This window comes from Pseudorhodoplanes sp., assembly GCA_032027085.1.
Classification (GTDB): domain Bacteria; phylum Pseudomonadota; class Alphaproteobacteria; order Rhizobiales; family Xanthobacteraceae; genus Pseudorhodoplanes.
Window position 1 is genome coordinate 2,180,724 of the sequence record JAVSMS010000001.1, and the last position, 56,170, is coordinate 2,236,893.

At 62.1% G+C, this 56,170-nt stretch carries 57 protein-coding genes, 1 other RNA gene and 1 pseudogene (2 of these 59 only partly in view); 25 read left to right on the forward strand and 34 right to left on the reverse strand.

The window, feature by feature from the left end:
• From hrpB to RO009_10595, 4 genes are all read left to right on the forward strand, one after another.
• Positions 1-342 carry the end of an ATP-dependent helicase HrpB gene (gene hrpB, locus RO009_10580; protein MDT3685473.1) on the forward strand. Its footprint begins 2,127 nt before the window's first position, so 342 of the gene's 2,469 nt are visible here — the last part of the coding sequence; its start codon lies beyond the left edge, outside the window; the stop codon is at positions 340-342.
• Between the two features lie 86 nt (positions 343-428).
• Positions 429-1,262, forward strand: a complete 834-nt coding sequence (locus tag RO009_10585; protein ID MDT3685474.1) for a purine-nucleoside phosphorylase — start codon at positions 429-431, stop codon at positions 1,260-1,262.
• A gap of 141 nt (positions 1,263-1,403) precedes the next feature.
• Entirely contained in the window at positions 1,404-1,919 is a 516-nt protein-coding gene (locus RO009_10590) for a TIGR02281 family clan AA aspartic protease (protein MDT3685475.1), read from the forward strand.
• 177 nt (positions 1,920-2,096) lie between these two features.
• Positions 2,097-3,596 carry a phosphomannomutase/phosphoglucomutase gene (locus RO009_10595; GenBank protein MDT3685476.1) on the forward strand — a complete coding sequence of 500 codons (1,500 nt, stop codon included), beginning with the start codon at positions 2,097-2,099 and terminating at the stop codon, positions 3,594-3,596.
• A 19-nt stretch (positions 3,597-3,615) separates the two neighbouring features.
• Here RO009_10595 and gdhA read toward each other — a convergent pair whose 3' ends face one another.
• From gdhA to RO009_10610, 3 genes are all read right to left on the reverse strand, one after another.
• A complete protein-coding gene (gene gdhA / locus RO009_10600; protein MDT3685477.1) occupies positions 3,616-4,965 on the reverse strand; it encodes an NADP-specific glutamate dehydrogenase in 1,350 nt (449 codons plus the stop codon).
• An 80-nt stretch (positions 4,966-5,045) separates the two neighbouring features.
• Positions 5,046-5,906: a prephenate dehydratase gene (locus tag RO009_10605; protein ID MDT3685478.1), complete on the reverse strand. Its 861-nt coding sequence runs from the start codon at positions 5,904-5,906 to the stop codon at positions 5,046-5,048.
• A gap of 31 nt (positions 5,907-5,937) precedes the next feature.
• The gene (locus tag RO009_10610; GenBank protein ID MDT3685479.1) at positions 5,938-6,675 is read right to left on the reverse strand and encodes a 3-deoxy-manno-octulosonate cytidylyltransferase; all 738 of its coding nucleotides are present in this window, start codon (positions 6,673-6,675) and stop codon (positions 5,938-5,940) included.
• 172 nt (positions 6,676-6,847) lie between these two features.
• Between RO009_10610 and RO009_10615 the strand changes: the two genes are divergently transcribed.
• The 7 genes from RO009_10615 (at position 6,848) to RO009_10645 (ending at position 16,068) form a co-directional block, all read left to right on the forward strand.
• Positions 6,848-7,414, forward strand: a complete 567-nt coding sequence (locus RO009_10615; protein ID MDT3685480.1) for a cytochrome c family protein — start codon at positions 6,848-6,850, stop codon at positions 7,412-7,414.
• A gap of 209 nt (positions 7,415-7,623) precedes the next feature.
• Positions 7,624-9,516, forward strand: coding sequence for an extracellular solute-binding protein (locus RO009_10620; protein MDT3685481.1), 1,893 nt, complete (start codon positions 7,624-7,626; stop codon positions 9,514-9,516).
• A 68-nt stretch (positions 9,517-9,584) separates the two neighbouring features.
• A complete protein-coding gene (locus RO009_10625; protein ID MDT3685482.1) occupies positions 9,585-11,390 on the forward strand; it encodes an extracellular solute-binding protein in 1,806 nt (601 codons plus the stop codon).
• A gap of 12 nt (positions 11,391-11,402) precedes the next feature.
• Entirely contained in the window at positions 11,403-12,518 is a 1,116-nt protein-coding gene (locus tag RO009_10630) for a microcin C ABC transporter permease YejB (GenBank protein MDT3685483.1), read from the forward strand.
• A gap of 2 nt (positions 12,519-12,520) precedes the next feature.
• On the forward strand, positions 12,521-13,702 hold the full coding sequence (locus tag RO009_10635; protein MDT3685484.1) for an ABC transporter permease: 1,182 nt from the start codon (positions 12,521-12,523) through the stop codon (positions 13,700-13,702).
• Entirely contained in the window at positions 13,699-15,327 is a 1,629-nt protein-coding gene (locus RO009_10640; protein ID MDT3685485.1) for an ABC transporter ATP-binding protein, read from the forward strand. The genes RO009_10635 and RO009_10640 overlap by 4 nt, the downstream gene beginning before the upstream one ends.
• Before the next feature lie 57 nt (positions 15,328-15,384).
• Positions 15,385-16,068 carry a thioredoxin domain-containing protein gene (locus RO009_10645; GenBank protein MDT3685486.1) on the forward strand — a complete coding sequence of 228 codons (684 nt, stop codon included), beginning with the start codon at positions 15,385-15,387 and terminating at the stop codon, positions 16,066-16,068.
• A 158-nt stretch (positions 16,069-16,226) separates the two neighbouring features.
• Here RO009_10645 and RO009_10650 read toward each other — a convergent pair whose 3' ends face one another.
• Positions 16,227-17,072 carry an NlpC/P60 family protein gene (locus RO009_10650; GenBank protein ID MDT3685487.1) on the reverse strand — a complete coding sequence of 282 codons (846 nt, stop codon included), beginning with the start codon at positions 17,070-17,072 and terminating at the stop codon, positions 16,227-16,229.
• On the reverse strand, positions 17,072-18,454 hold the full coding sequence (locus RO009_10655; GenBank protein MDT3685488.1) for a leucyl aminopeptidase family protein: 1,383 nt from the start codon (positions 18,452-18,454) through the stop codon (positions 17,072-17,074). The genes RO009_10650 and RO009_10655 overlap by 1 nt, the downstream gene beginning before the upstream one ends.
• Positions 18,455-18,608: 154 nt before the next feature.
• Between RO009_10655 and RO009_10660 the strand changes: the two genes are divergently transcribed.
• The gene (locus tag RO009_10660; GenBank protein ID MDT3685489.1) at positions 18,609-19,406 is read left to right on the forward strand and encodes a tetratricopeptide repeat protein; all 798 of its coding nucleotides are present in this window, start codon (positions 18,609-18,611) and stop codon (positions 19,404-19,406) included.
• Position 19,407: 1 nt separating this feature from the next.
• Here RO009_10660 and RO009_10665 read toward each other — a convergent pair whose 3' ends face one another.
• The 10 genes and pseudogenes from RO009_10665 to RO009_10710 all read right to left on the reverse strand — a co-directional run bounded on the left by RO009_10665 (position 19,408) and on the right by RO009_10710 (position 28,665).
• Positions 19,408-20,379 carry a type II secretion system F family protein gene (locus RO009_10665; protein MDT3685490.1) on the reverse strand — a complete coding sequence of 324 codons (972 nt, stop codon included), beginning with the start codon at positions 20,377-20,379 and terminating at the stop codon, positions 19,408-19,410.
• A gap of 7 nt (positions 20,380-20,386) precedes the next feature.
• Positions 20,387-21,361, reverse strand: a pseudogene (locus tag RO009_10670) (type II secretion system F family protein).
• 14 nt (positions 21,362-21,375) lie between these two features.
• A complete protein-coding gene (locus RO009_10675) occupies positions 21,376-22,818 on the reverse strand; it encodes a CpaF family protein (GenBank protein ID MDT3685491.1) in 1,443 nt (480 codons plus the stop codon).
• Between the two features lie 114 nt (positions 22,819-22,932).
• A complete protein-coding gene (locus RO009_10680) occupies positions 22,933-24,213 on the reverse strand; it encodes an AAA family ATPase (GenBank protein MDT3685492.1) in 1,281 nt (426 codons plus the stop codon).
• Positions 24,210-24,959: a CpaD family pilus assembly protein gene (locus tag RO009_10685; GenBank protein MDT3685493.1), complete on the reverse strand. Its 750-nt coding sequence runs from the start codon at positions 24,957-24,959 to the stop codon at positions 24,210-24,212. Before RO009_10685 ends, RO009_10680 begins: the two co-directional genes overlap by 4 nt.
• 24 nt (positions 24,960-24,983) lie before the next feature.
• Entirely contained in the window at positions 24,984-26,417 is a 1,434-nt protein-coding gene (locus RO009_10690) for a type II and III secretion system protein family protein (protein MDT3685494.1), read from the reverse strand.
• A 22-nt stretch (positions 26,418-26,439) separates the two neighbouring features.
• Positions 26,440-27,234 (reverse strand): Flp pilus assembly protein CpaB, encoded by a 795-nt coding sequence (cpaB, locus tag RO009_10695; protein ID MDT3685495.1) that lies wholly within the window; start codon positions 27,232-27,234, stop codon positions 26,440-26,442.
• Positions 27,235-27,617: 383 nt separating this feature from the next.
• On the reverse strand, positions 27,618-28,121 hold the full coding sequence (locus tag RO009_10700; GenBank protein ID MDT3685496.1) for a prepilin peptidase: 504 nt from the start codon (positions 28,119-28,121) through the stop codon (positions 27,618-27,620).
• 25 nt (positions 28,122-28,146) lie between these two features.
• Complete coding sequence (locus tag RO009_10705; protein MDT3685497.1) at positions 28,147-28,317, reverse strand: hypothetical protein; 171 nt, start codon at positions 28,315-28,317, stop codon at positions 28,147-28,149.
• Between the two features lie 183 nt (positions 28,318-28,500).
• A complete protein-coding gene (locus RO009_10710; protein MDT3685498.1) occupies positions 28,501-28,665 on the reverse strand; it encodes a Flp family type IVb pilin in 165 nt (54 codons plus the stop codon).
• A gap of 373 nt (positions 28,666-29,038) precedes the next feature.
• On the opposite strand from RO009_10710, the gene RO009_10715 reads away from it, so the two are divergent.
• The 3 genes from RO009_10715 to RO009_10725 all read left to right on the forward strand — a co-directional run bounded on the left by RO009_10715 (position 29,039) and on the right by RO009_10725 (position 30,932).
• Complete coding sequence (locus RO009_10715; GenBank protein MDT3685499.1) at positions 29,039-29,521, forward strand: pilus assembly protein N-terminal domain-containing protein; 483 nt, start codon at positions 29,039-29,041, stop codon at positions 29,519-29,521.
• A gap of 272 nt (positions 29,522-29,793) precedes the next feature.
• Complete coding sequence (locus tag RO009_10720; GenBank protein ID MDT3685500.1) at positions 29,794-30,339, forward strand: TadE/TadG family type IV pilus assembly protein; 546 nt, start codon at positions 29,794-29,796, stop codon at positions 30,337-30,339.
• 89 nt (positions 30,340-30,428) lie between these two features.
• Entirely contained in the window at positions 30,429-30,932 is a 504-nt protein-coding gene (locus RO009_10725) for a TadE/TadG family type IV pilus assembly protein (protein MDT3685501.1), read from the forward strand.
• A 12-nt stretch (positions 30,933-30,944) separates the two neighbouring features.
• On the opposite strand, the gene RO009_10730 is transcribed toward RO009_10725, so the two are convergent.
• The 3 genes from RO009_10730 to RO009_10740 form a co-directional block, all read right to left on the reverse strand.
• Positions 30,945-31,406, reverse strand: a complete 462-nt coding sequence (locus RO009_10730; GenBank protein MDT3685502.1) for an Lrp/AsnC family transcriptional regulator — start codon at positions 31,404-31,406, stop codon at positions 30,945-30,947.
• A 212-nt stretch (positions 31,407-31,618) separates the two neighbouring features.
• Complete coding sequence (gene nudC / locus RO009_10735; protein ID MDT3685503.1) at positions 31,619-32,581, reverse strand: NAD(+) diphosphatase; 963 nt, start codon at positions 32,579-32,581, stop codon at positions 31,619-31,621.
• A 207-nt stretch (positions 32,582-32,788) separates the two neighbouring features.
• The gene (locus tag RO009_10740) at positions 32,789-33,211 is read right to left on the reverse strand and encodes an HIT family protein (GenBank protein ID MDT3685504.1); all 423 of its coding nucleotides are present in this window, start codon (positions 33,209-33,211) and stop codon (positions 32,789-32,791) included.
• A 92-nt stretch (positions 33,212-33,303) separates the two neighbouring features.
• Here RO009_10740 and ffs point away from each other — a divergent pair.
• From ffs to RO009_10770, 6 genes are all read left to right on the forward strand, one after another.
• Positions 33,304-33,400, forward strand: an RNA gene (ffs, locus tag RO009_10745) — signal recognition particle sRNA small type.
• Positions 33,401-33,462: 62 nt separating this feature from the next.
• Positions 33,463-35,286 (forward strand): DNA polymerase III subunit gamma/tau, encoded by a 1,824-nt coding sequence (locus RO009_10750; GenBank protein ID MDT3685505.1) that lies wholly within the window; start codon positions 33,463-33,465, stop codon positions 35,284-35,286.
• Positions 35,287-35,295: 9 nt separating this feature from the next.
• Complete coding sequence (locus RO009_10755) at positions 35,296-35,619, forward strand: YbaB/EbfC family nucleoid-associated protein (GenBank protein MDT3685506.1); 324 nt, start codon at positions 35,296-35,298, stop codon at positions 35,617-35,619.
• Positions 35,616-36,500, forward strand: coding sequence for a formate dehydrogenase accessory sulfurtransferase FdhD (locus RO009_10760; GenBank protein ID MDT3685507.1), 885 nt, complete (start codon positions 35,616-35,618; stop codon positions 36,498-36,500). The genes RO009_10755 and RO009_10760 overlap by 4 nt, the downstream gene beginning before the upstream one ends.
• Positions 36,490-37,122 carry a molybdenum cofactor guanylyltransferase MobA gene (gene mobA / locus RO009_10765; GenBank protein MDT3685508.1) on the forward strand — a complete coding sequence of 211 codons (633 nt, stop codon included), beginning with the start codon at positions 36,490-36,492 and terminating at the stop codon, positions 37,120-37,122. Before RO009_10760 ends, mobA begins: the two co-directional genes overlap by 11 nt.
• Before the next feature lie 63 nt (positions 37,123-37,185).
• Positions 37,186-37,308, forward strand: a complete 123-nt coding sequence (locus RO009_10770) for a hypothetical protein (protein MDT3685509.1) — start codon at positions 37,186-37,188, stop codon at positions 37,306-37,308.
• Positions 37,309-37,320: 12 nt separating this feature from the next.
• On the opposite strand, the gene RO009_10775 is transcribed toward RO009_10770, so the two are convergent.
• From RO009_10775 to RO009_10830, 12 genes are all read right to left on the reverse strand, one after another.
• Positions 37,321-38,574 (reverse strand): molybdopterin molybdotransferase MoeA, encoded by a 1,254-nt coding sequence (locus tag RO009_10775; GenBank protein ID MDT3685510.1) that lies wholly within the window; start codon positions 38,572-38,574, stop codon positions 37,321-37,323.
• On the reverse strand, positions 38,574-39,101 hold the full coding sequence (mobB, locus tag RO009_10780) for a molybdopterin-guanine dinucleotide biosynthesis protein B (GenBank protein ID MDT3685511.1): 528 nt from the start codon (positions 39,099-39,101) through the stop codon (positions 38,574-38,576). The genes RO009_10775 and mobB overlap by 1 nt, the downstream gene beginning before the upstream one ends.
• A 71-nt stretch (positions 39,102-39,172) precedes the next feature.
• Positions 39,173-40,192 (reverse strand): formate dehydrogenase subunit gamma, encoded by a 1,020-nt coding sequence (locus RO009_10785; GenBank protein ID MDT3685512.1) that lies wholly within the window; start codon positions 40,190-40,192, stop codon positions 39,173-39,175.
• Between the two features lie 75 nt (positions 40,193-40,267).
• Positions 40,268-40,864 (reverse strand): formate dehydrogenase FDH3 subunit beta, encoded by a 597-nt coding sequence (gene fdh3B, locus RO009_10790; protein MDT3685513.1) that lies wholly within the window; start codon positions 40,862-40,864, stop codon positions 40,268-40,270.
• Positions 40,865-40,876: 12 nt separating this feature from the next.
• On the reverse strand, positions 40,877-43,816 hold the full coding sequence (locus RO009_10795; GenBank protein ID MDT3685514.1) for a formate dehydrogenase subunit alpha: 2,940 nt from the start codon (positions 43,814-43,816) through the stop codon (positions 40,877-40,879).
• Between the two features lie 14 nt (positions 43,817-43,830).
• Positions 43,831-44,046, reverse strand: coding sequence for a twin-arginine translocation signal domain-containing protein (locus RO009_10800; GenBank protein MDT3685515.1), 216 nt, complete (start codon positions 44,044-44,046; stop codon positions 43,831-43,833).
• A 32-nt stretch (positions 44,047-44,078) separates the two neighbouring features.
• Positions 44,079-44,858, reverse strand: a complete 780-nt coding sequence (locus RO009_10805) for a Cro/CI family transcriptional regulator (protein ID MDT3685516.1) — start codon at positions 44,856-44,858, stop codon at positions 44,079-44,081.
• 106 nt (positions 44,859-44,964) lie between these two features.
• Positions 44,965-45,681, reverse strand: coding sequence for a DUF3306 domain-containing protein (locus tag RO009_10810; GenBank protein ID MDT3685517.1), 717 nt, complete (start codon positions 45,679-45,681; stop codon positions 44,965-44,967).
• Positions 45,678-46,196, reverse strand: coding sequence for a DUF3305 domain-containing protein (locus tag RO009_10815; protein ID MDT3685518.1), 519 nt, complete (start codon positions 46,194-46,196; stop codon positions 45,678-45,680). Before RO009_10815 ends, RO009_10810 begins: the two co-directional genes overlap by 4 nt.
• The gene (locus RO009_10820) at positions 46,193-47,200 is read right to left on the reverse strand and encodes a DUF6352 family protein (GenBank protein ID MDT3685519.1); all 1,008 of its coding nucleotides are present in this window, start codon (positions 47,198-47,200) and stop codon (positions 46,193-46,195) included. Before RO009_10820 ends, RO009_10815 begins: the two co-directional genes overlap by 4 nt.
• Positions 47,197-47,736 carry a DUF6505 family protein gene (locus tag RO009_10825; GenBank protein MDT3685520.1) on the reverse strand — a complete coding sequence of 180 codons (540 nt, stop codon included), beginning with the start codon at positions 47,734-47,736 and terminating at the stop codon, positions 47,197-47,199. The genes RO009_10820 and RO009_10825 overlap by 4 nt, the downstream gene beginning before the upstream one ends.
• Complete coding sequence (locus RO009_10830) at positions 47,733-48,488, reverse strand: biotin/lipoate--protein ligase family protein (GenBank protein ID MDT3685521.1); 756 nt, start codon at positions 48,486-48,488, stop codon at positions 47,733-47,735. The genes RO009_10825 and RO009_10830 overlap by 4 nt, the downstream gene beginning before the upstream one ends.
• Positions 48,489-48,656: 168 nt before the next feature.
• On the opposite strand from RO009_10830, the gene RO009_10835 reads away from it, so the two are divergent.
• The gene (locus RO009_10835; protein ID MDT3685522.1) at positions 48,657-50,633 is read left to right on the forward strand and encodes a 4Fe-4S dicluster domain-containing protein; all 1,977 of its coding nucleotides are present in this window, start codon (positions 48,657-48,659) and stop codon (positions 50,631-50,633) included.
• Positions 50,634-50,635: 2 nt separating this feature from the next.
• On the opposite strand, the gene RO009_10840 is transcribed toward RO009_10835, so the two are convergent.
• Positions 50,636-51,934 (reverse strand): c-type cytochrome, encoded by a 1,299-nt coding sequence (locus RO009_10840; GenBank protein ID MDT3685523.1) that lies wholly within the window; start codon positions 51,932-51,934, stop codon positions 50,636-50,638.
• 98 nt (positions 51,935-52,032) lie between these two features.
• On the opposite strand from RO009_10840, the gene RO009_10845 reads away from it, so the two are divergent.
• Together RO009_10845 and RO009_10850 are read left to right on the forward strand one after the other, a co-directional pair.
• Positions 52,033-52,233: a hypothetical protein gene (locus tag RO009_10845; GenBank protein ID MDT3685524.1), complete on the forward strand. Its 201-nt coding sequence runs from the start codon at positions 52,033-52,035 to the stop codon at positions 52,231-52,233.
• Positions 52,234-52,259: 26 nt separating this feature from the next.
• Positions 52,260-52,409, forward strand: coding sequence for a hypothetical protein (locus RO009_10850; GenBank protein MDT3685525.1), 150 nt, complete (start codon positions 52,260-52,262; stop codon positions 52,407-52,409).
• Positions 52,410-52,425: 16 nt separating this feature from the next.
• On the opposite strand, the gene RO009_10855 is transcribed toward RO009_10850, so the two are convergent.
• The gene (locus tag RO009_10855; protein ID MDT3685526.1) at positions 52,426-54,408 is read right to left on the reverse strand and encodes a molybdopterin biosynthesis protein; all 1,983 of its coding nucleotides are present in this window, start codon (positions 54,406-54,408) and stop codon (positions 52,426-52,428) included.
• Positions 54,405-55,526: a molybdopterin-binding protein gene (locus RO009_10860; GenBank protein ID MDT3685527.1), complete on the reverse strand. Its 1,122-nt coding sequence runs from the start codon at positions 55,524-55,526 to the stop codon at positions 54,405-54,407. The genes RO009_10855 and RO009_10860 overlap by 4 nt, the downstream gene beginning before the upstream one ends.
• A 94-nt stretch (positions 55,527-55,620) precedes the next feature.
• Here RO009_10860 and RO009_10865 point away from each other — a divergent pair, with 94 nt between their 5' ends.
• On the forward strand, positions 55,621-55,842 hold the full coding sequence (locus RO009_10865) for a sulfurtransferase TusA family protein (protein MDT3685528.1): 222 nt from the start codon (positions 55,621-55,623) through the stop codon (positions 55,840-55,842).
• 3 nt (positions 55,843-55,845) lie between these two features.
• Here the strand turns inward: RO009_10865 and RO009_10870 are convergent, their stop codons facing one another.
• Positions 55,846-56,170, reverse strand: partial view of an amidohydrolase family protein gene (locus tag RO009_10870; GenBank protein ID MDT3685529.1) — the final stretch only. The gene runs 725 nt beyond the window's last position; only the last 325 of its 1,050 coding nucleotides appear in the window; its start codon lies beyond the right edge, outside the window; it ends in the stop codon at positions 55,846-55,848.

The window sequence follows — 56,170 nt, forward strand, 5'->3', positions numbered from 1 at the left end:
CGTCTCGACGCCGAAGCACCGACGCATTTCGAGGCGCCGACCGGCACCCGCGCCGCCATTGATTATGAAGCCGAAGCTGGTCCGAGCATCGCCATCCGGGTGCAGGAATTGTTCGGCCTCGACAGGCACCCGTCCATCGCCGATGGCCGGGTTCCGCTGGTGGTGGAACTCCTGTCGCCGGCGCACCGGCCGGTGCAGGTGACGCGCGATCTGCCCGGCTTCTGGCGCGGCAGCTATCAGGCGGTGAAGACCGAAATGAAGGGCCGCTATCCGCGCCATCCCTGGCCCGACGATCCGGTCGCCGCGCCCGCAACGCGCCGCGCCAAGCCGCGCGGGACCTGAAGCATCACGTGCAACTTAATTTTCACCATGGTGCTCGCCGTTTTCTTAAAAACTTTGATAACTCCTCATTTGCTATGCAGCGGCTCATGAACAACTCCGCCGCGCAATGCGTCGACGCAATCCGCTCGCAGATCGGCGACGCGCAGATCGATGTGGGACTCATTCTTGGCGGCGGGCTGACCGGCCTGGCCGATCTGGCTGCGCAGGCAATCAATATTCCTTACCGCGATCTGCCCGGTTTTCCTTCGCCACATGGCGACATGACGCCCGAATTGGTGATCGGTCTCATCGGATCCGCGCGCATCGCCGTGTTCCGCGGCCGCGCCAACTACAACGAGACCGGCGACATCAATGCCATGCGTGTGCCGGTCGAGACGCTGTCGCTGCTTGGCGCCAAGGCGATGGTGACGATCGGGACGGCCGGCGCCGTCCGTCCGGATATTGCCGTCGGCAGCATCGTCACCGTCACCGACCACATCAATCTCACGGGACTCAATCCGCTGATCGGCGAAAGCGGACAAGAGCGGTTTGTCGATCTGCTCGGTGTCTACGACCGGCACCTGCGCGAGCGCTTTGCGCTGGCCACCGGCCAGCTTGGCCGCAAGGCGCATGACGGCGTCTTCATGTTTTTCCCGGGCCCGAGTTTTGAGACGGCGGCGGAGATCCGCGCGGCGCAGGCGCTCGGCGCCGACATTGTCGGCATGGGGATCGTGCCGGAGGCAATTCTGGCACGGCGTTTCGGGCTGCGTGTGCTGGCGCTCGCAACGATCACCAGCCTTGCCGCCGGAGCGCGGCAGGATGCCCTCACGCTCGAGGCCCGCGCCCGCACCGGCGCCGCCTCGGCGCATACCCTCAGCCGGCTGCTGGCGAAATTCTTCGAGGTCTGGGTGCTGGAAAGCCGCGTGACCCGCCTGACGTGATCGCGACCATTCAAAGCCGATTGATTTTAGCCGCGGGTTGTTAACGCTGTGTCCGAATTCGGTTACGCCACGGCGCAGATTAGCAGCTTTGAAACGTGGTCGTGATGTCTTGCATGCCTTGGATGGCTGCGGATTCGCGAGATGCGTTCGATCATCGTTTTTGCGGGACTGATGCTGGCGTTTGCCGGTCTGGTGGCGCACTGGATGGACAAGGGCACCGTCTCGCCCAAATCTTCCACGCCGGTTGTCGCCGCCGCGACGACCTCGCCGAGCGTCTCCAGCGGTCGACGCTCGATCACCATCGCGCGTGATCGCCGCGGGCATTTCGCGGTGGAGGCGCGGGTCGACGGACGGCGGCTGGATTTCATGGTCGATACCGGCGCCTCGGTGATCGCGCTCACCGCAAACGATGCAAAGCGGCTTGGTATTTTTCCCTCGTTCAATGACTACAAGGCACGGGTCAATACCGCCAACGGAATGGTGAAGGCGGCACCGGTGATGCTTGGCTCGGTCGATGTCGGCGGTCTGGTCGTGCGCGATGTGCCGGCCCTGGTGATGCCGGACAAGGCGCTGAGCGAAAACTTGCTCGGTCTCGCCTATCTCACCAAGCTGAAACGCTTTGAATATGTTGGCGGCAAGCTGGTGCTGGAGAACTAGAGCGCTTTCAGGAAAAGGTGGAATCCGGTTTTCCGTCCGAAAGCGCGACAAGTAAGCCTTTCTCCCGACATTTTTGCTCTGCAGATGGTCGGTCCCGCCGCGGACACGCAACCATTTCCGCCGCATGTGCTTTAGGCTATTGCTCGCGCCGATTCCCGCCCGCTTCCGAGGACCTGAATGTTTCCCAAGCCGCAACCTTCGCTTCTGCCGAACACTTATGCCTATGAATCCGGGCCGATGGTGAAGCCCACCGGATTCCGCGAATACGACGCCCGGTGGTTGCTCGGCAAGGAAATCAACCTGATGGGGCTGCAGGCGCTGGGCATGGGACTCGGCACCCTGATCCGCGAGATGGGCGTACGGCCGGAGATTGTGACCGGCCACGATTTCCGCGGCTATTCGGCGTCCGTGAAACTCGCGCTGGTATCAGGCCTGCTCGCCGCCGGCTGCAAGGTGCATGACATCGGCCTTGCCTTGTCGCCGATGGCGTATTTCGCGCAATTCGATCTCGATGTGCCCTGCGTCGCCATGGTGACGGCGTCGCATAACGACAATGGCTGGACCGGCGTGAAGATGGGCGCCAACCGGCCGCTCACCTTCGGGCCGGACGAGATGAGCCGCCTGAAGGACATTGTCCTTGGCGCGACATTCGATCTGAAGGGCGGCGGGCAGTATGTGTTCGTCGAGAATTTTCCCGAGCGTTATATCGCCGATCTGACCAGCCGCCCGAAACTGAAGCGCAAGCTGCGCGCAGTGGTCGCCTGCGGCAACGGCACCGCCGGCGCCTTTGCGCCGCGCATTCTGGAAGCGATCGGCGTCGACGTCATTCCGCTCGATTGCGAGCTCGATCACACTTTCCCGAAATACAATCCCAATCCGGAAGACATGAAGATGCTGCACGCGATGCGCGATGCGGTGATCAACGCCGGCGCCGATGTCGGTTTCGGATTCGACGGCGACGGCGACCGCTGCGGCGTCGTCGATAATACCGGCGATGAAATCTTCGCCGACAAGATCGGCGTGATGCTGGCGCGCGACATGTCGGCCTTGCACCCGAATTCGACCTTCGTGGTCGACGTGAAATCCACCGGCCTGTTCGCCACCGATCCGGTGCTGCAGAAAAACGGCGCCAAGGCTGATTACTGGAAGACCGGCCATTCCTACATGAAGCGCCGCGTCAACGAATCCGGCGCGCTGGTGGGGTTCGAGAAATCAGGGCACTTCTTCTTCAACAAGCCGTTCGGCCGCGGCTATGACGACGGCCTCGTCTCGGCCATCGCAATCTGCGACATGCTCGACCGCAATCCCGAAAAGAACATGGCCGACCTGAAGAACGCGCTGCCGAAGACATGGTCGTCGCCGACCATGTCGCCGCATTGCGACGACGAGAAGAAATATGCCGTGGTCGAGGCGGCGGTGAAGCATTTCGAGAACGCGAAGGCGACGGGCGAGAAGGTGGCCGGTCAGCCAATTCGCGATCTGGTCACCGTGAACGGCGTGCGCGTCACCGTCGAGGACGGGACCTGGGGGCTGGTGCGCGCCTCATCCAACAAACCCGAGCTTGTGGTTGTGGTTGAAAGCCCGGCGTCGGAAGCGCGCATGCACGAGATGTTCAAGGCGGTCGACGCCGTGCTGCGTCAGCATCCCGAAGTCGGCGAATATAATCAGAAGATCTGATTTTCGCCGCAGGGTCCCGTCAGACGACGCCAAGCGCCCGCATCGCCTCCGCCACGCGGATGAAGCCGGCAACATTGGCGCCGAGAACATAATTGCCCGGTGCGCCGTATTCTTCCGCGGTCTGCGCACAGCGGTCGTGAATCGCGTGCATGATCGTGGCGAGCTTCTGCTCGGTTTCCTCAAACGTCCAGGAATCGCGCGACGCGTTCTGCTGCATTTCCAGAGCGCTGGTGGCGACGCCGCCGGCATTGGCCGCCTTGCCGGGCGCAAACAATATCCCGGCCTCGCTGAACAGGCGCACAGCCTCCGGCGTGCACGGCATGTTCGCGCCTTCACCGACGGCGCGCACGCCATTCTTCACCATGATGCGCGCATCCTGACCGGTCAGTTCGTTCTGCGTCGCCGACGGCATGGCGATGTCAGACTTCACCTCCCAGATACGCCCGCCTGGCACATAGGTCGCGCCGTTGCCGCGCGCTTTGGCATAATCGGCGATGCGTCCGCGGCGGCGTTCCTTGATCTCCTTGAGCAGCGCGAGGTCAATGCCCTTTTCCTCGACAACATAGCCGTCCGAGTCGGAACAAGCGATGACCTTGCCGCCAAGCTGCTGCGCCTTCTCGATCGTGTAGATCGCAACGTTGCCGGCGCCGGACACGATGACCTTGCGTCCGTCAAAACCTTCACCGCGCTGGCGCAACATGCGTTCGACAAAGTAGACGGCGCCGTACCCCGTCGCCTCGGTGCGCACGCGCGAGCCGCCCCAGGTCAGACCCTTGCCGGTGAGCACGCCGGATTCGTAGCGGTTGGTCATGCGCTTGTACTGGCCGAACATGTAACCGATCTCGCGCTGGCCAACACCAATGTCGCCCGCCGGAACGTCGGTATATTCCCCGAGATGCCGGCCAAGCTCGGTCATGAAGGCCTGGCAAAAGCGCATGATCTCCCCGTCCGAACGTCCTTTCGGATCAAAATCGGAGCCGCCCTTGCCGCCGCCGATCGGCATGCCGGTGAGCGCGTTCTTGAACGTTTGCTCGAAGCCGAGAAACTTGATTGTGCCGAGGAAGACACTGGGATGGAAACGCAGCCCGCCCTTGAACGGTCCGAGTGCGGAATTGAACTGGACCCGAAAACCGCGGTTGATCTGGACCTGGCCTTTGTCATCGACCCAGGGGATGCGGAATATGATTTGCCGTTCCGGCTCGCAGATTCGCTCGATCAGGGCGCCCTCGGCATAATGCGGATGTTTGGCGACGACCGCGCCAAGGCTGTCCAGCACTTCTCGCACTGCCTGGTGAAACTCGTCTTCGCCGGGGTTGCGGCGAAGGACATCGGCAAAAATCGGTTCAAGCTTTTCGTCAAGCACAGTCAACGCCCTCGTCTTCATGACGGGCGCTTATACGCTTGACGGCTAATTTTCAAGCAAATTGCCCAATCGAAGGGCAGCCGATTTCACTCGGCTGCTTCCCGGAAGGTTGCGCGATAGGGATGGGCCGGATAGACGCCGAGGATTTTCATCTCCTTTGAGAAGAACTCGAGTTCCTTCAGCGCCAGCGTGACGTTGTAATCATCGGGGTGACCTTCGATGTCGGAATAGAACATCGTCGCGAAGAAATTGCCCTCGATCATGTAGCTTTCAAGCTTGGTCATGTTGACGCCGTTGGTGGCGAAGCCGCCCAGCGCCTTGTAGAGTGCGGCTGGAATGTTGCGCACCCGGAAGACGAAGGTAGTCACGACCGGTCCGTTGCCGCTCGGCGCGTGCTGTGCTTCGCGCGCCAGAACGATGAAGCGGGTGGTGTTGTGCTCTTCGTCCTCGATATTCTCTGAAAGAACATCGAGGCCATAGATTTCGGCAGCGAGTTTTGTCGCAATCGCCGCGCGCGATCTGTCCCCGGCTTCGGAGACTTCGCGCGCGGAACCCGCGGTGTCTGCGGCGACCACCGCCTTGATCTTCAGCTTGCGGATGATGTTGCGGCACTGACCGAGCGCGTGGACGTGGCTCTCGACGGTTCTGATGTCGGCGAGCCTGGTTCCCTTGAGGCCGAGAAGTTGATGGCGCACCGGCAGGAACCATTCGGCGACAATATGCAGATTTGAATGCGGCATCAGATGATGGATGTCCGCGACGCGGCCGGCGATCGAGTTCTCGATCGGAATCATGCCGAGGGCGGCGTCACCGGACGACACGGCGGCGAAGGCATCCTCGAAGGTCGGGCAGGCGACCGGCTCATAGTCCGGATAGGCTTCGCGGCAGGCGAGATGCGAGTTCGCGCCCGGTTCGCCCTGGAATACGATTTTTTGCTTTGCGGTCATGCAGTTCCGTACGCGGTGCGACCTGCTTCCGTCAATGTCCGAGCATGCGGCGCGCGGCTTCCAGATCTTCCGGCGTATCGACGCCGAGCGGAACGCTGGCGACAACAGCAACGTCGATACGCATGCCGGCCTCCAATGCACGCAATTGTTCGAGCTTCTCGCGTTTCTCCAGCGGCGAGGGCGGAAGCCCGACAAAACGGGCGAGCGCTTGCCGCCGGTAAGCATAAAGACCGATGTGATGGTAAAGCGGCCCCTCCCCGTAGGGCGCGGTGGCGCGGGTGAAATAGAGCGCCTGCAGCCGGGTGGGCGACAGCGGCGAGCCGACCACCTTGACGACATTAGGATTGCTGCGCTCGTCCGGATCGCGGATTTCGGCGGCGACGGTGCCGATATCGACGGCCGGGTCCTCCAGCAGCCGCACCGCGGCGGCCAGATCACCCGGCGACAGGGTCGGCAGATCGCCCTGCATGTTGACCACGATGCGGACCTTTTGGCCGGGATCGGCCAGTTCGAGCGCTTCGAAAATGCGGTCGGACCCTGAGTCATGGTCGGCGCGGGTCATCAGCGCCTGCACGCCGGTCTTTTCGACCGCGGCGAAAATCACCTCGTCGTCGGTGGCGACGACCACCGGCCCCAATTTGGCTTCCTGGGCGCGCCGGATGACATGCGCGATCATTGGCTGGCCCCCGATATCGGCCAGCGGCTTGCCGGGCAGCCGCGTGGCCGCCATGCGGGCCGGAATCAGGATCAGAATGTCGTGCAATGCCATGGCATTAGGGGCTCTCGCCGGGCGGAAGCCGGTTGTGGCCGCCTGCGTGGAATGTCGCAGGGGCGATTGTTTATACGGGTTGCAAGAAGCGAGGCAAACCGGCTATCTCTCTGCCGCCGCGGTCTCCTCGCGGATTATCCAGCTTTTCCGCTGTCCGAAGCGTGGGCACTTCATGGACTCCTTTGAACTCAACAAAATCCTCGGCGCGGTGCTCGGCACCTGCCTGGTTCTGCTCTCGCTCAATATCGTCGCGAACGCGATTTTTGCGCCGCATCAGCCAGCCAAGCCTGGCTTCGACATCGCGGTTCCCGAGCAGGCCGCCACCGAAACCGCCGCCAAGCCCGAGCCGGCCGAGCCGATCGCGGTACGCTTGGCAAGTTCCGATCCCAAGCGCGGCGAGGCGACTGCCAAGCAATGCGCGTCCTGCCACACCTTCGAGAAGGGCGGTGCGAACAAGGTCGGCCCAAATCTCTATGGGATCGTGGGCCGCCCCAGAGCCTCGCATGCCGGCTTCAATTACTCGGCGGCCATGAAGGGCAAGGGCGGCGAGTGGACCTATGAAGACCTCGACCAGTTCATTGCCGCGCCCAAGGGCTTCGTCCCGGGCACCAGCATGAGCTTCGCGGGCCTGTCGCGCCCAGGTCAGCGCGCCGACCTGATCAATTACCTGCATTCACTGGCGGACAATCCGGCCCCGCTGCCGAAAGCAGCCGAGGCGCCGGCACCCAAGGCGCAGTGACGCGACACGGATAATTAAATCATCGTAAGGTGTTTACGGCCGGGAGGAATCCCGGCCGTTTTTGCATCGCGCACTTCTTGCGTGGGGTGGCTGGATACACAGCTAGGAGGTAAGTTTCGGCTGATCGGTCCCCAAAAGCGACACACATCGCTGCAGATGATGCCCTGGCCCCATCGCCGCTTTTTTTGAAATCCTGTCCGGAGAGATTTGTGAGCCTGTCCCGACGAAATTTGCTCCGCACCGGCGCCGCCGCGCTGTCCGCACCGGCCCTTGCTGCATTGGACGCGGCGCTCCCGCAGCCGGCTCTCGCCCAGACTGATCCGAAGACCTGGCGACATGGATTGTCGCTGTTCGGCGACCTCAAATATCCGGCCGGCTTCAAGCATTTCGATTATGTGAATCCGAATGCGCCGCGCGGCGGCAGCGCGCGGCAGATCGCGTTCGGAACCTTCGACAATTTCAATTATGCCGTCGCCGGCGTGAAGGGATCGCTCGCGGCCGGTCTCACCAACATCTACGACACCTTGATGGCGCAGGCGCTCGACGAGGTGTCGACCGAATACGGATTGCTGGCCGAGTCGGTGAGCCATCCGGACGATTTCTCCTCGGTCACCTATCGCCTGCGGCCGGACGCGAAATGGCACGACGGCAAGCCGGTCACGGCCGATGATGTGATTTTCTCGCTCGACGCCTGGAAGAAGAACAACCCGCAACTCAACGCCTATTACCGGCATGTAGTGAAGGCGGAGAAGATGGGCGAACGCGATATCTCGTTCACCTTCGACGCGCCGGGCAATCGGGAGTTGCCGCAGATCGTCGGCCAGCTCATCGTGCTGCCGAAACACTGGTGGGAGGGAAACGACGCGCAGGGCCGCAAGCGCGACATTTCCGCGACGACGCTGGAGCCGCCGCTGGGGTGCGGCGCCTACAGGATCAAGGAATTCACACCCGGCCGCACCATCGTTTACGAGCGGGTGAAGGATTATTGGGGCGAGAAACTGCCGGTGAATATCGGGCAGAACAACTTCAACGAACTGCGCTACGAATATTTCCGCGATTCGACGGTGGCGCTGGAAGCGTTCAAGGCCGATCATATCGATTGGCGCACCGAGAACAGCGCCAAGGCCTGGGCGACCGCTTACGATTTTCCTGCCGTGCGCGAGAAGCGCGTCATCCTCGAAGAATTCGAGATCCGCAGCTCCGGCGTGATGCAGGCCTTCGCGTTTAATACGCGACGCGACAAGTTCAAGGACGCGCGGCTGCGGCGCGCCTTCAACAACGTGTTCGACTTCGAGGAAATGAACAAGCAGATTTTCTTCGGGCAGTACAAACGCATCGCGAGTTTTTTCGAGGGCACGGAACTCGCCGCGCGCGGTTTGCCGGAAGGGCTCGAGCTTGAAATTCTGAAGTCGGTGAAGGAACCGGTGCCGCCGGAGGTCTTCACGACGGCGTACACCAATCCGGTCAATGGAACTCCGGAAGCCGTGCGCACGAATCTGCGCGAAGCGATCCGGCTGATGCGCGAAGCCGGCTTTGAACTGAAGGATCGCAAGCTGACGAATACGAAGACCGGCGAGCAACTGGCGGTCGAACTGCTCGTGTCGGATCCGAATTCTGAACGCTTCATGCTGTTCTACAAGCCGGCTTTGGAGCGGCTCGGTATCGCGGTGACGGTGCGTACCGTCGATGATGCGCAATACGAAAATCGCCTGCGACAGTGGGATTTCGATATCACCACCACGGTCTGGGGCCAGTCGCTGTCGCCGGGCAATGAACAGCGCGGGTTCTGGGGCAGCCAGGCCGCCGATCAACCGGGCTCGCGCAATCTCGTCGGCATCAGGAATCCGGCGATTGATGCGCTGATCGAAAAGGTGATCTTCGCCAAGAACCGCGAGGAACTCGTGGCCGCGACCAAGGCGCTCGATCGCGTGCTGCTGTGGAATCATTTTGTCGTTCCGCAATGGACCTATGGCAAGCAGCGCACCGCGCGTTGGGACCGCTTCGGCCGTCCGCAGGAAATGCCGAAATATGGCGCCGCGGCTTTCCCGAACATCTGGTGGTGGGATGCGGAGAAGACGGCGAAGGCGGGGAATCGTTCGTGACGGCTCCCAACCGCCGCAGCGTCCTGAAAATTGCTGCGAGCGTCGCTGCCGGCTGGGGAGCCGCGCGTCTGGGATTAACGCCTGCGGCGCTGGCCTCGGGTGAGCGCGAGACCCACGGCATTTCCGCCTTCGGCGATCTGAAATACCCGGCCGATTTCGCGCATTTCGACTACGTCAATCCGAAAGCGCCGAAGGGCGGCGTTTTTACGGAAATCGTCAGCTCCAGGCTCTACAACGGGTCGTTTCTGACCTTCAATTCGCTGAACAGCTACATTCTGAAGGGCGACGGCGCCTTGGGAATGAACCTCACATTCGCATCACTGATGACGCGCGCGACCGACGAGCCGGATGCGTTGTATGGCCTTGCGGCGCAGTCGGTGCGCATTTCGGCGGATGGCTTGACCTACACATTCATGATGCGGCCGGAAGCCCGGTTTCATGACGGCAGCAAGATGACCGCGCATGACGCCGCTTTCTCGCTCAATGTCCTGAAACAGAAAGGCCACCCTGTCATCAGCCAGATGCTGCGCGATTTCGTGAGTGCGGATGCGTCGGATGATCGGACACTGGTGACGCGGTTCCAGGAAAAGCGTGCGCGAGACGTGCCGCTCTTTATCGCCGGTCTGCCAATTTTCTCGCGCGCCTATTATGCAAAAAGGCCGTTTGAAGAATCCACGTTCGAAATTCCGCTGGGGTCAGGACCCTACAAGGTCGGCCGCTTCGAGGCCGGTCGTTATATCGAATTTGAGCGGGTGAAGGACTGGTGGGCGGCCAAGCTGCCGGTCGCGCAAGGCATGCATAACTTCGATACGCTGCGCTACGAATATTTCCGCGATCGCGACGTCGGCTTCGAGGCGTTCACCGGCAAGACCTATCTTTTCCGCGAGGAGTTCACCTCGCGCACCTGGGCGACGCGTTACGATTTTCCGGCGTTCAAGGACGGGCGCGTGAAGCGCGAGGTATTGCCGGATGATACGCCGTCCGGCGCGCAAGGTTGGTTCATCAATACCCGCCGTGCGCAGCTCAGAAACCCCAAGCTGCGCGAAGCGTTGATCTATGCCTTTGATTTTGAGTGGACCAACAAGACCATCATGTATGGCTCCTATGAACGCACCCATTCGGTGTTCCAGAATTCCGACATGATGGCGGAGGGAAAGCCGGACGCCGCCGAGCTCGCGCTGCTCGAGCCGTTCCGCGGCAAGGTGCCGGACGAGGTGTTTGGCGAGCCGTTTGTACCGCCGGTGTCGGACGGGTCCGGCCAGGACCGCAAGCTCTTGCGGCATGCCTCGCATCTGCTGCTTGAGGCCGGTTTCGTCATCAAGGACGGCAAGCGCATTGGGCGCAACGGCGAGCCGATCAGGATTGAGTTCTTGCTTGAGGAACCGACCTTCCAGCCGCATCACATGCCCTACATCAAGAATCTCGGCATGCTCGGCATCGAGGCCACGCTGCGGATCGTCGATCCAGTGCAGTTCCGTGCCCGCGTGGATGATTTTGATTTCGACATCACCGTGCAGCGATTTGGATTCTCGACGACGCCGGGCGATTCGTTGCGCAGCTATTTTTCGTCGCAAGCCGCCGATACGCGCGGCTCGCTGAACATCGCCGGCATCGCGGAGCCTGCGATCGATAGCCTGATCTCGACCATTGTGGGCGCCAGCACCCGCGCAGAGCTCGTCACCGCCTGCCGCGCGCTCGACCGGGTCATCCGCGCCGGACGTTACTGGATTCCGCACTGGTACAAGGCGTCGCACTGGATCGCCTATTGGGACATGTTCAGCCGCCCGGCGGAGAAGCCACGTTATTCTCGCGGTATTCCGGAAACCTGGTGGTACGATGGAAGCAAGGCGGCCAAGCTGGACCGCCGAGGTTAGATATTTGCCAAGATGAGCGCTTACATTTTCCGCCGCATCTTGTTCATGATCCCGACCCTGTTCGGGATCATGCTGGTATCATTCGTCGTGGTGCAGTTCGCGCCGGGCGGGCCGGTCGAGCGCGTGATCGCGCAATTATCGGGTTCCGACACCGGCGCCACCTCGCGAATTTCCGGATCACCCGGGGGTGATTTCGGCGCGCGCGGGCAACCGCAGGGCGGCAGCGCGGTCGATGCGGTGACCTCGAAATATCGCGGCGCGCAGGGGCTCGATCCAGAATTCATCAAGAGCCTGGAGAAGCAGTTCGGCTTCGACAAGCCGGCCTATGAACGTTTCTTCCTGATGCTGTGGAACTATGCGCGCTTCGATTTCGGCAAGAGCTATTTCCGCGATGTCAGCGTGGTCGACCTGATCAAGGAGAAGCTGCCGGTCTCGATGTCGCTCGGTATCTGGATGACGCTCCTGACGTATCTGATCTCGATCCCGCTTGGCATCCGCAAGGCAGTGCTTGACGGCACGCGCTTCGACACCTGGACGTCGGGCCTCATCATCGTGGGTTATGCCATCCCCGGGTTCCTCTTCGCGATCCTGCTGATCATCCTGTTCGCCGGCGGGTCCTTCTTCGACATTTTCCCGCTGCGCGGGCTAACCTCCGACAATTTCGCGTCGCTTCCCTGGTACGCGAAAATCCTCGACTATTTCTGGCACCTGACGCTGCCGATCATATCCATGATGCTCGGCGCCTTCGCCACCATGACACTGCTCACCAAGAACTCGTTCCTGGATGAGATCCGCAAGCAATATGTGCTGACGGCGAAAGCGAAGGGCTGCGCCAGCAGGCAGGTGCTCTACGGCCACATCTTCCGCAACGCGATGCTGATCGTCGTCGCCGGCTTCCCTGGCGCCTTCGTGCACGCCTTCTTTTCCGGCTCGCTGCTGATCGAGACAATCTTCTCGCTCGACGGGCTCGGGCTGCTCGGCTTCGAAAGCGTGCTCAATCGCGACTATGCCGTGGTCTTTGCCACGCTTTACATCTTTGCGTTGATTGGGCTGATCGTGAATCTCATCTCTGATCTCACCTACACCTGGATCGATCCCCGCATCGATTTCGAGACACGGGAGGTCTGAAGATGGACGCACGCGTCATCGGACCGCTTCCCGAAACCGAATCGACCTCTCCGACTGGAACGGCCGTTCCGCCCGAGCGGCGGGTGATCTCGCTGTCGCCGATCGGCAAGCGCCGCTGGCAGAATTTCAAGGCCAACCGGCGCGGCTATTGGTCGTTCTGGATTTTCCTGGTTCTGTTTGTCGTATCGCTGTTTGCGGAATTCATCGCCAACGACAAGCCGTTCATGATCCGGGTTGACGGCAAGTTCTTCTTTCCCGCCATCACCACCTATTCCGAAACGGCGTTCGGCGGTGAATTCGAGACGGCGGCGGATTATCGCGATCCTTATCTGCAAAAACTGATCGCCGAGAAGGGCGGCACGATCTGGTGGCCGCCGATCCGCTATTCCTATTCGACGCACAATCTCGATCTTCCGACGCCCGCCCCGTCAAAGCCAACCTGGATGCTGACCGAAGAGCAATGCCGGCCGGTGGTCGAACGCAAGGGTCTCTCCGGCTGCCGCGATCTCGAATTTAACTGGCTCGGCACCGACGATCAGGGCCGCGACGTGGCGGCGCGGCTGATCTACGGCTTCCGCATCTCCGTGTTGTTCGGGCTCATCCTCACGATCATTTCCTCGATCATCGGCGTCGCGGCCGGGGCGGTGCAGGGCTATTTCGGCGGCTGGACCGACCTTCTGTTCCAGCGCGTGATCGAGATCTGGACCTCGGTGCCCTCGCTCTATCTGCTCCTGATCATTTCCTCGGTGCTGGTGCCAAGCTTCTTCGTGCTGCTTGGCATTTTGCTGCTGTTTTCCTGGGTGTCGCTGGTCGGTTTGGTTCGTGCGGAATTTCTGCGCGGGCGGAATTTCGAATATATCCAGGCCGCGCGTGCGCTCGGTGTATCGAACGCGGTGATCATGTTCCGCCATCTGTTGCCGAACGCGATGGTGGCGACTCTTACCTTCCTGCCGTTCATACTGTCGTCGTCGGTCATGACGCTGACCGCGCTGGATTTCCTTGGCTTCGGGCTGCCGCCCGGCTCGCCGTCTCTTGGGGAGCTGCTGGCGCAGGGCAAGGCTAATGTGCAGGCGCCGTGGCTGGGATTAACCGGATTTTTCTCGATTGCGATCATGCTGTCGCTGCTGATCTTTATCGGCGAAGGGGTGCGTGACGCGTTCGATGCGAGGAAGACATTTGCATGACCGAAGCATTGCTTCAGGTAACAGATCTTTCCGTTCTCTTCCGCCAGGCCGGCAACGAGATGCTGGCCGTCGATCGCGTGTCATTCGACGTCAAGAAAGGCGAAACGCTCGCGCTGGTCGGCGAATCGGGGTCGGGAAAATCGGTCACCGCTCTCTCGGTGATGAAGCTTCTGCCTTACCCGACTGCCAGCCATCCGTCCGGCAGTATCCGCTTCAAGGGCGAGGAATTGCTGTCGATGTCGGAACGCGAGATCCGGCGCGTGCGCGGCAATGACATCACTATCATCTTCCAGGAGCCGATGACCTCGCTCAATCCGTTGCACACGATCGAGAAGCAGATTGGCGAAATTCTCGAACTGCATAACGGCGCCACCGGCCTGAAGGCGCGTGCGCGCATCATCGAGTTGCTAACGCAGGTCGGTATTCCCGATCCGGCCGGGCGGCTTGCCAGCTATCCGCACCAATTGTCGGGCGGTCAGCGGCAGCGCGTGATGATCGCCATGGCATTGGCGAATGAGCCCGATCTCCTGATCGCGGACGAGCCGACGACGGCGCTGGACGTCACCGTCCAGGCGCAAATCCTGAAGCTTCTCAAGGAGATACAGCAACGCCTCGGCATGTCCATGCTGTTCATCACGCATGATCTTGGCATCGTGCGTAAGCTCGCCGATCGCGTCTGTGTCATGAACCAGGGCAAGATCGTCGAACAGGGTGAAGTCGATCGCGTGTTCTCTTCACCGCAACATCCCTATACCCGCGCCTTGCTTGCCGCCGAGCCGAAGCCGGATCCGGCACCGCTGCAGCCGGAGGCGCCGGTCGTCGTCAAAACCGACGACCTCAAGGTCTGGTTTCCGGTCCGGCGCGGCGTGCTGCGCAAGACGGTCGGTCACATCAAGGCGGTCGATGGCGTCAGCATCGCCGTGCGCAAGGGAGAAACGCTGGGCATCGTCGGCGAATCCGGCTCGGGCAAGACGACGCTCGGTCTGGCGCTGCTGCGGCTTATCTCGTCTGACGGACCAATCGTCTTCATGGGCGAGCAAATCCAGGGCCTGAAATTCAAGGAGATGCGGCCGCACCGGCGCGACATGCAGATCGTATTCCAGGACCCCTATGGTTCCTTGTCGCCGCGCATGTCGGTCTCGGACATTATCGAGGAAGGTCTATGGGTGCATCATCCGAATTTGACGGCCGCGGAAGGTGAGCGGCGCGTTGTTCAGGCGCTAACAGATGTCGGGTTAGACCCGGACACGCGCTTTCGCTATCCGCATGAATTTTCCGGCGGTCAGCGGCAGCGCATTGCTGTGGCGCGCGCCATCGCGCTGGAGCCGACATTTGTCGTGCTGGACGAGCCGACCAGCGCGCTGGACATGCTGATCCAATGCCAGATCGTCGATCTTCTCCGCGATCTGCAGAAGCGGAGAAACCTCACCTATCTGTTCATCTCGCACGATCTGCGCGTGGTGGCGGCGCTGGCAAGCCGGTTGATCGTGATGCGAAACGGCAAGGTGGTGGAAGAAGGGCCTGCGGCGGAACTCTTCAAGGCGCCGAAATCGGATTACACTCAGGCGCTGTTCGCCGCCGCCTTCAATCTGGAAACGGCGCCGACGGGAGTTGTCTCGCAGTAGCCGCCGTCACACTTTTTTGATTCGGGTTTGTCACTCGAGCCGGCGATAACGCCGCCCATGTCCCGCCCGGCACGCCTTTCCTTCATCGCCGCTCTGCTGCTGCTCGTTCCCACGGCCGGCAGCGCGCAAAATCTCAAATTCGATTTCAAGATCGCCGGTCCGGACGGATCGCCGGTCGCCAATCATCGCATTTCTGCCGGGCAGGCCGACGCGGTGACGAAGCTGCCGGGCATTGTCGTGGTCGGCAACCCCAAGGGCGACGTGACGCTCGCGGAATTCTACGACCTCAACTGCCCCTATTGCCGCAGGGCATCGGACGATGTCGACGCGCTGATCAAAGGCGACAAAAACCTGAGAGTGATCCTTGTGCCGTTTCCGGTGCTCGGCGTCGCGTCGATCCAGGCGGGGCGTGTGGAGCTTGCGGTCCGCAAGCTGTCTGATCCAAAGACATTCTATGCTTTCCACCGCAAGGTTTATGAGGGCCGCGGAGTTATCGACGGCGACCGCGCTCTCGCCGTCGCAAACGAACTGAAGATCGACCAGAAGAAACTACTCGCGGTGGCGAACGATGATTCCGTTACCGAGATCATGAAGGCGCATGTACGGCTCGGCAACGCGCTCAATCTTGCAGCCACGCCGTCCTATGTCATCAAGGACGTGGCAATCGTCGGCCATCCAGGCGGACAGGGTCTGAGCGCTGTTATTGCTGCTGTCCGCAAATGCGGACAGGTGGTGTGCTGAGCTCTGCGAATGCTATTCGCGTCCTCTCCCCTTGTGGGAGGGGCAACCGGGAGTTTCGACATACAAAGCCGAATGAGGGGTCCGGGTCCACCCCTCACTCCGTCAATGCTTGTTGGACGCTTGGAGTAGCTCTCTCCCGCAAGGGGAGAGGCGCAGTTTTAACCAAGCCGCTTGAGGCTGGTGATCTCGGAGCCGCTTGCACGAATGCGCGCAACAGCTTCCGCCACAGGCTCGATCGCCACCGCCATGTGATGCGCATTGGCATGAATGAGGGTCGTGGCGTCGCGTGCGATGGCGACATGCCGCTTCCAGAAAACCAGATCGCCGCGCTTGAGATCAGCAAGATTGATTGATTGCGAAACGCCCACTGCATGTTCCTGCATGTCGCTGTCACGCGGACACACAATGCCGCAGGCCGTCAGCGAGATTTGCACGAGCCCGGAACAGTCGATTCCGTAGGATGTCTTTCCGCCCCACAGATAGGGCGTTTCCAGAAAGCGTTCTGCCACGCTGACGAAATCGACGTCTGCTTGATTCAGCGGCGCAACATGACGCGCCGGAATGAATCCGTCAGGCGTCACCGCAAATGTCGCTTCAAATCGCAAGACATCGAGCTGCGCCCCGAAGGGCAGCGAATAGAGCGGCGGCAGTTTGATGTCCGGACCCGGAAAGGCAAATGTCCGCAATGCAGAAATCTTGTGTTGAGGCTGACGGCGCGGCTTGCCAAGCGCGTTGGCCGGGAGCCAGCCGACATAGCCGTCGTTCTGCAGCTGGCCCCAGCTCCAGCCTTCGTCGGTCGTTTCATAAACAGTAACCCGCTCGCCCTTCAGCGCTTCGGTATCGAGGGGCGCGTCCGGGCGCGGCTCGCGCCGCAAAGGCGCCTGCGCGTCGAGCACCTCCATCGCTTGACCTTCGACAAACCGCTCGGCTTGCACCCGGCCGCGGAGCTTTGCGTCCGCAAGATCGGGGCGGGCCGGGGTCAGGCGTGGGTCGAAGGACGTCATCAGCCGTAGCGCTGCGACAGCAGCGCATAGAGCGCACGCGCCGCCTGGCATTCGCCGCCTTCCGGCCGCGCCGGCTTGGTCGACGGGTTCCAGGCATAGACGTCGAAATGCGCCCAGGCTTTCGCTTTTGAGACGAAGCGCTGCAGGAACAGCGCGCAGGTGATCGAGCCGGCAAAGCTCGACGCGGACACATTGTTCACATCCGCGACTTTCGAATCGAGCATGGAATTGTAAGGCGCCCAGAGCGGCAGGCGCCATACCGGGTCGCGCTCGCTTGTTGCGCAACGCTCGATATCGGACGCGAGCGCCGCATCATTGGTGTAGAAAGGCGGCAATTCCGGACCGAGCGCGACGCGCGCCGCACCGGTGAGCGTGCCCATGTCGATCAGAAGATCGGGTTCATCCTCATCGGCGAGTGCCAGCGCATCGGCGAGCACCAGCCGTCCTTCCGCGTCGGTATTGCCAATCTCCACATTCAGTCCGTTGCGTGAGGGATAGATATCGAGCGGTCGGAAGGCGGAGCCCGACACCGAATTCTCCACCGCCGGAATGAGCACGCGCAGCGAGACTTTCAGGCCGCGGCTCATGATCATGTGTGCGAGCGCGAGTGTCGCCGCCGCGCCGCCCATGTCCTTCTTCATGATCAGCATGGCGCTTTCCGGCTTCAGGTCGAGACCGCCGGTATCGAAACACACGCCCTTGCCGACCAGTGTCACCTTCGGATGTGTCTTGTCGCCCCAGCGCAGATCGATCAGGCGCGGCGGCCGGGTCGAGGCGCGGCCGACTGCATGAATGAGCGGGAAATTCTGGATCAGCAGATTTTCGCCGACCACGGCTTCCAGCCAGGCCCCGTGCTTTTCCGCGAGCAGCCGCGCCGCTTCATGCAACTCGGCAGGGCCCATGTCGTTGGCCGGCGTGTTGACGAGATCACGCGCCAAGGTGACGGCTTCGACGATGCGTGTGAGATCATCAGCATCGGCGCCTTCAGGAACGACGAGCCTGACGTCCTTGGCATCGGCCTTGCGGTAGCGGGAGAATTTATAGGCGCCGAGGGCAAAGGCGAGCGCGGCGAGCCGCAGGTCATGCGGGACGTTGGCGAAGCAATAGGTGCCAGCCGGGAGAAGCTGCGGCAGGCTGCCGGGCAGGAACGGATCCTTGAACGGCGCATCGCCGTTTTCCAGGCCGAACAGGACGCCCGCCAGTTGTCCATCCGCCGCCGGCAAAATCAGATGGCGTCCGGCCTTGGGCTCGAAGCCCGCGACCTCTGCAAAGGCGCGGGCTGGCGCCGCCAGGCTGTCCCTTGTTGCCGTCCAGTCGGACGCGGTCACGAAAGTGATTGGGATGGCCGGCGAAGTCCCCGGCGCGACGAAAACGGGATGCATGATGCGCTGAAATCCTGAGCTTTTCCGTTGCTATCACGCCGCCAAGGTTGGCGAAAAGGGGCGATCAGGCGTCCCAATTAACCTCCCGTTAGGGTTAACACTCTATTGATGAATGCGTGCCGGTCGTCTCCGAATTGTCCGGCGAAGCGGAGTCATGCGCTTGCCCTCGAGCCGCCATCGCCTTCTGGTCATGTCCGCTGTGTTCGCCGCGCTGGCGCTGTCGGCCTGCAAGACCACCAACACCGAGACGACGGGTTCGGTCGCCTCCGCGCCGCGCACGGAAACCGACTGGCGGCGCGACGCCGACATCTGGGGTGAGCGCTACCGGCAAAATCAGCGCGATCCGGAAGCCGCGGTCCGCTACGCGCAGGCGCTGCGCGCCACCGGCCAGCGGACGCAGGCCGCAGCCGTGCTGGAGCAGGCCGCAATCTACAATCCAAAAAACACGACCGTGCTCGGCGCCTATGGCCGGGCGCTGGCCGACACCGGCGCCTTCCAGCAGGCGTTGGACGTCCTCAGCCGCGCACATACGCCGGACCAGCCGGACTGGCGCGTGCTTTCCGCGCAAGGCGCGGTGCTCGATCAGATGGGCCGGCATCAGGAAGCGCAGCGTCACTACTCGGCGGCGCTCAAGATCATGCCGGACGAGCCGTCGGTCCTGTCCAATCTCGGCCTGTCCTATGCGCTGTCGAAAAACCTGCGCCAGGCGGAAGAAACATTGCGCCGCGCCAATGCGCAGAAGGGTGCGGAGCCGCGGGTCCGGCAGAATCTCGCACTGGTGGTGGGCCTGCAGGGGCGCTTCGCCGAAGCGGAATCCATTGCCCGCGGCGAGCTCTCTCCCGACGAAGCGGCTGCCAATGTCGCCTATCTGCGTCAGATGCTCGCCGAGGAGAAGGAGCGTGGCGGCCGCAAGCAACCGGGCCGCGCGCTGCGTCAGGCGGCAAGCTCGTAAATCAGAGTCCCATCACGCGGATCGCCGCCGGCCCGAGAATGACGATGAACAGGACCGGCAGGAAGAACACGATCATCGGCACCGTCAGCTTCGGCGGCAGGCCGGCGGCCTTTTTTTCCGCTTCGGTCATGCGCATGTCGCGATTTTCCTGCGACAGCACGCGCAGCGTCTGTCCGAGCGGCGTGCCGTAACGTTCGGCCTGCTGCAATGCGACGCAGATCGATTTCACCCCTTCAAGGTCGGTGCGCTTCGCCAGATTGTCATAGGCCTGCCGGCGATCCTGGAGATAGGACAATTCGGCGGTGGTCAGCGTCAACTCTTCGGCCAGCGCGACCGACTGCGAGCCGATTTCGTTGCTTACCTTGTTGAAGGCGGCCTCGATCGACATACCGGATTCGACGCAGATCAGGAGCAGGTCGAGCGCATCGGGAAAGGCGCGCCGGATCGAGAGCTGGCGCTTCTGGATCTTGTTCTTCAGGTAAAGCCAGGGCAGATGGATGCCGATATAGGTCGCCAGAATGCAGATGCCGATTTTGATCGCCGGGGGGTAATCGAGCTTGAGAATGAGGAAGACATAGATGATCGACACCAGCAGCATGACCGACGGCGTCACCATGCGGAAGAACAGATAGGTGATGTAGGGCGCCTCGCCGCGATAGCCGGCCTGGATGAGTTTCAGGCGCGCTTCCTCCTGCCCGACCCATTTTCTCAGGTTGAAGCGCTCGACCGCATGCTGCATGTATTGCTTGGGCGATTGGCGAAGCGAAATTTTTTCTCCGCGCGCCATGCGTTCGCGTTCGCGCTGACGGATTTTCTCCCGCTCGATCGCGACCTGCTTCATGCGTTTCGGCAAGGGGTCTGACGCCAGAAGCGGCATGGCCAGTGTAATGACGGTCGCGCCGGCCGCGATCGCGGCGAAGATCATCGCCAGCAGCTTCTGGTTCTGCATGATCTCGGTGATGAACTGGATCATGATGTCCTCAGAAGTCGAAATTGATCATCTTCTTCATGACCAGGCAGCCGGCGAGCATCCACAAGGCGCTGCCCGCAAGCATCATCTGGCCAATGTGGTGCTTCCAAAGAATCGAGATGTAGTCCGGGCTGGTCATCCAGACGAGGATCAGCACCACGACAGGCAGAGATCCGATAATAGCGGCGGATGCCTTGGCTTCCTGGGACATCGCCTGGATCTTCCCCTTCATCTTCTTGCGGTCGCGCAGCACCTTCGACAGGTTGCCGAGCGCCTCCGACAGGTTGCCGCCTGATTTCTGCTGAATGGCGATCACGATGCCGAAGAAATTCGCTTCCGGCAGCGGCATGCGCTCGTAAAGCTTCTGGCAGGCCTCGCCGAGAGGAATTCCGACAGTCTGTGTTTCGAGAATACTGCGGAATTCGCTGCGGACCGGTTCCTGCGCTTCCGCCGCGATCACCTTCAGGCTGTCCAGCAGTGGCAGGCCGGCCTTGATGCCGCGCACGATGACGTCGACGGCGTCGGGAAATGCGTTGAGGAATTTGTTTTCCCGGCGTTTCTTCAGATMKSTCWMYWRYMMRMAYSKMRWTSYGWAKMMSRSMSMRAAGCCGAAGCCGAGCGCGGCCATGAGCCCAAAACCCATACCCAGCGTGAGGATGAAGGCCACGATACCCATGCCCGCGGCGATCAGAAAGAACTGGCGTTTGGACCAGCTCAGGCCGGCCTGCGAAATGCGCACCGTCAGCGGCGGCCGCTTCTGCTGCTGCTGGCGCTTCTCAAGCTCCTTCAGCGATTCCTCAACCTGCTCGCGGCGGGATTTCTGCGCGCCTCTGGCGGCGCGCGCCACCGGCTGCGCGCGCGCCACGCTCTCTTTACGCCTTTCCGCCTTGCGCTCGCCGGACAGGATCGGAAGCAGGAAGACCCAGGCAATCCCGCCGACAGCGACTGTCGCAAGGAACGATAAGGCAAGGACCTGCAGGTTCATGACGTTTACCGCGATCAGGTGTTGAACGGCTCGTCGGCGATCATCGATGCATCGAGAGCCGCAGCCAGCCGGCGCTCCTCGCCGTAATAGCGCGCGCGCTCCCAGAAACGCGGTCGTCCGATGCCCGTGGAGCGGTGCCGGCCAATCAGATTGCCATGCGCGTCCTCGCCCATAATCTCATAGACGAACAGGTCCTGGGTGATGATGACGTCGCCTTCCATGCCCATCACCTCGGTGATGTGAGTGATGCGACGGGAGCCGTCGCGCAGGCGCGCGGCCTGGATGACGACGTCGACCGACGAGCAGATCATCTCGCGGATGGTGCGGGACGGCAGCGCGTAGCCGCCCATGGTGATCATCGATTCGATACGTGACAGCGCCTCGCGCGGCGAGTTGGCGTGCAGCGTGCCGAGCGAGCCGTCGTGTCCGGTATTCATCGCCTGCAGCAGGTCGAAGGCTTCCGGACCGCGCACCTCGCCGACGATGATACGCTCGGGCCGCATGCGCAGGCAGTTCTTGACCAGGTCGCGCATGGTGATCTGACCCTCGCCCTCGATATTGGGCGGGCGGGTTTCCAGCCGCACCACATGCGGCTGCTGCAGTTGCAGTTCCGCCGCGTCCTCGCAGGTGATGATGCGCTCGTCGTCGTCGATGAATTGCGTGAGGCAGTTGAGCAGCGTGGTCTTGCCGGAGCCGGTGCCGCCGGACACGATGGTGTTGGCCCGGCAGCGACCGATGATCTGCAGGATTTCGGCGCCCTGCGGCGAGATCGAGCCGAATTTCACCAACTGGTCGAGGGTGAGCTTGTCCTTCTTGAACTTGCGGATGGTGAGCGCGGGACCATCGATCGCCAGCGGCGGCACGATGGCGTTGACGCGTGAGCCGTCGGGCAGGCGCGCGTCGCAGATCGGCGAGGCCTCGTCGACGCGGCGGCCGATCTGGCTCACGATGCGCTGGCAGATATTCAGAAGCTGCTGATTGTCGCGGAAACGGACGCCGGTCCGGTGAATCTTGCCGGCGACTTCGATGTAAACGGTATTGGACCCGTTCACCATGATGTCGGCGATGTCGTCGCGCGCAAGCAGCGGTTCCAGCGGTCCGTAGCCCAGCACGTCGTTGCAGATATCGTCGAGCAGTTCCTCCTGCTCGGAGATCGACATCACGATATTCTTGATCGCGATAATCTCGTTGACGATGTCGCGGATTTCCTCGCGCGCGGAATCGGCGTCGAGCCGCGCCAACTGGCCGAGATCGATCGCTTCGATCAGGGCGCCGAAAATCGTTCCCTTCACCTCATAATAGGCTTCGGAGCGGCGGGTGTCGGTCGCCACGGCCGGAGCCGTGGGCGGCGCCGCGCGTTGCGGCGCAAGCGGCGGCGAGATCAGCGGCGCGCCAAGGCCCGCGGCGGGCAGCGGTGCGCGCCCGGTATCGGCCTGGGCCGGCGCCGGTGCGGGCATGGGAGGCGCAGACTTCGGCGCCTGAACGGGCGCCGGAGAAACCGCAACTCCGGAATGGGGATCATTGCCGGCGGCACTACGCTTTCCGAACACGACTCAGCTACTCCGTCGACGTCAACTCTGCCGCTTGCGCAGTTTCTGCAATAGCGGCGTGAACAGGCTGGCTTTGGATTTCTTGGCTTCCGAGCGCCCGGTCAGGATTTGCGCGAGCTGCCGGAATGTTTCCGCCACCTTGTGGTTGGCTGCGACCTCCGCGATCATCTGGCCGTTATTGGCCGCGGTGCCGAAAATCTGCGGCTCGAACGGAATGATCGCGACCGGCTCATCGTCGAGCGCCTTCGCGAAATCGGCCGGCTTGATTTCCGGCCGCTTCGGAATGCCGACCTGGTTGAGGATGTAGAAGGGGCGGTGATCGTTCGCCCGCGCCGCCTTCAGGAAATCGACCAGGTTCTTGGCATTGCGCAGATTGGCAAGATCGGGCGCAGCTACGATCAGGATATCGTCGGCAGAGAGAAGCGTGCGCTGCGTCCAGCCGGTCCATTGATGCGGCACGTCCAGAATGATGCAGGGCACGCTGGCGCGCAACGAATCGAAGATCGCATCGAACGCCTCGGCGCCGAAATCATAGACGCGCTCGAGCGTCGCCGGCGCCGCCAGCAGGCTGAGATTGTCGGAGCATTTCGACAGCAGGCGGTCGACGAAGGCGGTGTCGATGCGCTCGGGGGAGAAGACCGCGTCGGCGATGCCTTGCGGCGGATCCTGGTTATAGTCGAGGCCGGCGGTGCCGAAGGGGAGATCGAGGTCGGTGACAACCGAATCGAGGGACAGGTCGCGCGCAATCGCCCAACCGATATTGTGGGCCACGGTCGACGCGCCGACGCCGCCCTTGGCGCCAACCACAGCGATCACGCGGCCGACCGGCTTCGCATCCGGCGCCGAATACAATCCGCAAACCGCGCGCACAATGTCCAGAGTGCCGACCGGCGAGATGAGATAATCGCTCACGCCGCGGCGCACGAGCTCGCGATAAAGAACAATATCGTTGTGCCGTCCAACGACGATGACCCTTGTTCCGGCGTCGCAAAGTTCCGCCAGTGAATCCAGTCCGTCGAGGATATTGTCCGGGAGGCTTGCAAATTCCAGCACGATCACATTCGGCGTTGGCGCGGCGCGGTAAGCCTCGAGCGCCGCGGTGATGCCGCCCATCTGGATCTTCAGATGCGCTTTGCCGAGGCGGCGGTCTTCGCCGGCTGCCTGCACGGCGGCTGCGGTATCCACCGACTCGCAGAAGGCCTGGATCGAGATGCGCGGCGCCGGCGCGATGTGTTCGTCGCGGGCGGGAAGGGTGTCCGGCGCCCCGTCGGGAACGGCGGTCTGAAGCGCGTGTCTCATCATTTACCGACGTCGCTCAGTTTGGCTTTTTCATAGGCGTTGGGATATTTGCCCGAGAATTCTTCGCCCTTGCGATACTTCTCGAGCGCCACGGAGCGCCGCGCCTCATAGACGCCGGTTTCTCCGCGCGGCTGGACCAGATCGGCCGGGTTGTCGACCATCGCCGCGAGATTGCGCTGGTTGGCGCATCCGAGATTCCAGTACGGCCGGTTCTGGTTGTAGGAGGTGTCCATGGTTGCTCCGAGATCGTGCGGCCACAGCCCGCACGGGCCTGCCTCGGCGCTCACGCGCGGAAAATTCAGCCGCACGGTCGCCAGTTTGGTCGGATCGGGATGCGTATAGGGGCGTACGACCACGGCATGGCCGGGCACGCCCGCGGCGGCGAGGATCGAGCGGATTTCCCGCACCGCCTGCGAGGCGGCGATCTCGTTGGGGGAGGCCGCCGGCACCTCGATGATCATGCCGCCGGTCGCTTCACGTTTCCACACATGCGCGAAAGCCAGCACGTCGGCGCGCTGTTCCGCGTTCAGGGAGCCGCGGCTCTTGCCGATAAAGACCTCGACGGTGCGGTCGCTCTCCTTGATGGCGATGGGATGCCGCTTGCGGTAGTCGGTCGGGATGCTTGCGGTCGTGTCCTTCGCGACATAGCAGCCGGAGACGGCGAGCGTCATTCCCGCGGCCGCCAGGAGCCGCGCGGCTTTGCGCGCGAGCCCGCTGCGGCTCTTCAGATGGGAACGTGAGAGAGTCATCAATCGTCTCCTCGTGACTTGCACTCAGTCGAGAATGAAGCCGACATTGCCGTGATAGATTTTCCGCGGATCGACCTTGTCCTGGATGCCGTAGATCCTGTTCAGCCGTCCGAGCAGGATGCTCGAGGCATCCGGCGCGTCGGCAAAGCCGTCGTCGGGGCGCGAGAGATCCTTCTGCGCCACCGCGCGGACCACATACGGCGTCACCAGGATCATCAACTCGGTCTGACGGTTGACGTAGTCGCGGCTCTTGAACAGCGAACCGAGGATCGGCAGTTGCATCAGGCCGGGAAGGCCGTTGAGCTGCTGCTTGGTCGACTCCTGGATCATGCCAGCCATCGCCAAAGCGCCGCCGGAGGGGATTTCGACCACGGTTTCTGCGCGCCGGGTGCGGATCGAGGGGATCGTTGTGGAGGTCGTCGATCCCGGAATGGTCATGGAAATCGCGCCCTCGCTCGACAGATCGGAAACCTCCGTCATCACCTTCAGGCTGATGCGGCCCTCGGAAAGCACGACCGGCGTGAAGGCCAGGCTGACGCCGAATTTCTTGAAATCGATCTGCTGCTGGCAGATGGGCGGCGATCTAGTGGTGTCGCAGCTCAGGCCATTCGGAATGGGAAATTCGCCGCCGGCGATGAAGGTCGCCGTCTCTCCCGAGATCGCGGTCAGGTTAGGTTCTGCGAGCGTCCGGATCACGCCGGCGCGATCCATCGCCCGCAGCGTGGCCGTGATGCCGCGGAAATTGCCCCTGATGGCGGAATTGCTGAGGTCTGAGCCAAAGGCAGTGAAGGGATTGTTGGTGACAAAGTCAACAACGGAGGAGCCGCCGCCGATGCTGCCGTTCAGGTTGATACCGAGCTGCTTGATGACATCGCGTTGCACCTCGGCAACCGTCACTTTCAGCATGACCTGGTCGCGTCCGCGCACGTTGATGTTGTTGATGACCTTGTTTTCGCCGGCGAGTCGTGTCGCGAGATCGAAGGCTTGCTGCGCTTCACCCTGGTTGGCCGCAAGCCCTGTCAGCACAACGCCGTCGCCAAGCCCATCGGCGCGGATATCGGAATTCGGGAACATCTGCTTCAGCGCGGCGCGCAGGCCGTTGAGGTCGCGGGTGACGGCGATGTCGAAGCCGGCGATCTGCCGCCCCTCGCTGTCGAAGAAGAAGATGCTGGTTTGCCCCGACTTCACGCCGATCATGTAGGCGCGGCGGGAGGAGCGAACGACGGCGTTGGCGATAGTGGGATCGGCGACCAGGACATCCTTGATGTCATTCGGCAGATCGACGACGACAGCCTTGCCGACGCCGAGGCTCACCTGCCGCGAGCTCAGTTCGCTGCCGACCACTTGAATGACCGGCATGCGCGGCTCGGCTGCGCCGGACAGGTCCGCGCATGCGATACCGCCGATTGCAGCCAGCGCGGCCAGCGACACGCTTCGGATCAGCGACCGATGCAGCATGGGAGTGTTCCTTCTGGACCCTTCACTTCGTCATCTTGGTGGTGGACACGCCGTAGCGGATCACTTTGATCTCGTTGCGCGACGATGAGGTATCCTCGGTAGCGGCCGTCCTGGCGGTGTCGACGATGCTGCGCAAAGCCAGCGCCACGACGCCGATCTGCTGCGCCAGCACCAGGGTTTCGGCCTGGCCCGGCGACAATTCGAGGGTGGCAGTCTTGCCGACGACGACCTTCTGCCCGTTCTTGTCCTCGACCGTCTGGTCGATGGCGAGCACGCGGACATTCCTGAGAATGGTCTCGCTGATATGCGCTTCCGTGCTGGAGGCCTTCTCGGCCTCCTTGTCGCGCCGGTAGAGGATCACGTCGACATGATCGCCGGGAATGATGAAGCCGCCGGCGCCGGTCTCCGGCTTGATTTCGGTCGACACCGCGCGCATGCCCGAGGGCAGGATCGCGGCCATGTAGCCGGACTGGCCGGCCTTGATCAGGCGCGATTCCTGGATCGGCTCGCCGGCGACGAAGGCCGCGCGGGCATAGGATTTTGACAAGTCCTCGATGGCGTTGGGCCGGTCGGACTTGCGGATGAAGTGCGGCCCGGCCGAAGCGGTCGGCCAGATTTTCCATTCAAGATCTTGCGCCGAAACGGGCATACCGGCGCCGATATCGGATTTCGCCACCAGGATATCGGTGGTCTCGAGCTGGGCGACCGGCTTTTCCGGCTGCGGAGCCGGCTTCTCGCCGCCCCGGCCGGCCAGCAGCGCGGCCAGACCTCCGGCGGCAACGGCCACACCCAGCACTACAAGGCGCGCGGCTTTCATACGCTGTCACTTTCCACAACTGACGCAACGAGCCGGGGACATCCGGCGTCGGTGGATTTGACCACTCAAAGGTCAATTCGTGGTTAATGAGCGGTTTGCAAACCAAGTTAATTTTGGATTGCTGGCGCGCGCCGTACGAGAGTGTGATCGGGTCAATTGAAGCAGTGTCCTGACCATCACCGTCACCCTGAGGAGCTTGCGCACCGATCTCGGGTTTACCCGAAATCCGCATTCCTGAATTTGCAGGTCGGCTATAGCCGACTTGCGTGCGCAAGCCTCGAAGGGCGACGACCCGGGCCAGCCATCCTTCGAGGTTCGCTTCGCTCGCACCTCAGGATGATGGAGAAATGCTTTCAACCGATCTGGACAAGAACGAACAAGCGTCAGAATCCGAGCGGCTTCATCCAGATCGTGTTTGGGTAGATCACGATCGCGGCGGCGGCGAGCGCGATGCCGTAGGGAATGCCGCCGCGTGGCTCGTGCAGACGCTGCGCCCATTCGCGGTTGGCGAGCATGAGCGGCAGCGGCCAGGCGCGGATCTGCAAGAGAAGCAGCGTCAATGCGCCGCCGAAGATCGAGGCGATCAGAAGATATTCCATCAGATGCGTGAAGCCGAACCACAAGGCAGTGGCGGCTGCCAGCTTCGCGTCGCCACCGCCAATCCAGCCAAATGCGAAACACGCAAACGCGATCGCCAGCACCAGAAGGCCGGCGCCAGCATGCCACAGCATGTCGGTGGGAGAGAGGCCGACAAGGACTGCCATCACCGCGAAGCCGACGACGAGCAGGATCGAGACGCGGTTGGAAATGGTCATCGTGAACAGATCGCTCCATGCCGCGAACAGCATGAGCGCGGGAAACAATGACAATCTGATCGCGTCGATCATTGGAGAAGTCTTGCAGCCTGTCCGTTTAATTCATCCAGCCGGCCATGGTTGCAAGCTCGATGAATGCCGGCGCCAGTTTCTTGCTGATGGCGAGATAAGTCGCGATCGTGGCCAGAATGATGGCAGCAACGATCAGCGAGAATTCGAGCCGGCCGTGTTCCGGATGATGTTTTGAAGTTTCCGACACGCGCCGCATGTCCACACACCTGTCCCTTAAGTCCACATGTCTTGCGACAGCTAAACGGGACGGCGCTAAGAATCGGTAAGAAATCAAGGTCGATTTTTGGTTACTTTCGCGCAATTGCGTGGCCGCGTGTGCAAACAAAAAAGCTCCGGCCTCTGCCGGAGCTTTTCTGCAATTGCAAAGATGGGCGCAGCCTTACTTCAAGGCAGCCGCAATGGTTCCCCATGTCGTATTCAGGTTCGTACCGGCAAGCTGCACGGCCGCGATGATAACAACCGCGATACCGGCGGCGATCAGGCCGTATTCGATGGCGGTCGCGCCGGACTCGTCCGACACAAAACGCGCGACAAGATTCTTCATATTAGGCTCCTGAGTGATCCACACGTCGTGTGCCCCCTGGACCTGCTTTTTCGTCAGTTGTCCGGAACACGCGAGGAACCTAGCGGTACCGCCTTGCGGCTCCGTTAATCCGATCGCATAAACATGCGTGTAATTCGGCTTTCTTGTCTGTGGTTAAAATACCATTGCAGCGATATCCGCGCCGTTTTGCGGGCCTTTTTCAGGCGTTTGTGCATGTCGCCGCGAACGGACCGAACGTGTGAAGATGCAGTTAGCACGCCAGTGCAAAGTGTTTGCGGTTCCTTCATCTCTTTGCAGTGAAGTCAGCGCGGAACCGCATGGCGTTCTGATTGCGGTCCCGGATCCGGTTTAGTCCTGCGTGCGGAGAGTTCCGATGAAGGCGTTCGCGAGGCGGCGTGGCCGCAGTCTCATTCTGTCTTGCGCCGCCCTGTCTCTGCTCATGGTCATGCCATCACTGGCCGGCGCCGACGCGCCGAACGCCGACAGTCTCACCCTTATTGTGGATGAAGCAAGACTGATCCGGATGCCCGACCGCACGGCGACGCTGGTGATCGGCAACCCGCTGATCGCCGACGCCTCCATTCAGCCCGGCGGGCTGATGGTGCTGACCGGCAAGGGATACGGGCAGACCAACCTGATCGCGCTTGATCGCGAGGGCAACAAGCTCCTGGATAGGAACCTTCTGGTGAAGCGCTCCGGCGAGCTCGTCACCGTCTATCGCGGCATCCTGCGGGAAAGCTATAGCTGCGCGCCGCAATGCGAGCCGCGCAATACGCTCGGCGACGTTCCGGCCTTCTTCAACACGACGCTTACCCAGACGGTGACCCGCAACAACCAGGCGTCGGCGATCAAGTGACTGGGCTGCATTCGCTTTATGGAAGTGGCTTGCTCCGAATATCACCGTCACCTTGAGGCGCTTGCGTGCGCAAGCCTCGAAGGGCGACGGCCGCCATCCTTCGAGGCTCGCTTCGCTCGCACCTCAGGATGACGGAGAAACGCAAGCGACATGGTTATCAAACCCTGAACATCCGCTTCCCCGATTTCCGGGATTGCCGCAACAATTCGACAATCCGCCTTTGCTACTTTTCAACGTCCTACCGGACCTTTGGATGTTGATCGGGCTGTTCTATGTTCGAAGTCTTGCAAACCTTTCTCCTGCGCGCAGCGCGAAGCCGCAAGCTGAACATCTTTCGCCGCTTCGTCCACCACAACAAGGGCGCCACGGCGGTTGAATTCTCGATCGTTGCGATTCCGTTCCTGGGAATGATGTTCGCAATTGCCGAGACCGGCCTGGTCTTCTTCGCCGGCCAGGCGCTGGAGACGGCTGCTGCAGACTCGGCGCGGAAAATCCTCACCGGCCAGGCGGATGGATGGAGTCCGGACAAGTTCAAGGAGGAAGTTTGCAGCCATGTTTATGGGCTGTTTGATTGCAACAAAATCCAGTTCAACGTGAAGGCCTATCCGTCATTCGGCGCAGCCGACATGAAGACGCCGATTGATGCTGACGGCAACATTGTCAGCGAGTTCAACGCGGGTCAGCCGGGCGACGTCGTCATCGCGCGGCTTATGTACGAGTGGCCGATTGCCATTCCCATGCTGAAGTTGGACGACAGGCCCGGCTACAAGCGTCTTTTGATGGCGACTGTGGCTTTCCGCAACGAGCCGTATAAGTGAGGTCGGCTGCGATGCCGTTCCATAGGACATCCACCTTTACCAGCGCTGCGATGGCCGCGTTGCGCCGGTTCAGAGCCGATGATCGCGGCGTGTCTGCGATCGAAGCCGCGTTGCTGATGCCGTTCATGATCACGTTGTATCTCGGCGGCGTGCAGCTCTCGCAGGCCATCGACATCGACCGCAAGGCCACTCTTGCTGCGCGCACCGTCGCCGATCTCACGTCACAAGTCGCCAGCACCGATTTGGCCGGCGTCACCACCATCCTCAATGCGGCGACGCAGGTGATGTCGCCGTATGCCGATTCCGAGGCCAATGCCGGGAAACTGATGGTGCGCGTCTCGGTGATCAAGATCGATGCGCAGTCGAAGGTCACCATCGACTGGAGCAAGGCCAAGAACGGCTCGCCGCGGACCGAGATCACAGTGCCGCCTGACCTCGTGGTTCCAAATACCTCGCTTGTGCTGGGCGAGGCCGAATACGCTTATGAACCGCAAATCGGCAAGGTTCTCACCGGAACGATGAATCTCAATGACAAGATCTACATGCGGCCCCGCCTGTCGACCACGGTCGAGTGCCCGTCCTGCAAATCCTGAACGCGGGCGGCTCTACGTGATCGCCGGAATGGGCAGCATCGTCGTCGACTTGATCTTCTCCATCGCAAAGCGCGAAGTGACGTTCTTCAGCGGCACGGCGGCGATCAGCCGCTTGTAGAAAGTGTCATAGGCCTGCATGTCGGCGGCGACCACGCGCAGCATGTAATCGACGTCGCCGGCCATGCGGTAGAATTCCATCACCTCCGGCATCTCGCTCACCAGGGTGGCGAACCGGCTGAGCCATTCCTGCGAATGATCGTCGGTCTCCACCGACACGAACACGGTGATGCCGAGCCCGACCTTGTCCTGGTCGACGATCGCCACCCGGCGCTGGATCACGCCGTCTGATTCGAGGCGCTGGATGCGCTTCCAGCAAGGGGTGGAGGAGAGGCCGACCCGCTGGCCGATCTCGGCCACCGAGAGCGAGGCGTCTTCCTGCAAGGTCAGGAGAATTTTCCGGTCTATTGCGTCCATGGAATGATTCCGGGGCATAGAATTTTTTGTTGAATACGAAGCTTAATAAGTCTGTATAAAGAAAAATATTCTATAGCAAGGGGAAATTCTCGCGTAAGCCTCTCTCCGTCACCCTGAGGTGCCGTGCGCAGCACGGCCCTCGAAGGGCGGTGGCCCCTTCAGTTTCGGCTGTCCTCCTTCGAAGCTCACCCGGCCTGCGCCGGGGTCGCACCTCAGGATGACGGCTCGAAGAAGCGCTCCCCCGTCTCCACCCAATCCCGGATGATGTGGTGCGCAATCGCGACCGGCGGCGGCGTGGTGAGACCCTGCGGATGCTGCCGCAGCAGCATGGCCGCGGCCTCATCGCGGCTGAACCAGCGCGCGTCTTCCAGCTCATTGCGGTCGACGGTGATCTCCTCCGACAGCGCTTGCGCATGGCAGCCGATCATCAGCGAGGAGGGAAACGGCCAGGGCTGCGACGCGAAATAGCGCACGCGGCCGCAGACGATGCCCGCCTCTTCCAGCGTTTCGCGCCGCGCCGCTTCCTCGATCGTCTCGCCCGGCTCGACAAAGCCCGCGAGACACGACCACATGCTTTGCGCGAAACGCGCCTGCCGCCCGAGCAGGCATCGTTCGCCGGCCACCGTCAGCATGATCACGACCGGGTCGGTGCGTGGAAAATGCTGCATGCCGCAATGCGTGCATTCTCGCCGCCAGCCGCCATCGCAAGCCATGTTCGGTTTACCGCAATTTGAGCAGAAGCGGCGGCGCGCATGCCAGTGCAGCAGCGCCTTGGCTTCGGCGATGGGCCCCAGATGATCGGCGTCGACGAGCCCCTGCACGGCGATGGAGCGCAGGTCGGTGACATGAAAGCCATCATGTGTTTTCAGCGCGTCCGCTGCTTCGGAGGCAATGCCTAGCCCGAAGCGTGCGCTCCCGTTCAGAAGACCCAGAAACACCCGCTCGGTGACATTCGGGAAACGGCCTGTTTCCGCGGTTGTGAAAAGCGGATCGAACCCTTTGCCGGCGGTTTTCAGCACGATGGTCTCGTTGCTGACGACGTAAAACCCGCAATCGTCACGCTGCGCCAGCGCGCTCAGAGCCGCAGGATCGGCGCGTCTGTCCGCGGCGCGGTCGAGCAGGTTGCCGGCGTAACCGAGGTGGGGTTTTGGGTTGAATTGAGGGCTGGAGGACATGCTGGTGTGAATTCAGTTTGAATGGACGCAGCCCGATGCCGCGAACTCGGAATGCTCCCCTCCCCTTTGCGGGGAGGGTTGGGGGTGGGGATCGTCATTGAGGCGAATGTCATTGCATCTCTATGCTACCCCTCCCTAATCCTCCCCCACAAGGTGGGAGGTCTGAGCTTGCTGCGCCGCCACGCGCTCATTCAAACGGAATCCACACTACGACATCCACAGCTTGCCGCGCATCGCATTCATGAATCGGTCCAGCGCTGCCGCATCATGAGCGAGCGGGGGCGCCGCGCCCCAGACGGGCTTGGGCCAGGCCTTGTCGGTCTTGTGGCGGGCGATGATGTGGACATGCAACTGCGGCACCGCATTGCCGAGCGCCGCGATATTCAGCTTGTCGCATGCGGTCACGGCCTTCAGCGCGCGCGCCACGCGATCGATCTCGACCATCAATTGCGCCTGTTCGACCTGATCGAGGTCGATGATCTCCACAGCGTCCGGCCGGCGCGGCACCAGCAGCAGCCACGGATAATTGGCGTCCTTGATGATGAGGACGCGGGACAGTACCAGATCGCCCAGCGGAACGGTGTCGCGCGCAAGCTGCAGGTGGAGCGCCCAGGAAGGCGTGGAATTCATGTGGCTATCCAAGGCATTGCGGGACGCCACCCTAGCACACGGAAGGCGTCGTGCGCTTGCTTTCCCCCCTCAATGGCCCGATATAGGAGCCGGGAGGTTGGCGGTGGACGAGCCACTCGCCAACCGGGTCAGGTCCGGAAGGAAGCAGCCCTAACGAGCTCCGGTTCGGGTCGCTCGTCAGCCTCCCACTTTCTCGATATGGCGGGCCTTGCGAGGCGCGCAGACGCCGGGACAACCCTGCCGGAGACAGAATGAGCGACGCCGACACCCGTCAGCCGACTTCTGCGTCCGATCCAGTGCGAGACGGGCCGGCGGGGTCCTATCGCGTGCTTGCTCGCAAATACCGCCCGGCCACCTTCGATGATCTCATCGGTCAGGACGCGATGGTGCGCACCATCTCGAATGCCTTTGACACGGGGCGCATTCCGCAAGCCTGGATTCTCACCGGCGTGCGCGGCGTCGGCAAGACGACGACGGCGCGCATTCTCGCGCGCGCGCTGAATTACGAACTGCCTGACGGCTCGGCCAAAGGGCCGACCATTTCGATGCCGCAGCTCGGGGTTCATTGCCAGGCAATCATGGATTCGCGGCACATCGACGTGCTGGAGATGGACGCCGCCTCGCATACCAGCGTCGAGAATATCCGCCAGTTGCTCGACGGCGTGCGCTATGCGCCGGCGCAGGCGCGCTACAAGGTCTACATCCTCGACGAAGTGCACATGCTCTCCGACAAGGCGTTCAACGCCTTGCTGAAGACACTGGAAGAGCCGCCGCCGCATGCGAAGTTCATTTTCGCCACCACGGAAATTCGCAAGGTGCCGATCACGGTGCTGTCGCGCTGCCAGCGCTTCGATCTGCGGCGCATCGAGTCATCGGTGCTCGTGCAACATCTTACCAATATCGCCGTCAAGGAAAGTGTCACCGTCGAGCCGGAAGCGCTGGCGCTGATTGCGCGCGCGGCCGAAGGCTCGGTGCGCGACGCGTTGTCGCTGTTTGATCAGGCGATCGCGCATGCGGCGGGCGAAGTGCGCGCCGAAGATGTGCGGCAGATGCTGGGCTTGGCCGACCGCACGCGTGTGGTCGATCTGTTCGAGACGCTGCTGCGCGGCGACATGACGTCGGCGCTGAAGGAGTTGCGTGACCAATATGATTCCGGCGCTGATCCCAGCGTCGTATTGGCCGATCTCGCCGATTTCACGCATTTCGTCACCCGTGTGAAGCTCGTGCCGTCGGTCGCCGACGATCTGTCCCTCAGCGAAGCCGAGCGCACGCGCGGCCGCGCTTTCGCGGCGTCGCTGTCGATGCGCGTGTTGTCGCGCACCTGGCAGATGCTGCTGAAGGGGCTTGCGGAAGTGCAGGCGGCCGGCCGGCCGATCGCCGCCGCGGAAATGGTCCTGGTGCGCATCGCCTATGCCGCCGATCTGCCGACGCCGGACGAGGTGATCCGTTCGCTGGGCGAGGATGCGCCTGCGGCGTCGCCGCGCGTGCAAGGCAATGGCGGCGGCGCGACATATCATCAGGGCGGCGGCGGTGCCGTCGGCGGACCGCGCCTGGAGGCGCCACGCAACGCGCCGCGCGCGTCCGCGGCGCCAGCAATGAGCCCGGTGGCGCGCCTCGCCGAGACCGCGCCGCAAGCGGCACCGGCGAACGCGACGGTGATCGGACGTTTCGAAGACCTGGTGACGCTCGCGACTGAAAGGCGCGATCTGCAGGTCAAGACGGCTTTGGAGCGCGATGTGCGGCTGGTGCGCTGCGAGGACGGGCGTCTCGAAATCGCGCTGGAGCCGAGCGCGGCCAAGACGCTCGTCAACGATCTGTCGCGCAAGATTTCCGCCTGGACCGGGCGGCAATGGGTGATCGTGCTGTCGCGCGAGCCGGGCGCGCCGACTCTGCGGCAGCAGGCAGAGGCGCGCGAGGCCGAGCTGAAGCGCGGCGTGCGCGGCGATCCGCTGGTGCAGGCGGTGTTCGCAAAATTTCCAGGCGCCGAGATTGTTTCTGTTCGCAGCCGAGAAGAGGATCTTCCGCCGAGCAATGCCGAGCTCGCGTCCGAGGAAGAGCGTTTCTACGAGGATTAAAGGTGAGTGATGGCGGATTTCATGGGCATGATGAAGCAGGCGGCCCAGCTTCAGGCGAAGATGCAGGCTCTCCAGCAAGAGCTTGAAACCATTGAGGTTGAAGGCTCCGCCGGCGGCGGCGTGGTTACCCTCAGGATGACCGCCAAGGGCGACGTCAAGGGCGTCAGGATCGACGATTTGCTGATGAAGGCCGAAGAAAAGGAGATCCTGGAAGACCTCATCGTTACAGCGCACGCCGACGCGAAGAAGAAGGCGGAAAACGTGATGCAAGACAAGATGAAGGCCTTGACCGGCGGTCTTTCGCTCCCGGCTGGTCTGAATCCCTTCGGATGAACAAGGATTTTGACGATTATCTGATCCGGCCCGATCCGCACGATCCGCGGCTCACCGAACATGTGAGGGGCGTTGATCAGACTGGCACCGCCATTGAAACCGTGGTGACGGTCGAACGCGCGCTGACGATCTATCTGAATTCGCAAGAGATCGTCACCGCGATGACGATCGGGGACCATCCTGATTATCTGGCCATCGGCTATCTGCTCAACCAGAACATGCTGAGACCGGACGATGTCGTCACCGAAGTAGATTATGACGAGGATCTTGCGGTGGTGGTGGTGCGGACCGAGCGCGCCACCAATTACGAACAGAAACTGAAGAAGAAAGTGCAGACATCAGGCTGTGCGCAAGGCACGGTGTTCGGCGATCTGATGGAAGCGCTGGAAAACATATCGCTGCCGCAGACCGAATTCCGCACGTCCTGGCTCTATGCCTTGACGCACAAGATCAACACCACGCCGTCGCTTTATCTGGAAGCGGGCGCGATCCATGGCTGCGTATTGGCCGAGAAGGATCGACCGCTGGTCTATATGGAAGATGTCGGGCGCCACAATGCAGTCGACAAGATCGCCGGATGGATGTTCAGGAACAAGGTGCCCGCGGCGAACAAGATTTTTTACACCACCGGTCGTCTGACGTCGGAAATGGTGATCAAGACCGTGCGCATGGGCATTCCTGTGCTGGTGTCGCGCTCGGGCTTCACCGCCTGGGGTGTTGAACTGGCCCGCAAGGCGAATCTGACGCTGATTGGACGCGCGCGCGGCAAGCGCTTTGTGGCGCTCGCCGGTCTCGACCGCATCGTGTTCGATCAGGACCTCGCCCATGTCGAGGACGAAAGCGCCAAGCACCGGCGCAAAGCGGCGGTTCATGACGACTGAGGTGCCGCCGACATTCGGGCTTGTGCTGGCAGGCGGTCTGGCGCGCCGCATGGGCGGGGGCGACAAGGCGCTGCTCCAGATTGGTGGCGCCACCATTCTGGACCGTGTTCTGGCCCGGTTGCGACCGCAATGTGCAGGCTTGGCGCTGAATGCCAATGGCGATCCGCATCGTTTCGCGCGTTTCGGACTTCCCGTCATCGCCGACACTGTTCCGGGATTTGCCGGGCCATTGGCCGGCATCCTGGCCGGGCTGGACTGGATTGCGGAAACTGCGCTCGACATCCAATGGATGGTCAGCGTTCCGGGCGATTGCCCGTTTCTGCCGGCAGACCTTGTCGCGCGCCTGCACGACGCTCGGGCGAAGGAAGGCGTCCCCCTGGCATGCGCGCGCTCGGGCGATTGGCGGCACCCGGTGGTTGGACTTTGGAAAGTCGCGCTACGTGAGGATTTGCGCCGGGCCTTGGTTGAAGAGGATTTGCGCAAGATCGAGGTCTGGACCGCACGTCACGGCATCGCCATTGCCGAGTGGCCGGACCAGCCGGTCGATCCGTTCTTCAACGTTAACACGCCCGACGATCGCGATCGCGCTACCGCTATTGCATTGCAAAACAGCAATGCTTAGCCCTTGATCATCCTGCCCAGTTCCTTCATTTTAATAATGAAAAACTGAGCTGGGAGGAGATTCATGAAAAGTTTTCTGATCGCCTGCGTGGTTGCAATCATCATCGCCGCAGGCGCATCCGTTGTCCTTGATCGTCTGCAGGAGCCCGTGTCGGTTGCCTACACCACGACGGGCGCGCGTATCTGATTGAAGTTCCCTTCAATTTGAGAGCACGGCGTAAGGGAAAAATCCGACGGTCGAGCCTGGCTCGACCGTCGTTGTGTCTTCCGGCAGTTCGACGAGACCGTCGGTTTGCGTCAGCGACGTGATGACGCCCGCACCGTCCTGCGGGTGCTTGGACGCGTCGAGACCGCCATCGGCTGCGCGTGTGAGCTTCACGCGCACATATTCGCGGCGGCCTTTCTTCTTGTGATAGGCAAAGGCTGCGCGCACAGGCAGCGGGACCAGCGGCTCGGATCTGGCTCCGGCAAGCTGCATCAACAACGGCCGCACCACCCGCACGAATGTCACAAAGGCGGCGACCGGATTGCCCGGCAAGCCGACGAGCGCCGCCCCGTCAAACACGCCCATCGCCACCGGCCGCCCGGGCTTGATGGCAACGCGCCAAAACACGAGCGTGCCGATGCGCTCCATCGTTTCGCGCACATAGTCGGCTTCGCCGGTTGAGACCCCGCCCGAGGTCAGGACCAGATCGTGGTCGCGAGCCGCATTTTGCAGGGCTTGCGCGACCTGGACGCGGTCGTCGCGCAGAATGCCGCCATCGGTGACATGCGCGCCCAACTGGTCGAGAAGCGCCGCCAGGAGAAAGCGGTTGGCGTCATAGGTTGCGGCTTCTGCAAGCGGCGATCCCGGCTCAGCAATCTCGTCGCCGGTCGAAAACAAGGCAACACGAAGCCGCCGCCGCACCGTCACGTGTGTAAGCCCGACCGCAGCGGCAAGGGCGACATGCGGAGCCGAGAGCAGGGTGCCTGCCGCCAAAATGACCGTTCCGGCCTTCACGTCTTCGCCGGTCAGGCGCCTATTGGCGCCGCGCTTCAGGCCCGCCGGCAGCACAACGTAATCGCCGTCAATGCGGCAATCCTCCTGCATGAAGACGGTATCGGCATTCCCCGGCATCGGTGCGCCAGTGAAAATCCGTGCGGCGTCGCCCGGGTTGAGCGGAGGCGCCGCTGAGCCTGCCGTCAGGTGCTCGACGATCTTGAGCCGGGTGTCACCATCGGGGTTCAAATCGGAATGCCGGACGGCGAACCCGTCGACCGCGGAATTGTCGAATGGAGGCAGCGAGACCGATGCCACGATATCCTGCACCAGCACGCGCCGGCGTGCCGCGCCAAGCGGCACTGGTTCTGTTTGCGCCACCGGCGTCACGCGCTCATGGATGATGCGCTCCAGCTCGTCAACCGGAAGCAAATCTCCGCCGAATGCGAAACAATCGTCGCTGAGCTGCGCCATCAGGCGGTTTCCACCCGTGTATCGAGTTCGCTCAACGGCATGGATTCCACGATCAGAAGGTCTGCGATCTTTTCGATATCGTTGAGATCGACGACCGGCACGGTTGCTTGCGGCAGGGGGCTGTCGCTGGCGACGGCAACAATCCAGTCGTCCTCGGGATGCAGCAGCGGTTTGCCATTTTCGACGCGGTGGATTTCCAACTTGGGAAATTTCTGCCGCTTAAAGCCTTCGATCAGGACCAGATCGACTTCGGACAGTTTGCCGAGAAGCTGGTGCAGATCCGGCTCCGGCCGCCCGCGCAGTTCATGCATCAGCGCCCAGCGGTTGCCGGAGACCACGAGGACTTCGGTGGCGCCAGCCGACCGGTGCTCGAAGGAATCCTTGCCCGGCCGGTCGACGTCGAAGGCGTGATGGGCATGTTTAAGAGTGGAAACGCGCTTGCCGCGGGCGATGAGCCGCGGCAGCACTTTCGTGAGAAGGGTGGTTTTGCCGGAGCCGCTCCAGCCTGCGAGACCGATGATGCGCATGCGGTCTTATATAGCAAAGCGCCCGGCGGGATACCGCCGGGCGCCGGGTCATTTTGGATTGGCTGGTAAATCTATTCGGCGGGGCTCGCCCGCGGGGTGGCGCCGGCCACCGGCCTGCGGCCGCTCTCCTCTTCAAGCCAAAGGCTGTGGTGCTGCTTGGCCCAGTTGACGTCGACCTCGCCGGTGCCCATGGCCTCGAAGGCGCCTTCCATTCCAATGGTGCCGATATAAATGTGGGCCAGCATGGCCGCCACGAACAAGACGCCGACGACAGCGTGCACGATCTGCGCGCCTTGCATGCTGGACACGGTCATGCCGCCATAGAATGGGAACATCAGAATATAGCCGCTGATCGCGGCGAGCGCGCCGCCGATGACGACGATCCAGTAGATCATCTTTTGGCCGGCATTGAAGCGGTAAGCTGGAGGATGGTCGTGTCCAAACAGGCCGCCGCCGCGCTTGACCCATTCGACATCCACCCGGCTCGGGATATTGCCGGCAATCCATATCAGGAAAATCAGGGCGACGCCGATGGTGAACGGGAAGCTGAGATAATTATGGGCATATTTGCCCCATTGTGACCATCCGGCGAAAGCGTCTGCGCCCATCAGAGGCAACAACAGCGTTTTTCCGAATGTGATGTTCAATCCGGAAATAGCGAGAACGATGAAGCAAGCCGCCGTCATCCAGTGCACAAAACGCTCGAAGGCGTTGAAGCGGACGATCGTACGGCCCGACCGCCCATTCTGGATCTTGATCATGCCGCGGGCCAGATAATAGCCGACCAGCAGTGCCAGCATGCCGATGATGGCAATGGCGCCGACCCAGTACAGCGTCACCTGGTGGAATTCCCGCCAGTCGCGGCCGGCCGGCTGGATCAGCGTGCCTTCCTTCTTGTCCGGAATGCTGACGCGGCCCTGCACCTGGCGCAGTTGCTGCAGCAACTGCTCCTCCTTGACCGCGCTTGCGGTCGGGTTGACCGACCCGTCAGGGTTGCGCTGCTGCGCGCTCACCGGTGCGGCGATGGCCAGGATGCAGATGAGTGCAATCGCGCCGACCGCCATGCGAATGGTGGTGAAAAACGTCGCCATCCCCATACCCTCCTTATTCTGTCCGTTGGCAAAACGGCCGGCGGCGAACAATAGGCCGCCGGCCTGCTCGCAAAGTTAAGACGCTATCGTCTCTCTGTAGGCGGTCTTCCACCCCCAGGCGCCGGAGCCGTAACCGCGCTTGACCACACGCTCCTTGTAGATCTGCGCGATGATCTCGCCGTCGCCGGCCAGCAGCGACTTGGTCGAGCACATTTCGGCGCAGAGCGGCAGCTTGCCTTCGGCGAGACGGTTTGAGCCGTATTTCTCGTATTCCGCCTGCGCATTGTCGGTTTCGGGGCCGCCGGCGCAGTAGGTGCATTTGTCCATCTTGCCGCGCGATCCGAAATTGCCCACCCGCGGATATTGCGGCGCGCCGAAGGGGCACGCGTAGAAGCAATAGCCGCAGCCGATGCAGAGGTCCTTGGAGTGCAGGACCACGGCGTCGGCGGTGGTGTAGAAGCAATTCACCGGGCACACCGCCGCGCAAGGCGCGTCGGTACAGTGCATGCAGGCCATCGACACCGATCGCTCGCCCGGCTTGCCGTCATTGATGGTGACGACACGCCGCCGGTTAATGCCCCACGGCACTTCGTGTTCGTTCTTGCAGGCGGTGACGCAAGCGTTGCATTCGATGCAACGATCGGCGTCGCAAAGAAATTTCATACGAGCCATGGTTGCGTCTCCTTATGCTGCCCTGATCTGGCAGAGCGTGACTTTGGGTTCCTGCATGCCGGTCGCAGGATCATAGCCGTAGGTGGTGATCGTGTTCGCGCTTTCGCCGAGCACAATCGGATCGGTGCCCTTCGGGTAATTGTCCCGCAGGTCCGCGCCGCCGAACCAGCCGCCGAAGTGGAAGGGCATCCAGGCGACACCCTTGCCGACGCGCTCGGTTACGAGTGCTTTCATCTTGGCCTGCGCGCTGTTCTCGGCGCCGGTCACCCAGACCCAGCCGCCATCCGTGATGCCGCGCTCGGCGGCATCGGCAGGACTGATCTCGATGAACATGTCCTGCTGCAACTCGGCGAGCCACGGGTTGGTTCGGGTTTCCTCACCGCCGCCTTCGTATTCGACCAGACGGCCGGACGAGAGGATGAGCGGGAACTGCTTGGCGATGCCCTTGTCGATCGCCGCCTTCTGCACCGAGAAGCCGATATTCGGCAGCCGGAACTGCTTGGCGTCGGGCAGCGTCGGATATTTCGACACCAGCTCGACACGTGGCGTGTAGATCGGCTCGCGATGCACGGGAACTGCATCGGGCAGGTTCCAGGCGACCATGCGCGCCTTGCCGTTGCCGTAAGGGATGCAGCCGTGCTTCAGGGCAACGCGCTGGACGCCGCCCGACAGGTCGGTCGACCACGAAACGCCGTCCGGCTTGTCGCCGCCGATCTTCTGGATCGTCGCAAGTTCCGCTGGTGTCAGGTCAGCGTCCCAGCCGAGCTTCTTCAGTACCCCGTAGGTGAACTCGGGATAGCCGTCCTTAATTTCGGACCCCTCCGAATAGACGCCGTCGGCAAGCAAGCTGACCTTGCGGGTGGTGCCGTCGGGCAGTTTCTCCTCGCGCTCGAGACCGAAGCGGGGCCGGAAGGTGCCGCCGCCGTCCATCGCCGCGCGGAACGGCGCGTAAAGCAACGGCGTGCCCGGATGCCGGACCTCGGGCGAACCCCAGCACGGCCACGGCAGACCGTAATAGTCGCCGCCGACCTCGGGATCGTCCTTCGGAGCGCGCGTGGTCACCAGATCGAATTTGTGCTGGTTCGCCATGTGCGCCTTGAGCCGCTCCGGCGACTGGCCGCAATAGCCGGTCGACCAACTGCCGCGATTGATTTCGCGCAGGATGTCCTCGGCCACCGGCAGGTTGTTCTCGACCTTGATGTTCTTGAACATCTTGTCCGCAAAGCCGAGCTTCTTTGCGAGCAGGTACATGATCTCAAGGTCGTCCTTCGATTCGAAGATCGGCTTGACGATCTGCTCGCCCCATTGCAACTGGCGCCCCGTGGCGACGCGGGAGCCCGAGCATTCGAACTGGGTCGCGACCGGAAGCAGATATGTGCCGTCCTTGCGGCCGGCCTGCACGGACAGCGAGGCCCAGGTCGTCGGATGCGGGTCGGCGATGACGAGAAGCTCAAGCGCCTTCAGCGCCTTCATCGACTCCGGAATACGGGTGATACTGTTGCTCGCGTGACCTTGCACGAACATCGCCTTGACGTTGTCTTTCTGCGCGACGTCGTTCTTCGGCAACAGCACCGCATCGAACCACCGCGTCAGCGGGATGCCGGGCGTGTTCATCATCTTGGGGTCGTCGAAACGCGACTTGAACCACTCGAAGTCGGTCTCCCAGACACGCGACCAGTGTTTCCACGCGCCTTCGGCGATGCCGTAATAGAACGGCAGCGTCACGATATCGAGACCGACGTCGGTGGCACCTTGCACGTTATCGTGGCCGCGCAGGATGTTGGCCCCGGTGCCCTGTTTTCCGATGTTGCCGGTCATCAGCAGTGCAATGCAGCTTGCCCGCACGTTCGCGGTGCCGACGCTGTGCTGGGTCTGGCCCATGCACCAGATGATGGTCGCCGGCTTCTCAGTCGCGAACATCTTGGCGACGCGCTCCATCTGAGCGCCAGGCACGCCGGTGACGCGCTCGCACTCTTCCGGGTTCCACTTCTCGATTTCCTTGCGGACTTCGTCGAAGCCGTACACGCGTTGGCGGATGAATTCCTTGTCTTCCCACCCGTTCTTCAGGACGTGCCACAGCATCCCGTACAGCACCGGAATGTCGGTGCCGGGACGGAAACGGACATATTCCGTCGCATGAGCCGCAGTGCGAGTCATGCGCGGGTCGAACACAATGAAGTTGCCCTTGTTGAGCTCCTTCGACTCGAGCATGTGCTGCATGCCGACAGGATGCGCCTCGGCGGCGTTACTGCCGATAAACAGCATCGTCTTGGCCACGCGCATGTCGTTGAGGTTATTGGTCATCGCGCCGTAGCCCCAGGTATTGGCTACGCCGGTCACCGTCGTCGAATGGCAGATGCGCGCCTGGTGGTCCGTGTTGTTGGTGCCCCAGTAGGCGCCGAGCTTGCGGAACCAGTAGGAGCCTTCGTTGGTCATCTTGGCGGAACCAAGCCAATAAACCGAATCGGCACCCGACTTTTCACGAATCTGCAGCAGCTTGTCGCCGATCTCGTTGATCGCGACATCCCAGGAGACGCGCGTCCACTGACCGTTGAGGAGCTTCATTGGATAGCGCAGGCGGCGGTCGCTATGCACGAGCTCGCGCACCGAAGCGCCTTTGGCGCAGTGCGAGCCGCGGTTGATCGGGCTGTCCCAACTCGGCTCCTGGCCGACCCAAACATCATTCACGACCTCGGCCGTGACGGTGCAGCCCACCGCGCAATGGGTGCAGATGCTCTTGCGGATGGTGATAGGTGCGCCCGGTTTCGCAAAACCGGCTTCCGCTTTGCGCATGCCGCCAAGCGGCAGCGCGCTGAGCGTCGCCAGTCCTCCGGCAGCAAGCCCGGAACGGCGCAGGAAGGTTCGGCGGTCGAGGCCGCCAGCGGATTGATTGCCGAGCGAAGCGGCGAGACTGCCGCGGCGCTTCTCGCGTTCTGTCCTTTTGATCAGCACGGCTATGCCTCCCTTTACTTGGCGCCCGGATAGCGGTTGACCCGGTAGAATGTCTGGACGTTTGCGGATTTGTCGTTGTAGCGAGCCTTCCGCTTTTCATCGTTGGTCTCGCTGTCCGCATGCGCGGATGTTGCGAGGGGTCCCGCGGCCGTCACGGCTACGCCGGCACCGGCGCCCATCGCGCGCAGAAAATCGCGGCGTCCGACCGCCGTCTTGCTGTCCCGTTTCATCGCCGTCTCCTCCGTTATCCTCGCCGTCGCGTTCAAACCGGAAGCGCGAAGGACTCCATCTCTATGTCAATGAACACCCGGCCAAGCGTTCCCACCTGCCGGTAGAAATCAGCTTCCTGGGCGCGCTCCAGATCGGCGAAGAAACGTCCGATCCACGGTGCCAGGTGCTTCTCGAAAATTTCCTGATCGGTTCCGGGGGGAGCCGGAAAACGCCCGCTCGCAAGGCCCGACATGATTTCACACAGCATGCCGGCGTGGTCTTCGGGTTCGACGTTGCCTTCGGCGCGCTCGATGCCAACCTTGATGAGATCGTCGCGCAAACTCGCAAGCGGACGCTCGTTCAGGAACCCGGTCAGATAATAGGATCCGTATGGCAGCAACTCGCCGCGGCCAATGCCGATGAAGAGGTTGAAAAACTCGCGCTCAACCTTCGACGCGTCCGCTTGCGCAGCGGCTTCCGCAAGCTGGAGATGAGCGAGGCCGAGCGGACTTGCATCGCCGCGCAATTGCGCCAGTGAGGCCAGCAAATCTGCATCAGGAGCGCGCACAAGCAGGGCGGCAAGCAGGGCATATTCCTGCGCTCGCGCAGAATCGACGTCATCAACGTTGCTGGTCATATCCGCCCCGCGCCCATACAGATCGGGGCGCAAGACCTCGCGCCCAACTCGGGTCACTGCTTCGACGGCAATGACTCGCTCCGCGGGAACGCGCTCCCAATTCGACACTGACGGTTGGGAAATACCGATTCGACGTGCGAGCTCGCTGACGCCGCCAGCAGCGCGGATCGCTTCTTCGAGTCCGAAGTCTCGCATCTCTCTTTGCCCATCTGAGAAGCGTTCCAAACAATACGCTTGCACTTTGGAATGGGTCAATAGTCAGAGGCTATGGCAGCGCGATTTAGCCGCAGGTACCAACGATTTAGGTGGGCAAGGCTCCGCCATGTCTGCGCCGCAAAGGTGGGCCGAAAGACGCAGCGGCGTCGCGATCTTGTTGCGTTGCGTCGTCATCTTTCTCGCAGCGCAGCAAACTGTCTTCGGTTGAGCTGCTCATCGGCCGCGAATTTGCCTCTCGCTCATTCAGCACAGTCTGAGCCGGACGTCTCTCGGCCGGTCCTTCAGTCAGCACCGGTGTGTTTTCCGCGTCAGCTGGCAGGGATTCAGATTGTCCAGCATCGCGATCGGCAGCCGGAGCGGCCGGCTGCACCGGCTCTTCATTGAAGAGTTGCGCCAGCATCCGCCTGACGTTGTCCGTGGGGACGAGAGGGCCAAATCCCTCAATGCTTTCGGGCTTTGTGAAATCCCAAGAATTTTCAGAGAGCCCGATAAAATCGCGAATCGCGGGATCGGCCGACCAGGCGCGGCGAAACGCCGCGCGGGACAGGGCGGCCGGAACGCCGGGCTGCATGAACACCCGCATATCCGTGTCCGGTCCGATCGAATCCAGCGACGGCAATTTGGACAGATCGAATACCGGCTCGGATTCTTTCGCGGGCGAATTATCCGAATTGGCAGGATGGTCGGGAGCGGGCTGTACGGATTTGCCGGTCGTATCCTGCGCGCGGGATGAGGCTTCCTCCGCCTTCGCTTCGCGTTTGCGGCGTGACCAGCGCGTGAGGAAATCGTCGGAATTGGTCATCGTTTTCGTCCGTCGGATTCGTCCTGCATCGGCACTCGCCGCGCCAGCGCCTCCGGCTTCTCACGAGTACGCTTGCGCTTGACGAATTGGTGCTCCACGTGATGCTCGGCGACGAATGCGGCGATGATGTCGCACACGTTGTCCGGCATCGGCAGGCGCTCAACGATGTTCGAGCCGGCTTCCGTATAGCTTTCACCCTCGCTCGGATCGGCCGTCACTTTCACGAGTTTGTATGGCGGATCACTTGCCGTCGGCTGCAGCACAACCCATAGCGAACAATCGCCGGCCAGATTATCGCGATAATGCGCCGTTTCTGTCCGGTACAGTTCTATTTCGACGCTACCGGCGTAATATGTGATCGCATCCTCCTGGCTTGACAATATAGTCCACGCAGGTGTCTCCGGCTCGCCGACGAGGATTGAAATCGGCTGCCATGTATAATCGAGCCATTGCGTTGCCGCCTTGCGGCGGGCGACAACAACGCCAACGGGGATTTGCGCCAGCGCCGTGCTCATGACACCGCCTCCAATTGGCGGATCGGCAAACCGGTCAGCAGATTTTGCGGCTTCATGCGGATTACCTTCTCCGGCGACATGGCCAGAATAAGATAAACCGGCTCCTGGCCGACATTCTCCAGCACGATATGTGGGTCGCGGAACCTGAGGCGGAAGAGGCCGACCACCTGCGCCTGCGTGGCGTCGTCGATGTCGTCGCCATTCCACAAAGCATCGCCGATGCGTGTGCCCTCCGCGTCAAGCCCGACATACCAGGTAAAGTTGACGTCGCGCATCTCGACCAGCGGCTCAACATCCACGTCGATCGCCATCATGTGTGAAATCCAGTGCCTGATCGCCTCGCCGAGGGCGGCGAGGCCGCGGCGGCCAGCGGTCAGATCGAGTGCGGCGTGGAACAGGTCACTGTGCTCCCAATAGAAATGAGCATTGTCATCGCTCAGCACATCGATGTCGGCCTGCGCCGGAATGCCTAGCATCGACACAAGCGGAGACGCGGGCGTCTCGCCGGCGCCGCTGATGGTTTCCTCGTCGGCGGCAATGAGCGAGCCTTCATGCAATGTCAGCCGCTGCGGTCGGAAGAACATTTCCGCGGCCCGCAGGACGAAGGGATCCTCGCAGCCATCCAGGGCGTTGCGGAGGATGACGTGGACAAGCTGGTTGACGAACAATGGCGGCGTTGAACCGGCGCCGTTGCGAACCAGATCGGCATAGGCGGATTCCAATGTCGCATGCTGAATCAGACGGTCCCGAAAAGCGATCATCAACGTCCAATTGTCGCGCGCATCGGCGTCGGCAATGGCCGCGATCTCGGACGCGCTGACTTTACGGCGCGGATCGGCGAGCAGCGCAGCGTGCAGGGATTTCTCGGCCGCGCAGGCGTCAGGCGGCGGCGCCAGTTCCGGCCGCGCCAGATAGACTTTCAGGAATTCATCGGTGACAACGAGGCCGCCGCCTTCGTTGCGATCGAGCAAATGGTGTCCGCACGCGAGCCAGAAGTCCTTCACTTGCGGTCTCCCTGCACGAGATTAACCAAATCGATGCGTTCGGCCGGTTCGTCGTCCTCGCCTTCAACATCAAGAAACGAGAATGCCCGCAAGGGTTTTGCACCCGCGCGCGGGCGCAACGTGCGGAAGGCTTCGCGCATTTCGCCGTTGTCGAATGTACGATGAACAGCAATCAGGGTATCGACCGGCTGGGTACACAGCGATTCAGCAAAGGTCACTTCCTCATCCGCAGCCGCACGCGCGCTGGCCCGGTCAGGAGCGCCGAATTTCTCAATCAGACGATCCGCCAGCGCATCAATCAGTTCAGCACGGTCGTTGTCAGAGGCATCCACGATCTGCACCAGCGTGGACCAGCCCAAAGATTGCACGCCGAGAAATCCGGCGCGAAAAGCCGTGCGCGCCTTGCCTTGCAACAGCGTCGGATCGGCATCGGAAAACACGAAAGCGCCGGTGACGGCCCATTCGCCCGGCTCGGCTGCATGTTCAAACACGAATGTGTCGGAGGGATCGAGGCGGATCGTGCGCAGCAATTTCATGCGCGCGGCCCTCGCGTTTTCGGGTCATACCAGCCCGGTTGCAGCAGGGCGGGAACCAGCTTGTGACGCTCCACCTCAACCTTGCCCATGCGGCGGAGCAGAAGATCGCCGTTCTCGTCGATGTCCCGCCGCACGCCTTTTTCAGGATGGGGCGCAAGGCGCGGCAGGTAGGATTTGGTCACTGCGGAAAACCCGTATTGCTGCCAAGCATCAAGCGTGACCATCAGATGGCGCGAAAAGATTTCGAGCATGCGGTCCGACGCCAGATCGTCAAAGCCTTCGTCTTCAAGGGCGGATGTCAAGGGATGAAGGCCGGCTTCCCCTTCGGCGAGAGAGACGAGGCGGATCATGGCGCCGAAGACCAGCCATTGCGGCGGCTCATTTTCATCGGCGCCCTCCGGCCAAGCCAATCGTCCGCCGCCGACCAAGCCGCCATTCACGTTAATCGTGTCAGGCCACGCAATTTCAATCGGCATATTTGGCGGCGCCTGAACGATCAGGGCATCGGCGAGCGCCGACATGCCCGCGTATATTGTGCGCCGCGCAGTACGCAGCGGTTCTTCCGGCTCCAGAACAACGGCAAACTCGGCAAGGTCGAAACGGCCTACATAGACAAGCGTTCCGGCACCTTCTTCTCCTGCATTTGCCACGGCATGAGCGAACGCGTCGCCCACTTCACGTAACGTGACAAGCCGGAATGGCGGCGGCAGCTCAATCGCAAGCGTGGTGGGACTTGAGGTGCGGATGGACATGGGCGGCGGTTTACGCTCCGGCTCTGACCTTTAGTTTGGTACAATTATAAGCTATGGAAGCGTATGACCAGTCCACGACGGGTCATTGGATACGCTGGGGCGCGCGTTTGTGGAGTCGGAATGGCGGAAAAAAAGCGGCAGATCGTCATGTGTTCCTGCGAGGACACAATGCCGCTCGATATCGACACCCTGCGTCGGACATGTCGCAATGCCGAGGTGACGTCCGGCCGGCAATTCTGCCGAGCAGAGCTGGAGCGTTTTGGCAAAATTGCGGCAGGCGCCGACACGATCACGGTGGCCTGCACGCAGGAATCGCCGGTCTTCACCGAGGTTGCAGCTGAAGCCGGCGGTCCCGAACCGACGTTCGTGAACATTCGGGAAAATGCGGGCTGGTCGAAAGACTCAGCCAAGGCCGGTCCCAAGATCGCCGCGCTGCTGGCCATGGCGGCGGAGCCCGTCGCCGATGTTCCCTTTGTCGGATTCAGCAGCGAAGGTGTTGTTCTGATTTATGGCCGCGACGAGAAGGCGCTCGAAGCCGCAGAGCTGCTGAAGGATCATCTCGATATCACCGTCATGGTTTCCCGGCCGGTGGATTTGCCGCCGCGGCGCAAAACCGATTATCCGGTGGTGCAGGGAACAGTCCGGTCCGCCAAAGGCTATCTCGGAAGATTCGAGGTTGCGGTGGATGCCTATGCGCAGGCCGCGCCGTCGTCCCGCGACAAGCTGGTGTTCGGCGCCCCGCGCGACGGCGCCACTTCGCAATGCGACATTATCCTTGATGTGTCAGGTGGTGTGCCGCTGTTCGCCGCCGCCGATTTGCGCGAAGGCTACCTGCGCGCCGATCCCGGCGATCCGGCCGCGATCTTGCGCGCGGCGATGAAAGCGCGCGATCTGGTCGGCACCTTCGACAAGCCGCGCTATATCAATTTCAAGGAAGAGCTCTGCGCTCATTCCCGCTCGCGCATTGTCGGCTGCCGGCGGTGTCTCGATCTGTGTCCGGCAGGCGCGATTGCGCCGGCCGGCGATCATGTTGCGATCGATCCGCATATCTGCGCCGGCTGCGGCCAATGCGCGGCCGTCTGTCCGACCGGCGCCGCAAGCTACGCCTTGCCGCCTGCCGATGCGCTGATGCAGCGGCTGCGAACTCTGCTGTCCACATACCGGGAGGCGGGAGGCAAGCAGCCGGTCTTGCTGATTCATGACGAAGCGCACGGCACTGAGCTGATTGATGCTTTGGCGCGTTATGGCGATGGCTTGCCGGCGAATGTCTTGCCGGTCGCGGTGAATGAGGTGACCCAGGTCGGGCTTGAAGCGATTGCGGCTTCGCTTGCCTATGGCGCCGCGAGTGTCCGCCTGCTTTTGCGCGACCGTCCGCGCCACGACGTCACCGGGCTTCGCCGCACGATCGATCTCGCCATGCCGATCCTGTCCGGACTGGGTTTTGCGGGCGACGCCGTCGCCACCATCGAGACCGATGATCCGGATGTGCTGGCCGAAAGCCTGCGTGCCACAAGTGCCGCAAAAGAAATCGATCGTCCCGCCTCTTTCCGTGCCGTCGGCGGCAAGCGCGATGTGCTGCGCCTGGCCTTGCGGGAGCTGCATCGGGCGTCGCCGGCACCGGTTGACGTCATCGCGCTGCCCGCCGGGGCGCCGTTCGGTATGGTGGACGTCAAGGTCGAAGGCTGCACGTTGTGCCTTGCCTGCGTTTCGGCATGCCCGACCGGCGCGATGTCGGCCGATCCGGAACGGCCGATGCTCAAATTCACCGAAGACGCCTGCGTCCAGTGTGGACTGTGCGCGGCGACCTGTCCGGAAAAAGTCATCACGCTGAGGCCGCAACTCGATTTCCGCGCGGCGACGGCGTCGGCGCGCGTCGTGAAGGAAGAAGAGCCGTTCCATTGCATCAGTTGCGGAAAGCCTTTTGGCGTGAAGAGCACGATCGAACGCGTGACCGCCAAGCTTGAGGGCAAGCACTGGATGTTCAAGGGACAGGCGAAGCGCCTCGATATTCTCAAGATGTGCGAGGATTGTCGCGTCATCGCCATGACCGAAGAGAGCTTCGATCCTTACGGCGCGCCGGAGCGGCCGAAACCGCGCACCACCGAGGACTATCTGCGCGAGCGCGAAGAGAAGCCGCAGGGCTAAGGCTATTTCCCGTTGGTCGCCCGCGCCAGGAAGTCCACCAGCGCCTTGCGATCCGCGGCCGAGCCGATGGTCTGCTCCGGCATTTTCGTTCCGGGCGTATAGGCAGCGGGCCCGATCTCAAACAGCTTCGACACCGTTTCGGGCGTCCAGATGATGTCGAGTTTTTTCAGCGGCTCGGAGAAATTGTAACCGGGCAGGGTCGCGATCTTGCGGCCGAAAATCCCGGCGAGCGTGGGACCGGCGCGATTGCCTTCGTCCGGCGATAAGGTGTGGCACGCAATGCAGGCGCGATAGACTTCCGCGCCGCGGTCGCCGGCATAGGCGGCGAGTGGGTCACCGTTGCCGTTGATCGGGACCGCGCCGATATGCTCTCCGCTCTCCGCGTTCCAGCGCCGCACCAGCCGATCCGTTCCGCCGGTCAGCAGCATCTTGCTGTCAGGAAAAAAGGCAACCGACCAGACCGGCAGGCCGGGGCCGACCAGCGTGCGAAGGACTTTGCGCTCTTTACGATCGACAATGGCGACAGAGCCGCGAATGCCGGCGGCGGCAATGAGCCGGCCATCCGGCGAAACGGCAAGCGAAATGATCGGCGTTTCAGCGGCTTCCAGATCGCCGCGCGCTTCGCCCTTGGGAGAAACGAAGAACAGTCTTCCGGTAGCGCCGGCGGCAATGATCTCGCCGTCGTTGGCGACGGCAATCGCGTTGAGTGGCGCGGGAACGGTGGTAACGAATGGCTCGCCATTGCCGTTGAGCGGCCAGATGCGAATGGTCGCATCGTATCCTGCGCTGACGAGCGATTGGCCGTCGGGAGTGAATGCAACGCCGTTGACATTCTGCGTGTGGCCTTCCAATACGCGGGGCGCGCCACCGGACAGCGGCCAGATCCGAATTGTGCGATCCCATGATGCAGAGGCGAGAGATGCGCCATCCGCAGATGCTGCGATCGAGACAATCGGTGCGGTGTGTCCGGTGAAAGTAAGCGCCGGGGTGGGCTGATCCGGCTGCCAGATTGCCACGCGGCCGTCCTCGCCGCCGGTGGCGAGACGGCCGTCCTTCAGGAAGGTCACCGCATTGACCGCACTCTCATGAAACCTGAGGACTTGGGTGGCGGAATTGCGTTCGAGCGACCAGCGGATCGCGGATGTATCGAAGCTGCCGGTAATCGCGGTCTTCCCATCCGGCGCCACCGCCACCGACCGCACTGGACCGCCATGTCCCCGCAGCTGCGCTTTGGCAGTCGTGCAAAAAGACGTCACGGCAAGGGCGGCAGCTGCACAGCAATAAACGAGTCTCTTTCTCACGCAGGTACCTCATCAGCCGGGACGCGGACCATGGAACTCGTCGAAAGCCCAACATGTTATACTGAGTGAGTGTGTTCAATAGGGCATTGGATGCTCATATGGACATCACCACCAAGACAGTCGCGCTGATTTTCGGGATCGTGTTTATTGTCGGCGGCATCCTTGGTTTCGTTCCCAACCCCCTAGTGTCGCCGACCGGGATTTTCGCGGTCAATACGGCGCATAATCTCGTTCATCTTGTTTCCGAGATCGCCATTCTGGCTGGCGCGTACAGCAACATCGGGGCCGCGCTGAGTTGAAAATCTTCGGCGTCATCGACGCAATTATGGCACTGCTTGGACTGGCGACCAGCGGCAACATGATGCTGGGAACCATTCTGATGAACCACGCCGATCACTGGCTGCATGTGGCGCTTGCGGTGATGATCCTCGCAGCGGGATTCCTGCTGCCGGACGAGCATGCGGCACAGCGTTAGCAGGATCGGATCCGCGCTAATTGGCGCTCGGTGTCATTCCGAGCGCGCGGATTTGTTCCTTTGTCTTCTCATCGTCCAGGATGGCGAGGAAAGTCTGCACCGCGGGGCGATGCCGGCGCTCGTCGACAAGGATGAAGTCGTATTGCTCCGGCGCGAGAGGCAGGAATTTCAGCTCATAGAGTCGTGCGACCGGTTCAATCGCAACGCCCCAGTCAGCCCGGCCCTGCGCGATGGCGGCGGCGACAGCGTTATGCGAGCGCGGCTGATTGGCGTAGCCTGGCGGACGCTTGCCGCCCAGCAACTTGTCGATCAGCACGCGCGTGCCGGCGCCGGCATTGCGGTTGATCATCAGACAGGATGAATCCGCCACAGCGGCGGTGATCGCCTCGTCGGCCGTCTTGTTTTCGAAGCGCGTGTCGCCCGCACGAAAGAGAAATCCCTGCATGCGCGTCCAGCCAGGCACGAGCGACATGCCTGGCGACAGCAAATGTTTGTTGTAGGTGCCGGTCTGCGGGTCGATGAGGTGCACGGGCGCCAGATCGCATTCTCCGCGTTGAGCTGCGGCGACGCCTCCATGGCTGCCGATGGCGATCACCCGCGCGGCGAAGCCGCGCTCTGCCAAGGCGCCGATGACGACATCAAGCGCGACGTCATGGCTGCCCATGATCACGATGTCGGGGGCGCGCGCGGCGCTGCCAATCAAGGTGACCTCGGCGCGTGTACCGGCGTCCATCGCATTGGCAAGCGCGTCAATCTCCAGAAAGCCGTCCGATTGCGAGAAGGTCGTGACCGAGCCGGAGCCTTTCGCGGAGGGAAACGCCACCTTGCCCTCAGGACTGTCGATCAGAGACACCAGCACAAATTCCTTGCGGCCCAATTCGGAAGCAATGCGGGCCGGGACTGTTGCCATCTCCGTCTTTGCCGTTTCCGGGGGTAGACCGGCGCGCGCGCGGATGACCGGCGCGACAAAAGCGTGGAAGGTGAAGATCGCGGACGTCGGAAAGCCAGGGAGCACGATCAACGGCTTGCCGTTCACCGCCGCCAGACATAGCGGCTTGCCCGGTTTCAGCGCGACGCCATGCACCAGAATGCCGGGCTTGCCGAGTTTCGTGACGATGCGGTGCGACAGATCGCCGGCACCTTTGGACGTGCCGCCCGACAGAATGACCACGTCACAATCCGCCAGCGCCCGGCGCATCGCGGTTTCGAGCGCCTTTTCGTCATCCGGGAAAGCGCCGAATGCGATCGGCTCGCCGCCGGCTTCGGTGACGGCGGCGGCGATGATCGCACCGTTGCTGTCATAAATGCCGGCGGGCCGCAGCGGTTGGCCAAGCGGCACGAGTTCGTCGCCGGTCGACAGCACGGCCACGCGCGGCTTTCGGATCGCATCCACCTTGTCGATGCCGCATGCAGCCAGCATGCCGATCTCACGGGAACTGATGCGCGTGAGGCGGCGCAGCAGGGTTTCGCCGCGGGCAATGTCGGTACCGGCATAAGCGATGAACTGGCCCGGTGCGGCAGCGCGGCGGACTTCGATGCGCGGCGCGCCGCCCTCGTCAAGTAGTTCGGTGTGCTCGATCATGACAACCGCATCGGCGCCGCGTGGGATCATGCCGCCGGTCGCGATCACGGTCGCCGTGCCGGACTGCACCTCAAGCAGCGGGGCATGGCCGCACGCAATGACCTCCTCATTTAATTGCAGATGGCGGGGCGCCTGCTCCATCGCACCGGCTGTGTCGGCGCAACGCACCGCGAATCCGTCGACGCCGGAACGGTCGAATGACGGCACGTCGACCGGCGCAGCGATGTCATGTGCAAGAACCCGGCCCAGGGCATCGGCAAGCGGAAGAGATTCGGCGGGCAGCGGCGACAGGTCGATAGGCCGGGTGAATCGCTCGCGCGCCTGTTCTGGAGATACGACCTCGAGAAACTGCTCCTGACGCGCGGCCTGACGGATTGCTGCAAGCAGGTCTGCCGATGCTTCGGATTTGGCACTCATGGCAGCGGCCTCACAGCCACAGACGCGCCTGCGGGATATCCTTCGCTTTGGGCGGGAACGGATATCCACCCATCGGCGCGTGCCAGCACTTGTAGCGACAGGTAGGTTGAGCCGAGGGGCTCGGCCTGCCCGTCCTTGCAGGCGACAGCGATCAACTCGGTAATTCCCAGCGACGACGACACTTTCCGCGTCAGACGGGCAATACGTCCTGCATCATCCGGTGGCCGTCCGCAGAGGCGAGCAAGGATAGGTTCGCCGACAAAAAGCCAGCAGGCGATCGTTGCATCCAGACGGCCCGGACTCAGCAGCACAGGTCTGCCGCCGACAAAGCCGAAGGCGGCGGTCTCTCCGGGCGAAATGGCGATGCCATGGAACTTAAGCTCACCACTATCGGCCAGACTCGCGACGGCATTGTCGTGCCGGCCGGTACCGGTGCCGCCAATGCCGATCACAGCGTCGGCATCAGCAGCGCGTAACGCTTCTGCCAGATCGCCTTCTGCGCAAGAGACGGGGTGGCCGCCGGCTGTTGCGACGGCATGCTTCATCCACGTCGTCGCTGCGTCGAGAATCGTGTCGTCTCCTTGTCTGCTCTGCAGGACGCAAATGCGCGGCGCACGAACATCGACATCCGGAACGGAAGCGGCACGAAGAATAGCGATGTCGCGATGACGCATCACGTGTCCGGAACAAAACAAGGGAGCCATCGGCCCGGCATCGGCGCCGAACGGCAATACGCCGTCTCCAATCGTGGCCGGCGACAGAACTGCGCCCGTTGCGCCCTGAATTGCGACAACGTCCTGCGGGAGAATGGAATCAGTGCCCGGTGGCAACGCATCACCCGCATTCACAAATGAGGGCGAAGCAATCACAACAGGTGCATACGAACTGGCATCGCGTGTTGCTTCCGCCTCGACGGCATATCCGTCGCGCAGCGCAATGGCCTGTGCGGGCAATGACTGCGCGACATGAATGTCTTCCGAAAGCGTGAGGCCAACCGCTGAGGAAATATCCTGCCGGCTCAGTGCGACCGGCTTCACATGAGAATCGATATGGGCCAGAACTTCGGCGAGCGGCGTGAGCCGCGCAATGCGCTGGTCTGTCTTGATCTCGGATGCCATTCTGTGTTTCTGGCGAAGCCTTTATAAAGGGTCAAGCAAACTGCGCTGCAGCGGTTAGCGATGAGGCCAGGTCATAGGCTTGGGCTATGGGATGATGGAAAAGTCGATTAATCTGCGGGGCCTGAAATGCCCGCTGCCGGCGCTGAAGACCCGCAAGGTCCTCTCCGGCCTCGCGACGGGCGACATCATTGTGGTTGAATGCACAGATCCCCTGTCGGCGATCGACATTCCCAATCTCCTGCGCGAAACCGGAGATGCGCTTGAAAGCAGCTTGCGCGACGGCGACCTGCTGGTTTTTCGCATTCGCAAGACCTAACGGTCAGCCGGCCTTCGCGAGGGGCGTCAGCGCCCGTCCGCTGACGCCGTGTGTCGGATTGAGTCCCATCAGCTTCTGCACGGTGCCGCCCAGAACCGCTGCATGCATATGTTCGGGCAAGGCCGCCTTGGCGGTGGCCACCGGATCTGGATCACTCATTTCAAACGGATAATCGCTGCCCAGTACAACGCGGTCGGCGCCGACCACTTCGGCGAGATAGCGCAACGGCCGTGGATTGAAGGCGACCGTATCGAAATAAAACTTCCTGAAGGTGTCGAGCACATCGCCCTTGAAGCCTTTCGCGCGCGGTTCCGGCCGATGGTCGGCG

Excerpts from the sequence above, each read along its gene's own strand:
- RO009_10585 (MDT3685474.1), top strand. The coding sequence starts at position 429 with ATGAACAACTCCGCCGCGCAATGCGTCGACGCAATCCGCTCGCAGATC.
- RO009_10590 (MDT3685475.1), top strand. The coding sequence starts at position 1,404 with ATGCGTTCGATCATCGTTTTTGCGGGACTGATGCTGGCGTTTGCCGGT.
- RO009_10595 (MDT3685476.1), top strand. The coding sequence starts at position 2,097 with ATGTTTCCCAAGCCGCAACCTTCGCTTCTGCCGAACACTTATGCCTAT.
- RO009_10605 (MDT3685478.1), bottom strand. The coding sequence starts at position 5,906 with ATGACCGCAAAGCAAAAAATCGTATTCCAGGGCGAACCGGGCGCGAAC.
- RO009_10610 (MDT3685479.1), bottom strand. The coding sequence starts at position 6,675 with ATGGCATTGCACGACATTCTGATCCTGATTCCGGCCCGCATGGCGGCC.
- RO009_10615 (MDT3685480.1), top strand. The coding sequence starts at position 6,848 with ATGGACTCCTTTGAACTCAACAAAATCCTCGGCGCGGTGCTCGGCACC.
- RO009_10630 (MDT3685483.1), top strand. The coding sequence starts at position 11,403 with ATGAGCGCTTACATTTTCCGCCGCATCTTGTTCATGATCCCGACCCTG.
- RO009_10635 (MDT3685484.1), top strand. The coding sequence starts at position 12,521 with ATGGACGCACGCGTCATCGGACCGCTTCCCGAAACCGAATCGACCTCT.
- RO009_10640 (MDT3685485.1), top strand. The coding sequence starts at position 13,699 with ATGACCGAAGCATTGCTTCAGGTAACAGATCTTTCCGTTCTCTTCCGC.
- RO009_10645 (MDT3685486.1), top strand. The coding sequence starts at position 15,385 with ATGTCCCGCCCGGCACGCCTTTCCTTCATCGCCGCTCTGCTGCTGCTC.
- RO009_10650 (MDT3685487.1), bottom strand. The coding sequence starts at position 17,072 with ATGACGTCCTTCGACCCACGCCTGACCCCGGCCCGCCCCGATCTTGCG.
- RO009_10655 (MDT3685488.1), bottom strand. The coding sequence starts at position 18,454 with ATGCATCCCGTTTTCGTCGCGCCGGGGACTTCGCCGGCCATCCCAATC.
- RO009_10660 (MDT3685489.1), top strand. The coding sequence starts at position 18,609 with ATGCGCTTGCCCTCGAGCCGCCATCGCCTTCTGGTCATGTCCGCTGTG.
- RO009_10665 (MDT3685490.1), bottom strand. The coding sequence starts at position 20,379 with ATGATCCAGTTCATCACCGAGATCATGCAGAACCAGAAGCTGCTGGCG.
- RO009_10675 (MDT3685491.1), bottom strand. The coding sequence starts at position 22,818 with ATGCCCGCACCGGCGCCGGCCCAGGCCGATACCGGGCGCGCACCGCTG.
- RO009_10680 (MDT3685492.1), bottom strand. The coding sequence starts at position 24,213 with ATGATGAGACACGCGCTTCAGACCGCCGTTCCCGACGGGGCGCCGGAC.
- RO009_10685 (MDT3685493.1), bottom strand. The coding sequence starts at position 24,959 with ATGACTCTCTCACGTTCCCATCTGAAGAGCCGCAGCGGGCTCGCGCGC.
- RO009_10690 (MDT3685494.1), bottom strand. The coding sequence starts at position 26,417 with ATGCTGCATCGGTCGCTGATCCGAAGCGTGTCGCTGGCCGCGCTGGCT.
- cpaB (MDT3685495.1), bottom strand. The coding sequence starts at position 27,234 with ATGAAAGCCGCGCGCCTTGTAGTGCTGGGTGTGGCCGTTGCCGCCGGA.
- RO009_10700 (MDT3685496.1), bottom strand. The coding sequence starts at position 28,121 with ATGATCGACGCGATCAGATTGTCATTGTTTCCCGCGCTCATGCTGTTC.
- RO009_10705 (MDT3685497.1), bottom strand. The coding sequence starts at position 28,317 with ATGCGGCGCGTGTCGGAAACTTCAAAACATCATCCGGAACACGGCCGG.
- RO009_10710 (MDT3685498.1), bottom strand. The coding sequence starts at position 28,665 with ATGAAGAATCTTGTCGCGCGTTTTGTGTCGGACGAGTCCGGCGCGACC.
- RO009_10715 (MDT3685499.1), top strand. The coding sequence starts at position 29,039 with ATGAAGGCGTTCGCGAGGCGGCGTGGCCGCAGTCTCATTCTGTCTTGC.
- RO009_10720 (MDT3685500.1), top strand. The coding sequence starts at position 29,794 with ATGTTCGAAGTCTTGCAAACCTTTCTCCTGCGCGCAGCGCGAAGCCGC.
- RO009_10730 (MDT3685502.1), bottom strand. The coding sequence starts at position 31,406 with ATGGACGCAATAGACCGGAAAATTCTCCTGACCTTGCAGGAAGACGCC.
- nudC (MDT3685503.1), bottom strand. The coding sequence starts at position 32,581 with ATGTCCTCCAGCCCTCAATTCAACCCAAAACCCCACCTCGGTTACGCC.
- RO009_10740 (MDT3685504.1), bottom strand. The coding sequence starts at position 33,211 with ATGAATTCCACGCCTTCCTGGGCGCTCCACCTGCAGCTTGCGCGCGAC.
- RO009_10750 (MDT3685505.1), top strand. The coding sequence starts at position 33,463 with ATGAGCGACGCCGACACCCGTCAGCCGACTTCTGCGTCCGATCCAGTG.
- RO009_10755 (MDT3685506.1), top strand. The coding sequence starts at position 35,296 with ATGGCGGATTTCATGGGCATGATGAAGCAGGCGGCCCAGCTTCAGGCG.
- RO009_10760 (MDT3685507.1), top strand. The coding sequence starts at position 35,616 with ATGAACAAGGATTTTGACGATTATCTGATCCGGCCCGATCCGCACGAT.
- mobA (MDT3685508.1), top strand. The coding sequence starts at position 36,490 with ATGACGACTGAGGTGCCGCCGACATTCGGGCTTGTGCTGGCAGGCGGT.
- RO009_10770 (MDT3685509.1), top strand. The coding sequence starts at position 37,186 with ATGAAAAGTTTTCTGATCGCCTGCGTGGTTGCAATCATCATCGCCGCA.
- RO009_10775 (MDT3685510.1), bottom strand. The coding sequence starts at position 38,574 with ATGGCGCAGCTCAGCGACGATTGTTTCGCATTCGGCGGAGATTTGCTT.
- mobB (MDT3685511.1), bottom strand. The coding sequence starts at position 39,101 with ATGCGCATCATCGGTCTCGCAGGCTGGAGCGGCTCCGGCAAAACCACC.
- RO009_10785 (MDT3685512.1), bottom strand. The coding sequence starts at position 40,192 with ATGGCGACGTTTTTCACCACCATTCGCATGGCGGTCGGCGCGATTGCA.
- fdh3B (MDT3685513.1), bottom strand. The coding sequence starts at position 40,864 with ATGGCTCGTATGAAATTTCTTTGCGACGCCGATCGTTGCATCGAATGC.
- RO009_10800 (MDT3685515.1), bottom strand. The coding sequence starts at position 44,046 with ATGAAACGGGACAGCAAGACGGCGGTCGGACGCCGCGATTTTCTGCGC.
- RO009_10805 (MDT3685516.1), bottom strand. The coding sequence starts at position 44,858 with ATGCGAGACTTCGGACTCGAAGAAGCGATCCGCGCTGCTGGCGGCGTC.
- RO009_10810 (MDT3685517.1), bottom strand. The coding sequence starts at position 45,681 with ATGACCAATTCCGACGATTTCCTCACGCGCTGGTCACGCCGCAAACGC.
- RO009_10815 (MDT3685518.1), bottom strand. The coding sequence starts at position 46,196 with ATGAGCACGGCGCTGGCGCAAATCCCCGTTGGCGTTGTTGTCGCCCGC.
- RO009_10825 (MDT3685520.1), bottom strand. The coding sequence starts at position 47,736 with ATGAAATTGCTGCGCACGATCCGCCTCGATCCCTCCGACACATTCGTG.
- RO009_10830 (MDT3685521.1), bottom strand. The coding sequence starts at position 48,488 with ATGTCCATCCGCACCTCAAGTCCCACCACGCTTGCGATTGAGCTGCCG.
- RO009_10835 (MDT3685522.1), top strand. The coding sequence starts at position 48,657 with ATGCCGCTCGATATCGACACCCTGCGTCGGACATGTCGCAATGCCGAG.
- RO009_10845 (MDT3685524.1), top strand. The coding sequence starts at position 52,033 with ATGGACATCACCACCAAGACAGTCGCGCTGATTTTCGGGATCGTGTTT.
- RO009_10850 (MDT3685525.1), top strand. The coding sequence starts at position 52,260 with ATGGCACTGCTTGGACTGGCGACCAGCGGCAACATGATGCTGGGAACC.
- RO009_10855 (MDT3685526.1), bottom strand. The coding sequence starts at position 54,408 with ATGAGTGCCAAATCCGAAGCATCGGCAGACCTGCTTGCAGCAATCCGT.
- RO009_10860 (MDT3685527.1), bottom strand. The coding sequence starts at position 55,526 with ATGGCATCCGAGATCAAGACAGACCAGCGCATTGCGCGGCTCACGCCG.
- RO009_10865 (MDT3685528.1), top strand. The coding sequence starts at position 55,621 with ATGGAAAAGTCGATTAATCTGCGGGGCCTGAAATGCCCGCTGCCGGCG.